We start from the raw sequence: 56,622 nt of genomic DNA on the forward strand, positions 1-56,622 counted from the left end.
AATTGTTACGACAATGCCGCCGTCGAGACGTTCTTCAAAACCATCAAGGCTGAGCTGACATGGCGGCATCCTCGGGAGACAAGGCGCAAAGCTGAGATGGCCATCTTCGAATACAGCAACGGATTCTATAACCCACGTCGCCGCCACTCAGCACCGGGCTGGAAAAGCCCTGTCGCTTTCGAAAGCAAAGCGGCGTGAACGAGCACAAGGAGCGCCACAAAAGCGGGACAGGTCCACGCCTCACTCTCGCCCTTCGGCTCAAAGTAAAACGGGGACCTTGAGATCGACAACAAGGCACATTGCTTGCCAACCGACAGGCCTGGCAGGTTCGGTTCAATCATCTTGCGCCTCACTTGCCGGTCCAGGGCTTGAGCTTTCTGGCCAAAAAATCGTTGGCGACGGCCAACTCCCCGATCTTGGCATGGCGGTCTTTGACCTGCTCTTCATCAACCTCCGGTGCCTTCCGGCCGCCACGCTCAAACACGCCTGACGCGCCCTCAAGCAGAGCCCGCTTCCACTGATGGATCATCGTCGGGTGCACGCCAAACCAACTGGCCAGTTCGCTGGCCGGCTCCCCGCCCTTCAGCGCTTCCAATGCGACCTTGGCCTTAAACTCAGGGTGATGTTTTTCCGTTTCGACATATCTCATCTCCTTCGTATTGAAGATCAGCAGACTAAAAATCGCAGCTTACGTCAGTGTCCGAATTTCGGGGGGTAGCTCAGTTTCGATAGTGCCTCTTCCTCTACACCACAGATTGCTTCAGGATCGGTGTCTTTATTTCTTCGAGCTGACCGCAAGTATTCCTGTGTTTCCTTGAGGTTACTGTCCAGATATTGGGTAGGGTTCCCTCTAGCTAGGGCAATCTCATCCTTGAACTTGGCAATGAGCGGTGCTGAGCGGGTGATGGCCAATGCCTTGTCTGCCGTTTGGAGGGTTTGCTTGAAGGCTCGCTTCCCAAAGATATGCTGAACGTACGCAGGGATTCCGACTTTTACTGACCAAGCCCGGCCCACGCGGATGAGATCGTTCGACATTTGTCATCGCCCTGATTGTACCCAAGTTGCAGGGTTATCTATGATATATCAAGGCTGTATGAGGAAATGGTGGTGGCGTGGGGGAGACTTGAACTCCCGACCTATCGATTATGAGTCGATCGCTCTAACCAACTGAGCTACCGCGCCTTACCGTGCGCGGTGATTAAGGCAGGCCACGGACGGGGTCAAGCCAATTTCACCAAAAATATCTGCTAAAATTGGTGCCCGCCAAACCTTTGCTTCTCTTCGGCTTCAAATTGAAAACCCCCGGTTGCATGTCAGGTGCAAACGGAGGCTAAATCGATCAACGAGAGATGTTATCTGACGATTGTTTCGTCGGTAACGAACATGTTGGCCCAAGCGCGATCCACCAATTCAGGTGTCATCTTGTAGGGAAGGCCTTCAAAGTCACAAACAGCAATCATCTGATCAATCAAGAAGACTGGCTGATAGTTCGCGTAAACATTATTGATCGTTGGGTATTTGGTTTTGAGCAGATGCACGAGGCTGGCTTGATCCAACTGGAGCTTTTTCTTGCGGGCGACCAGTGCAAAGATTTTCAGGAAGTTTTCCTGACTGGGGCCGTCGATTTTGATTTTGAAAAAGATCCGCCGCAGAGCCGCTTGGTCAAAAATTTCGTTCGGGTGGAAGTTGGTTGAGAAAATCACCAAAGTGTCAAAGGGCACTTCGAATTTCTCGCCCGATTGCAGGGCCAGAATATCTTTGCTTTCCTCAAGAGGCACAATCCAGCGGTTCACCAGTTTTTGCGGCGGTTCTGCCTGACGTCCGAGGTCGTCGACGATAAAAATGCCGCCGGACGATTTTAGCTGCAAAGGGGCCTGATAGGTCCGGGCTGTCGGGTTGTAGACAAGGTCCAGCATATCAAGCGACAGCTCGCCGCCCGTGATAACTGTGGGGCGCTGACAGTAGACATAGCGGCGGTCAAACTGCGCGCGCCGGCGAAGCTGGTTCGGGTTCTCTTCATCCTCGGTTGCTTTGGAATGCACAATCGGATCGTAAACCGTGATGACCTGCCCGGAGTATTCGATCGCGCGCGGCACATAGATTTTGTCGCCCATCGCGTCCCGAATCCCGTTCGAGATCGACGATTTCCCGTTGCCGGGCGGGCCATACATCAAGATCGAGCGACCAGACCCAACGGCCGGACCGAGGTTGCCAATCAAACTGTCTGGCAAAATCAGATGCCCCATGGCACCGGTCAGTTGTTCGCGGGTGATTTGGATGTTGCGGATTGATTGACGCTGCATCTGTTCACGATAACTTTCGAGCGGAATGGGCATCGGTCCAAAATATTCCGATTGCGCCAAAGCATCCAGCGCCCGCGCCTTGCCGCTATCGGTCAGTTGATAAGGCATTTCGCTGCTGACTTCTCCGGCAGCCCCAAGAGTGCCCATAGCTTCCAGCAGACCTTGGGCTCGGGCCATATCGATCAGCTCTTGGGTGATCGGGACGGGCAGGGCAATCGACTTTGCCAACTCAGTGACTTTGTTGATGTTCTTGCGAAACTGCGTTTTCAGCAGAATGTCCCGCATCATGACGACGGTCAGCCCGACGTCATCCAAAGTCTTGGGGGAAGGGGGCGCCATCACTGCGCCGGTCTGCATGTTCATTGCTCGCGTCCTGCCACTTGGGGGTTGTGGGATCTTTGACAAGTAATATGCAGGGGATTTGTGGCGCAAAATGGGCTTCGCAGGGGAAGTTGCGGGGCACGTGTACCCCGCTTACCAGATTAGCGACCGTAGAGAGCCGCCAAAACGAGATAGAGAGCAAGCGTGCCGCCAAGAGCCATGCCCATTGGGAATTTCGCACCCGAACTCCAGCTTTTCCATTCGGGGGCCATACGGCGCAGGGCAGTGGATTTTGCCAAACGGTGGGTTACAAACGCTGCCAAAAGGTTGGCGGCAAACAACGCCATGACAAACCGCAAGTCGCCAAGGTGAATAATGGGGGCAGCTGCGGCGGCGAATTTGGCGTCACCTGCCCCTAAGGCTCCGCCAGCATTCAGTGCAATTCCTGCGATCAAGACCACGATCAAATGCACATAGCGCCAAAGGTAGGCATCCAACGGCAGTGTGATGAAGCCCACAACAACAAAGACACCAAACAATGCCATCACGGCATGGTTGGGGATCTTCATCCCCTTCATGTCCGTGTACATTATGTACAAGCAAATCGGCAGCACAAATGGGGCAAACCAAAGGGCTGTATAGGCGGTCATTGACATGGGATTGCCCCCTTAAGCGTCTTCGAGCGCATCTAGGGCGCGGCTGGCGGCATCAAAGTGGCGCGGATGCGTGTCCACGGCTTCACGAAGCAAGCCTTTGCCCAATTCGACGTCGCCGCGCTTGATTGCGGCCAATCCCATTGAGTGCAAAAGTTCGGCCCGTTCGATTTGGGTCATCGGGACAACCGGCAGGGTGTAGTTGCCCTGCGCTCCGCGCGCCAAAACAAGGTTGTTTTTGGCGGTGAATAGCGTGGTGTCTTGGCGAATAGCGTCCGAGAACAAGCGTTCGGCTTCGGAATAGTCGCCACGGGTCAATTTGGAATAGCCCCAGTTGTTCAGAACTGATGCCGGTTTGGTGGTCAGGCCGACTGCAATCTCGTAGAAACTGTCGGCTTTATTCCAATCTTCGTTCCCGTCGGCAATCATTGCTTCTAGGCGGTAGCGCTTAAAGGTTTCATAGGTCGGCGGAACAGCATTCAAAACGCTTTCTGCCTTGGCCCAGTCATTTGACCGGATCAACGCATCGGCCAAATTCACCCGGTCTTCGCTGGTGCTGTCAGGGTGGGCGACGACTTTTGCCCAAGCCACAGACCCTTCGGAGACGCGTTTGGCGCGGACCAAAGACAGGGCCAAACCACGCGTCAAATCGATGCGACTGGGGTCGGATGCCGATGCGCGCTGAAAGTATGCGACCGATTCATTGGGATCGCCCACAGTTAACATAACATCGTTGAGGTCGGATTCATCGACCACGTTTACGCCTTGAAACTTGCGTTCCATTTCTGCGACGTCGATGTCTTTTTCACAGCCTGACAGCGCGGCAATGCCTGCCGCGGCCAAACATAGATATGTAATGTGGCGCATTGTGCCTGCGTCCTTTTACTGCTCTGCCTCATCTATTGGCGCGCTGCGGATCGTATATTGCCCGCTGCCTCGTCGCACCAAAATGTAGTCTTGATCTACGCCCTCACCATAAACAGAATTTTCTTGTTTTGCGAGCGCCAAGCGCAAATTGTCGCGGATTGCGTCACTTTCGCCATTGTCCATGGCATATGCGCGACGCAATATTTCAACAGCTTCTGCTGTTTCACCCTTTTCTATCAGTAAAACACCCAGATTGTTCCATGCTTCGGGCCAGTCGGGTTCGTCTATGATGGCGCGGCGCAAAAGGGGTTCAGCCTGTCCAAGGCGTCCAAGCGCCATATTGGCCGATCCAAGGGCGAACAAGACTTCGCCGGTCAACCCCTGTTCTCCGGCGGCGCGGGTAAAGGCATCCAACGCCAATTCAGGTTGGTTGGCGTCCATCAATCGGTGACCTACGATCAAACCGTCAACGGCTTCGCCTTTTGGATCCAAGGTTGGTGCAAATGGAGTGGCGTCAGGCACGTCTTGGCCGCCCGGATCACAGGCGGCCAAAAGGCTAAGAAGGATGGCGGTGCCAAGAGGTGCCCGTCTCATATTATTGTCCGATGCTGCCCATCTGTGTGATGCCAACCGCAGAGGGTCCAACCAGAATGATCAACAACGGCGGCACTGTCAGCATCATAGTTGTAAGCGTCATCTTTGTCGGCAGTTGGTTTGCTTTTTCTTCAGCGCGCATGACCCTTTTGTCACGCATTTCGTTGGCATAAACCCGTAGAGCGTCGGCGATCGAGGTGCCAAACGTTTGCGCTTGATTTAAAACGGTCACAAAGGAACTGACATCCTGAACGCCGCAACGCTCTGACATATCGTTCAGAACTTGGGATTTGTCTTTACCGGCTTTCATTTCATGGCTGATGATTTCAAATTCTTCGGCCAAAGACGGGAAGGAAGGTTTTAGCTCCCGAGCAATCCGGATGATCGACTGATCCATTGACTGACCGGCTTCAACGCAGACCAGCATCATGTCGAGCGCGTCCGGAAACCCGCCCTGAATTTCTTCATGGCGCTTTTCAACCCGCTTGGAGATCCACCATTTCGGGAACAGGTAGCCTGCTGCGCCGGGGCCAAGAATATACATAATCTTTTGCTGCATCGTTGCGTCTGGACCATTCACGAAGAGCAAGAAATAGACCACACCTGCCGCCAGAAACCCCAAGCCCAAAACCATCTGGGCAAAGAAGTAGATCTGGACCGAATCTTTGGACCGATAGCCCGCCTGGAGCATCTTCATCCGAATATCGGAGAGTTCTTTTTCATCCTGCGGTTCCAGAAACTGAGAATATTTGTTCAGCTTGTCGTTCTTTTTCTTGTCACGCAGAACTTCGCGTTTTTCGGCGTCCATCCGTTCGCGATTGGACTTTTTCAATTTGTCCATCGGGTCGGGTTTTTGACTGAGCAAAAGTGGAATGGTGGCGAGGATAAGGATGAAAGCCAATCCGGCAACCAGTATCAGCGGGCCAGCAGGGCCAAGCAGATCCGTGATCATTGTGTTGATTTTTTCAAACATAATATGGCTCCCTTAGACCTTGATGTTCACAAGTGCGCGCATCACAAAAATGTTCAGCGTCAGCATGATACCCACGATAAAGCAGGCAGGAATGAACCATTCGTGGTCCAGCACTTCGTCATAGTAGTCAGGCTTTGCAACCTGGATAAAGATCAAGGCACCAAGCGGGAAACTGGACAGAAACTTGCCTGACCATTGTGCTTCGGCAGTGATCGCTTTGACACGGCGGAACAAACGAAAACGGGCACGGATAACTTTGGCCAGGCCTTCAAGGATTTCGGCCAAATTACCACCGGCTTGCTGTTGAATGGCCACGGCCACCGCAAGAAAGCGCAAATCTTGCATATCAAGTCGTTCGGCCATGTGCTTGAGCGCCTCACCAACATCGCGGCCATAGGTGGCTTCGTCGGCGATGACACCGAACTCGGTGGCAAGCGGGTCTTTGATTTCCTTCGAAACAATTGTGATCGCAGAGCTAAAAGGGTGGCCTACGCGCAGGCTTCGAACCATCAATTCTACAGCATCAGGCAATTGTTCTTCGATCATGCTCAGGCGTTTGTTGGCTTTGTGGCTGACCCACATATAGACGCCGCCAACGCCCATCACGGCCCCCATCACAACGCGAATGGGCAACGAGGCTTCGGTGCCGATGGTCAGTCCCAAAAATGCCCCGACGCCGGCCACACCCATGACCATAATCAACTGCTGCGGGGTAAAGGCGATTGATGCTTTTTGTGCCTTGTCGGCCAAAAGTGAATACAGCGGCAGCGAGCGCGATTGCATGTGCTGGTCCATCTCCTTGCGGAGTTTTGCCAGAACATCTTCGCGGCGCTCGCCCTTGTCGAGCATTTCAAGACGGCGGTTGACCTTGTTGGACAGGCTGATCGACTTGCCAAACGCGACCAGATAGACCCCGTTGACCATGACCAGCACGCCAATAAAGATCATGCCATAGATAATTGGTTCTGCGCTCAACATCGGCTTTTACTCCTCACGGAAGGGTTCATAGATCGAGGAGGGCACATCAAAGCCCCACATCCGGAAGCGTTCCGAAAACGCTGACCGAACGCCGGTGGCTGTAAAGTGGCCAAGGATCTTATTGTCAGGGGTCAGGCCAACGCGCTGAAAGCGAAAGATTTCTTGCATCGAAATCACATCGCCTTCCATCCCGGTGATCTCGGTGATCGAGGTCATCCGGCGCGAGCCGTCCTGGAGACGGGAGGCCTGAACGATCAGGTTTACAGCCGAAGAAATCTGCGCGCGCATCGCTTTGAGCGGCATTTCGATCCCGGCCATGGCAATCATGTTTTCCAAGCGGGCAACGCCGTCACGGGCGCTGTTGGCGTGAATTGTGGTCATTGATCCGTCGTGGCCAGTGTTCATGGCCTGCAACATGTCGATGACTTCTTCACCACGGGTTTCGCCAACGATAATCCGGTCCGGTCGCATCCGCAGGGCGTTTTTCAAACAATCGCGCGGGGTTACGGCCCCTTTGCCTTCAACGTTTGGCGGACGGCTTTCCATCCGGCCAACGTGAGACTGTTGGAGTTGCAGTTCCGCGGTGTCTTCAATCGTCAAAATACGTTCGGCGTTGTCAATAAACGAGGAAAGCGCGTTTAGCGTGGTGGTTTTACCCGAGCCGGTACCGCCTGAAACGATGATGTTCAAACGGGTCGCGACGGCGGCCTGTAGATACACGGCCATCTCTTCGGTAAAGGCTCCGAAATCAACCAGATCGTCGATGCCCAGCTTGTCTTTTTTGAACTTACGAATGGATACAAGTGAACCGTCAATCGCGACCGGCGGCACCATAGCGTTAAATCGCGATCCGTCTTGCAAACGCGCGTCAACATACGGGTTGCTTTCATCGACGCGGCGGCCAACGGCGGACACGATTTTGTCGATGATCCGCATCAGGTGCTTTTCATCCTTGAACGTGACATCCGACAGGCTGAGTTTACCGTTTTGTTCGATAAAGATTTGCTGCGGACCGTTAACCAGAATATCCGAAATGCTTTCGTCCTTGAGCAATGGCTCAAGCGGGCCAAGACCCTTCACTTCGTCATAGAGGTCGGCGATCATGGTGCGCCGTTCATCACGGTTTAGCACAATGCCTTTTTCCTGGAGCACCTCGGTGGTGATTTCGTTGATTTCTTCGCGCAGCTCTGCCTCGGTTGCGCCGTCCAGCGCCGCAAGGTTGAGATTTTCCAGCAAGGCGCGGTGCATCTCCAGCTTGATTTCACCCAAACGCTCTTTGCGTTTTTTCTCTTTGTCAACCGGTGCGGCCTGCGCGGCGCGCTTTGGCACGGCTTGGCGGCCGGGTTGCTCAGCTTTGCCTGCAACGGCATTTGGTGCCGCAGTTGCCTTAGCAGGAGCTTTGGTTTGTACCGGAGCAGCCTCGGACACTTGGTTTTTCTTGTAGCGCGAAAACATTGATTTTCCTCGTATCAGGCGGCTTCAGCGTCAGAATTGCCAACAGCATCTAGCTGCAGGGCCAATTTGACGAGTTCTTTGCGGAGCGGGTTTTTTGGCACATGGTGTGCAAGTGGCAGACCGTGATCGCAGGCTTGCGCCACCGGCTTTCCGCCATCGGGCAATTGCAGTTCCAAAGTGATCCCAAGGCCATCAGCCATGCGTTTCACGCGGCCTTTGCCCTGCAAATCGGTGAATTTCGGGGCGTTGTTCAGAACGAACCGGAGTTTCTCAAACGGCAGGTCTTCGGATTGAAGGGCACGTTTCAGACGGATGGTGTTTTGCGCTGACCGCATGTCCAACCCGACAACGGCGAAATAAACCTGTGCTTCGTTCAGGACGGTTTCGGTCCATTGCACGATGGTGCCGGGCATGTCCACGATCACATAGTCAAAGTGGTCGCGTGCGACATCCAAGATGCGCTGCACGTCGGCGGGGCCGATCATATCCAGCGGCAAAACATCCGAGGGCGAGGTAAAGACCTGCATTTTGTCCTCAAAGCTGACAAGCGCCTGACCAAAGCTGTCGCCGTCCATGCTTTCGATATCAGACAGCAATTCCAGCACAGATTCGCGGCGCGGCAAGTCCAGATAAGTTGCGACCGATCCGAACTGCAGACCCAAATCGATCAAGCAGACTTTCGGCTGTTTTTCTTTACGGCATTCGCTCAGCTCATACGCGAGGTTCACCGCCATTGTTGTGGCTCCGACGCCGCCTGCAATCCCTTGCACTGCGATCAATACACCGTCACCGCCACCGCTCAGCTTAACGCCTGCGGTTTTACCTTCGGTGGGCACCTCGACTGCGGGGGCAGGGGGGGTGCGCAGACGCTGGACAGCGGCGGCCAATTCCCCTTCAGGTAATGGATACGGAACAAATTCATCCGCACCTTGGCGCAAGAGTTGATGCAACGAGGCAGGCGTGACGTCTTCGGCAATCAAGACGACTTTGATACCGCGCTCTTTGGCTCCGCTGATGATGCCGGATAGTAAAGAAATGTCGGGTTCATCGATGGCGTCAATCGCCATGGCCACAAATTCCAGCCCCGCAGCGTCTTTTTGCCCCAAAAAAGCCAGCGCTTCTTCAAAGCCCAGATCCCCCCAGTCCTCACCAAGGATGGTTTCCATGTCTTCGATCAAAAGATCGAAGTTTTGCACATCGCGGCTGATCGTACAGGCCACAATGGGCGATGGGTCGGCGGGGGTCGCGGTCGTGCTCGTCATTGCCTCAGTCCTCTTTTGCGGGTGCATTCGAAAACGGGGGTAAGATTGCCGGTCTAAGCCACCCATTTTCGGACCCGTGGCACCGACTCAATGCGGTGCCCTAATCCTTCGAAGCTGAAACTGACTGGCAAAGGCGGCAACATTGGGGCCAAAAAGCCGAAATTGTGCGGTATTTCTGGACGGTCAAAAGAAAAGGCACCCGCGAAGGGTGCCTAAGGGTTTTGTGGGTGTTCAGGACGGTTATTCTCCGCCGCCGAGCCCGCTTTCGACACCAAAATCACTGCCGCTGATGCCGTTCAGACCCGTCGTAGGCTCACCGCTGCGGACATATTCTCGGTAAACGACTTCGGCATATTTGCCATCCATCACAGTCGGATGGCGTTCGTAAAAGCCGGATACTTCGGTCACGGTACGACGGTTGCGGCGCTCCTGGCCTTCTGTCACAACCAAAGGCTGGGTTTCGCCATAGCTGACCATGGCCTCAAGCCGGCTGCGGTCAATCCCTTGAGACACAAGGTAATTCACAGCGGTTTTGGCGCGCCGCAATCCGAGGCTTTTGTTGTAGCTTGCGTTGCCTACCTTGTCGGTGTGCCCATAGACGCGAAACCGGACTTCGGGAAATTGCCGAATCCAATGCGCTTGCGCGCGCAGTGTTTCGGCAGCACCGGGGTCCAAATGCGCGCTGTTGAAGGCAAAATTGACTGTGGTTAACACTTCAGACGCAAATCGCTGCGACAGGTCATATACATATTGCTTTTCGCCGGTCATCAACTGGGTGTTGTTCATCGTGGCGTTGCCAAAATTCCCGGTGTCAATCAACGCGCCGGCTTCCCGGCCGAATGCATTGTCTACTGGATCCCCGACAGGGCTGGTGCCGCAACCTGCCAAAGCAAGGCTGATGGTGATGCCGGTTAAAGTCGTCCTGATCATCTGTCCCAAGCCTCCACTCAATCCATCACATAGCCGTAGGAGCCGGTGAAATCTTGTTTTGCAACTTCACTAACTGCCTTGGATTTGGGAGTGCCTACCACGCGACCGCGCAGGAACAAGTCCCGTTCTGAAGGGGGCACAACCCGATCGGTTGGCAGGGCCAAAGCCTCGCCTCTGGTTGGCGTTACGAGGTGCGGTGTTACGATAATCACAAGCTCGGACTGTTCGCGCTGGTATTCCGCACTGCGAAACAATGCACCAAGTACAGGGACATCCCCGAGCCATGGAACCTGACCGTTCAAATCGGTGAAGTCATCCATCAGCAGGCCGGCAATGGCAAAGCTTTCGCCGTCACGCAGTTCAACCGTGGTTTGGGTTTCGCGACGCTTGAAGGCGTTGATCGCAATATCCGACAGTTGGATCGAATTGGCGGTGTCAATCGAGGAGACCGCGGCCTCTAGCTCAAGATTGATGAGGTCGCCGTCGATCACTCTGGGTATAAAGTTCAGCTCAACCCCAAAAGGCTTGAATTCAATAGTGATGGTGTCGTTTTGTTGCGCAACCGGGATCGGGTATTCGCCGCCGGCCAGAAATTTGGCTTCTTGACCGGATAAGGCCACCAGGTTTGGTTCGGCCAGTGTGCGCACAACCCCTTTGGATTCGAGCGCCTCAAGCAAAATCCCGATTTCTAGGCCCCCGGCGTTAAACCCGAACATGACAGCGCCTTCGACATCGATACCCTCAGGCTGTAGCTTGTCGGCGACATTATCCAAATGCGCGTAGGGGGCTGCGTTCCCGGTGCCAAGTTCAAGGCCAAGATCACCGCCCAAAACCGATCCACCGGTGGCAAGCGAGGTGCGTAGGGTCTTTGCTACGGAACGCTGCATCTCGGCAAAGCGCACCTTTAGCATGACTTGCTGCACACCGCTGACTGTCATCAGGTTCGACACCCGGTCGGGCGCATAGCGTTCGGCAAGATCCAAGGCGCGCTGCATACGGGCGGTCGATGTGGCCGATCCCGAAAGCACGATGCCATCATTGGCGGACCGAACTTCGATTTTTTCGTCCGGTAAAATCTGGCGCAACCGCTCTTTGAATTCGGTAAGATCGGCTGCGACCACCACGTCGACATTTGAAATCAGCTGGCCTTGGCCATCCAAAATCGTCAGTGTCGTCACCCCTGGAGATTTGCCCAGAACGTAGATCGAGCGATCTGACAACGACGAGATATCCGCAATTTGCGGATTGGCGATCGAGAGTTCCGCAAAGGGAACATCGCTTTCAACCACCACAGCTCGGTTCATTGGCACCTTAAGTTGTTGCTCGGATCCTTTGCGAACAACGCGCAGGGTATCCGCCTGTGCAATTGTCGCCACCGGAGCAACGGCCAACGTCAGCCCCAGAAGGGCCGCCTTTATGAAACGGTCAATTTTCATGTGACCTGCCTTTCGATCACGCCTCTTTCGCAGGTCTTGATGCCTGCATTTGGGTTGAATCTGCGCCAGTTTTGAATTTTTTGCAAGAATCAATGACTTCGCGTGACATATTTATGTGGAGAAAGCGCAACATGGTGTCTTTTGGGTGCGCAAAAACGGACACTCGATTTGAGTGCCCGTTGTCGTCAAGGTGTTGAAATCGCCTGCGTTCGTGTGATCAGTTGGTGCAGGGGATCGGGATCTCAGTTTTTTCCACGCCGCGGCGAACAATGCGCGTACAAGTCTGTAGTGCGCGCGGGGCAACATCAGGCGCGGTCTTTTGTAGGCCCAGCAAGGACAGCTGGTCGACCTCGACAGCCTCGGCAACGGTATCGTCATTGCTGGCCATCAAGGACAGCGACAATTGACCGGTTTTTTGGGCCTGAGCGAGCGACGCAACCTGCTGTGGGCTTGCGGCGACGGTCACAGTGCGGGCAATCGTGGTCGAACCGCTGTCGGTCTCCGACATCTGGTCAATTGCAATAAGGCGGACACCGGTCTGGATCAGTTTGGTAACATCGCCTTGGGGTAAATTGGGGTCGTTGCCCGGAATCCGACCAGTCCAATAAACGTCCACACGGTCGGAAGGGCGCAAGAAACCGGACACGCCCGAGGCAACATCAACCTTGATCGCATAGGCGCGCTGCCCTCTCTCAAGGCGTGACGTCAGGCCTGCATCTCCACCGGGATCAGACACCTTGAGCGACATAAGCGCTTCGAATTTCTCGATTTGTCGCATCGCCACTCGGGGGGGCTCACCAACAACATTAAATGGGGTCTCTTCGTCGAAGTGTCCCTCTGGCAGCAGTGCTTTGGGCCAGGCGGACAGTTGGACGTCCTCAGGCATGATGACTTCGCCATACGCTATGGCGCGGGTCGTGACATAGATTTCCTGCGTGGGAACAGCAGCGGTTGTTTTGGCGCGTTCCTGTTGCAGAGCATTTTCATAAGCGCCGATGTAGTTCTGCGCCATGTAGACGGCAAAGCCGGCCAGGCCCAGTCCTGCTATCAGCACCAATCCGAATACAAGTCGCATTTTCCACCTCATTTATTATTCGGAATCGCGAACACTATGTGTGCAATCCGATACCAAATATTGTCGATAATTGTGGCCAAATCAGGCCGGGTTTTAGGTGCTTCCGTGTCTGCATCAGGCAAGGCTGCCAAATTAAAGGCTGCCCCCCAGAGAAGGGAGCAGCCGTCGATGTATGGGTGTGTAGGGAATGGGATTATTTAGAAGTCGTTTTCTGCGGCAATCGCTCCGCCGGCTGCGTTCATCAGTGCCATCGAGTTGTCTTCAATCATGAAGAACGAAATGGCGGACATGCCGACGACTGCGGCTGTTAGAACAACCCAATCAACTGATACTGCGCCGGATTGGTCGTTGCGGAATGCCATAATAATTTTTAGCATTTTAAGCCCTTTCCTGCTTTGATATGAAAACGGCCCCTTTGGCGGAAAAAATTACCAAAAGGGCCAAATCTTTTATACGACTGACTTAGAAGTCGTTTTCTGCGGCAACAGCTGCACCAGCGGCGGTTACGAGAGTGTTGGCGTTAGTTTCAATCGCGGTGTAGGCGGCGATGGCCAGGCCAACAACGGCGGCTGTCAGAACAACCCAGTCAACGGTAACTGCGCCAGATTCGTCGGAACGGAAGTTTTTGATCATGTTAAGCATTGGATTTTCTCCGGTAGCCCCAGCGGGGCGAATATAAGGGAACTTCTGGGATTGGGAGGCGCGCCGCATAGAGCGCGCCGATCTTTAGACGATCAGCAGATCGCCACCAAATTAGAAGTCGTTTTCTGCGGCAACAGCTGCACCAGCGGCGGTTACGAGTGTGTTGGCGTTTGTTTCAATCGCGGTGTAGGCGGCGATGGCCAGGCCAACAACGGCGGCTGTCAGAACAACCCAGTCAACGGTAACTGCGCCAGATTCGTCGGAACGGAAGTTTTTGATCAAGTTAAGCATTGGTTCTCTCTCCAGAATTTGTTTTAGGTCTTCACCGGCATGAACGTTGATGGGCCTCTCTCACTTGCCCCGTCCGTTGCGGTATGAAGCACTTATACCCCCCGCATTGGGGCGAGATTTTGACCCGAATGCAGTGATTTTGGGCTTTCGCAGATAATTGTGCCCAATTCTTGTAACACTATGAATTCAAAGAAAAAGAAAGTTAACGAGTTATTGTTTATGTTGGTCTTCCTATCCTTTTGGATAATTAATCATGGCTTAATGTTTGCGATTTGGCGACATAGCTAGAAAAATACACTCAATTGTGCCACAATTGGAAAAAACCACACCCAAAGCAGGTGCGAGCAGTCAAAATGGTAACCAAATATATATGCGCGGCCCTTTGCGCGTTCACATTGTGCATGCCGGCTCAGGTGCAGGCGCAATCGGCGACGGATTTCTCTGCCAAAAGAGTGAAGCCTCCAAAACCGGGTCAACGGCGTATTACGATTCAGGTCCCTCCGCGGGCCAATCCCGCCGTGCCGCCAAGCCCGAAGCTCAAAGCAGAACCCGTCGTCGCGGGGGCTGTGGCAACTGCCCTAGAGGAAAAAGCCAAGCCGCAGGCGCGTTATGCGTGGTATTGGGAGAATGTCTCGCCCAATCTGGCATCCAAGGGCGCTGGCCGGTTGGAGCCTGCACTAACCGGATTAAACAAAGGGCCAGCGGGGCAATCGGTGCCCGCGCCGCGCTTGCAACACATGCAAGAGATTGCCGCCATACATGGCCGCGATATTTTGCGTGAAACTGTAGGAACCCGCGTGTCGCCTGCTTTGGCTTTGGCGGTGATATCGGTTGAATCGGGCGGTAAGCCGGATGCGGTCAGCGGTGCCGGCGCCCAGGGGTTAATGCAATTGATGCCCGATACCGCCAAACGATTTGGCGTTTCCGATAGTCTGGACGCGGCGGATAACATCAAAGGCGGCGTTAAATTCCTCGACTTCTTGATGGAGAAGTTCGAAGGCGATCCAATTTTGACGCTGGCTGGTTACAATGCCGGTGAAAACTCTATCGGCAAGCACGGCGGTGTGCCGCCCTATAATGAGACGCGCGATTATGTCCCGAAAGTTCTGGCTGCCTTTCAGGTTGCCAGCGGCTTGTGTCTGACACGTCCGCAGCTGGCGTCTGATGGCTGTGTATTCCAGATTTCGCAGTGATTAGCGCAAGACAGCGCCAGGGTTCATAATGCCAACCGGATCAAGCGCTGCCTTGATCGCGCGCATGGTGGCCAACTTGGCTGGATCGCCATAACGCTCCAGATCCGAGACCTTGAAACGCCCGATACCGTGTTCCGCGCTGACAGATCCGTCGAGCGCATCCACCAAGTCGTGCACGCAGGTTTTGATCGCATCACGTTGGTCATTATATGCGGCGGGGGTGCAGCCTTGTGCCGGAAAAACGTTGTAGTGCAAATTTCCATCGCCCAAATGTCCAAAACAGTTAATGCGAAAATCCCCGATTCCGGCCAGAGCCTGACCGGCGCGGGTGATAAAATCGGGCAGGCTGCTTAGCGGGACAGAAATATCATGGCTTGAAATGGACCCGATCGCGCGGTTGGCCTCGGGGATGTGTTCGCGCATATCCCAAAAGCTTTGGGCCTGTGCCAAGGATTGCGCAATCAGCCCGTCGCTGACCAGATCATCAGCAAATGCCTTTTCAAAAATGTCTTCCAGCGCCTCTTGTGGTGACAAGCCTGCGGGTAGGCTGATTTCCAACAAGACAGTCCAATCGGGGGCCGTTGCCCAAGGCTGGCGGATGTTGGGGAGGCATTCAGTCAGAAAATCAAAACCGGTGCGGTGCATCAGTTCAAACCCGGTGACAGTGTCTCCCAATTTGTCGCGGGCCATCGCCAGAAGGGTTAATGCGGCTTGCGGCGAGGCAACGGTTAGTAAAGCGGTGCCTGTTTCTGCCGGGCGGGGGAACAGTTTCAGGCTGGCGGCGGTGATTATGCCCAATGTACCTTCAGCGCCCATTAATAAATGTCGTAAATCATAACCGGTGTTGTCTTTGCGCAAGCGTTTGAGGCCATGCCAGATGGAACCGTCTGGCAAAACCGCCTCTAGCCCCAAAACCAAATCACGGGCATTGCCATAGCGCAGAACGTTGGTTCCGCCTGCGTTGGTCGACAGTAAGCCGCCTATGCGGGCCGATCCTTCGGAGGCAAGAGAGAGCGGGAACAATCGGTCTGCTTGTGTGGCAGCGGCTTGCACATCCGACAGAATCGCCCCGGCCTCAACCGTGGCGACGTTTTCCAAAGGGTGGACCGCACGGATTTTGGTCATCCGTTCCAAAGATACGAGCAACGGAGCAGGGCCTTGGGGGGCAACCTGTCCGCCAACCAATCCGGTACCGCCCCCATAGGGGACCACGCCAACCGTTGCGGCAGTGCAGGCCTTGATGATCTGGGACACTTGCTCGGCGGTTCGGGGTAGGGCGACCCATGTGGAACAGCCCTGCCATTGCCCGCGGGGTTCTTCGAGGTATCGCGGTTCGGCCCGGCGCAACGTATCATCAGTTAAGGCTTGGGCCAATGTTTGTGCAAATGTGTCGTCAGCTGCTGCAAGGGGCATGTCAGGTTCCTTTGATCGAAAAGACGCGCAGCGCTAAAGGCCCGCGTTGCTTTTGCCGCGTCGGTCCATTCTGAGCGCGGCATAGAGAACATGCGTGCGCCAGCGCCCGTTAATCTGCAAATAGCTTTGCGCCACGCCTTCGTATTTGAAATGGGATGCCTCAAGCAACCCGCGTGAAGCCGCATTTTCAGGCAGACACGCGGCCTCGACCCGACTTAGGCCCAGCTTTTCAAAACCGTGATGCACAACAGCCGAAATCGCCTCGCGCATGTATCCGTTACGGGCGTAGGGCTCTCCGATCCAGTATCCAAGCGTACCTGCCTGTGCAGGGCCGCGCCGGATATTGTCCAAGGTGATTGCCCCAAGCAGGGTGTTGTCATCGCGCCGGACCAAAAAGAGCGGGACGGCGCTGCCCCCTGAGATCGCACGCGAGGCCCAGTAAACCCGGTTTGAAAACCCTTTGCGACTAAGGTGATCGGCAGACCAGCTCGGTTCCCACGGGCTCAGGAATTCACGGCTTTGCGCACGCAGGTTTGACCATTCAGCATAGTCGCCGTGGACAGGCGGTCGAAGTGTCAGGCGCTCGGACTCGAGCTTTAACTTGCGCCGAAGTCCAAGCATTAAGCGCCCCTGCGTGCCTGTATGTCCGCCAAGCCCGGAGCCTTGGACACCGGCCCATATAGCGCAAGGGACGGTGCTGCGCTGGTCACCTGCACCTGAGCAAAGCCTAAAACATCGGTTAAGGTGACAGCGTCAATACGCGCCACAGTGTCCTTGATCGGAGGAACATTACCCCAAATTTGCACCATACGCGCCATGCGCTCAGCCCGGCTGGACGGGCTTTCCAACCCCATCAAAAGGCCAGCTTTCATTTGTGCGCGGGCGCGGTCAATCTCGGCCTGGGTCATGTCATCGGCTGCGCGCTTCATCTCGTCTATGGTGAGCATCGCCAAATCGCCAAGTTCTTCGCCGCTGGTGCCGGCATAGATCGTCGTCATGCCGGTGTCGGCATAAGCACCGCTTTGGGCAAAAATCGTATAACAAAGCCCGCGTTTTTCGCGGATTTCCTGAAACAACCGCGAAGACATCCCGCCGCCCAGCACGCTGCTATAGATCTGTGCAGCATAAAAGTTGTCGTCGCGATAGCCGGGCCCTTCAAAGGCCAAAGCTATGTGCGCCTGTTCCAGATCCTTCAGCTCGCGGCTTTCGCCGCCTAGATACCGCGCCTTGTCGAAAGCGGGGGCTTGGCGGGCCGGAATATGTCCAAACAGCGTTTCTGCCTGTGCCACCAATGTGTCGTGGTCCACACCGCCAGCTGCGGACAGGATCATCTGATCGGGGCCGTAGTGTTCGGATATAAAAGTCGACAGGTCTTCGCGGCCAAAGCTGCGCACCATGTCGGATTCGCCCAAAATTGTGCGGCCAATCGGCTGATCGGGATAGGCTTTTTCTTGCAGCCAATCAAAGATCACGTCGTCGGGGGTATCGCGGGCCTGCCCGATTTCTTGCAAGATCACATGACGCTCTGTCTCGATCTCTTTTTGATCGAACACGGGGTTCAGCAGAATATCAGCGATCACATCCATCGCCAATGCGGTGTCTGCAGCCAAAACACGGGCGTAATAGGCGGTGACTTCGCGCGAAGTGTAAGCGTTGATATAGCCGCCGACATCTTCGATTTCTTCGGCGATTTGCAACGCGCTGCGGCGCTTTGTGCCTTTAAAGGCCATATGTTCAAGGAAATGCGCCACGCCGTTTTGCTCGGGGCGTTCATTTCGACCGCCTGCAGTGACCCAAATGCCAAGAGCGGCAGATTGCAGCCCCGGCATGTGTTCGGTCACAATACGAAAACCATTGGATAGCGTGGCGAGTTGGACGGTCACGTGGCAATACGCTCCTGAATGAGAGTTTCGAGTGCGGTCAGGTCGTTGGGGACCTGCGTTACTCGTTCCGAACGCTCATAAAGGTCCGCCATGCGATTGGGAAGAGGCGGCCGAATGCCGCTGGCTTTTTCCACGGCATCGGGGAATTTTGCCGGATGCGCCGTGGCCAGCGAGATCATTGGCGTGCTCGGGTCGCGGGTCTCTTCGCCAATCTTTGCGGCAATGGCGGAATGCGGGCACAGCAGCTCGCCCATGGTGGCGTTGGCCTCGGCGATGAATTCCAGTGTTTCCTCTTCTGAGACACGGCCCGAATCAAAGTGTTCGCGCAGTGCCTGTAGCGCGCCTTGGCTGACGTCGAAGCCGCCATTGCCCAGCTCGTCCATCAATTGGGCCACTGCGGTCCCGTCGCGGTCATAGGCAAAATACAAGGCGCGTTCAAAGTTGGAACTGACTTGGATATCCATTGACGGGCTGATTGACGGCGCGACTTCGCCTTTTTGATAGGCACCGGTGCTCAGGCAGCGATGCAAGATGTCGTTTTGGTTGGTCGCAACAATCAAGCGATCAATAGGAAGTCCCATTTGCTTGGCAATATAGCCTGCGAAAATATCGCCGAAATTGCCTGTTGGTACGGTAAAGCTGATCTTGCGGTCAGGTGCCCCAAGGCTGGCTGCGGCGGTAAAATAGTACACCACCTGCACTAGAACACGCGCCCAGTTGATCGAGTTCACGCCAGCCAGTTTCACACCATCGCGAAATTCGAAATGGTTAAACATGTCCTTCAGGCGGGCCTGACAATCGTCAAAATGTCCGTCCATTGCCAGCGCGTGCACGTTGGATTCGGGCGGGGTGGTCATCTGGCGGCGCTGTACTTCGGACACGCGGCCATGTGGGTAGAGGATAAAGACATCAACCGCATCCAGCCCCTTAAAGGCTTCGATTGCGGCAGATCCGGTGTCGCCCGACGTGGCACCCACGATGGTCACCCGTTCTTGGCGCTTTGTCAGTTCAACCTGAAACAGCTGGCCGATCATCTGCATGGCAAAGTCTTTGAACGCCAAAGTCGGGCCGTGAAATAGTTCGAGCAAGAAATGGTTGGGTGCCAGTTGCACCATGGGCGCGCGGGCGTTGTGGCCAAATCCGGCATAGGCGCGCTCAATACAACCGCGCAGCTCATCATCGTCAAAGCTTTCACCGACGAACGGCTGCATCACGCGAAACGCGGTTTCCTCATAGCTCAGCCCTTGCAGCGCACGAATTTCATCGGCGGAGATGGTCGGGATTTGCGCTGGGACATACAGGCCACCGTCACGGGCAAGGCCGGTCAACATCGCATCGGCAAAGCTGAGTTCTGGCGCATTGCCACGGGTCGAGACATATTTCATCAAGTTTGCCTTTGTTGCAGCAGGCGCCGTATCCAGACGCCAGTCATCAGGAGCCATATGCCAGCCAGAGAGAACCAGGTGATGGCATATTGCAAGTGGTCATTCGTCACGCCAGAGCTGTCGACGGGCAGGGGCAAAAGCCCCGGATCCGGCGGTGACATGGTGCGTGTGATAATAAGGATTGGTTCGGTCTTCAACTGTTCGGACATCTGCGCAATGTCACGGGCGAACCATGTGTTGCCCGCCACGTCATTTTCAGGGGTCGAACTGTTGCGATCATCGGTCCAATGCAGGTTTCCGGTGATCCGCGCGGGCCCGATATAGCGCGGATCGGACTTTTCTTCGGTCGGAATAAAACCGCGATCAAGCAAGACACGGCGGCCGTCTGTTGTGAAAAAAGGAGAGATCACGCGCCAACCGGGCCCGCGCCGCTTGACCGAGACCAGCACATACAGCGTGCCTTCTTCGACGGTGCCCTCTAAAGCAACCGGCACGTAACGCTGTTCAGATGGGGAGATCATCGTGGGCAGAGGCTGTGTGTCGCCGGCTATTACGCGATCGATGTCGTCCAAGACAGCCGATTTCCACGCCAGTCTTTGAACCTGCCACGTCCCGAGCGTGATCAAAATGGCGGCCCCGATCAGGCCAATCAGCAGGGGGGCGATGATCCGCTTCATCATAATGTCATTCCCTGAGGTTCCAACGAGAAAGGCGCGCCGCAATGGGCGCGCCTTGTTTTTTCATTCCATGGGTTGGGTTTCAACCTCAATCGGATGTCTTAGCCGCCCCAAACGTAAACGGCGCAGAATAGGAACAACCAAACCACGTCCACAAAGTGCCAGTACCAAGCCGCAGCTTCAAACCCGAGGTGGTTGGTGGCTGTGAAGTGGCCGCGCAAGACGCGAAGCAAGCAGATGAACAAGAAAATGGTGCCGACAACAACGTGGAAACCGTGGAAACCGGTCGCCATGTAGAAGTTCGCGCCATAGATGTTGCCCGAGAAGCCAAAGGCCGCGTGGCTATATTCATATGCTTGGAAAACGGTGAAGATCAGGCCAAGAACGATGGCAATTACCAGACCGGACTTGATGTCTTTGCGGTTGTCTTCGTGAACCAGCGCGTGGTGCGCCCAAGTGGCCGCAGCGCCTGAGCATAGCAAAATCAAGGTGTTGATCAGCGGAAGGTGCCATGGGTCAAAGGTTTCGATGCCAGCCGGGGGCCAAATGCCATCAATTGCAGGGCTATTGCCGCCTGGGTCCATGGGGTACATGGCGTGCTTAAAGAAGCTCCAGAACCATGCGAAGAAGAACATGATTTCGGACATGATGAACAAGATAAAGCCATAGCGCAGGCCAATCAGCACCACCGGCGTGTGATCGCCAACCTGGTTTTCAGTAATTGTTTCTGACCACCAGCCAAACATGACGTATAATACGCCAACGAGGCCGATCAGGAACATCCATGGGCCATTTTCATGCATCCACATGACGGCGCCGAATAGCATGACAAACCCGAATATTGAGCCCAACAAGGGCCAGATAGAGGGGTTCAGAATGTGATAGTCGTGGTTCTTGGCGTGGGCCATCGTCTGTCCTCGTTTGGCGTTAGTTCACGGACGTTGTATCGTCCGTTGTTTCGATAAGAGCGGCCTGCGCTTGGTCGGGCAGGTCGATCTGATAAAAGGTGTAGGAAAGCGTAATGTGGTTGGTGTGTTTGGCATCATTGTCGTTCACGATGTCAGGATCGACAAAGAACACCACCGGCATCTGCACACGCTCACCGGGCTGTAACGTTTGCTCGGTAAAGCAAAAGCATTCAATTTTGGAAAAATAGCCACCCGCACTGTAGGGCGTCACATTGTATGATGCTTGGCCCGCAACCGGTTTATCGGTCGGGTTATAGGCCTCATAAAAGGCCATGCCTTCGGCACCTATGCGCAGTTCCATTTCCAACTGCATGGGTTTGAATTCCCATGGCATGTCACGTTCCAAAGATGCGTCAAAGCGCACTTTGATGGTCTTATCCAGAATTTCGCCAGTGGTTGCGCTAGCTACACCTGTGGTGCCGCCAAAGCCGGTGACCCGGCAGAACCAGTCATAAAACGGCACCGATGCCCAAGCCAAAGCCCCCATCGTGACAACAACGCCAACCAATTGGAGTACCGTTTTGGTTTTGGGATCAGTTGCCATTGGCCGCCGCCTCAGGTTGCATCTGGAAACTCGGGCTGGAGATTTTCACAACCGTCAGGCCCAGCACAATGGCGACAAACGCAGCCAAAGTCAGGCCAAGCCCGATGTTGCGGGTCTTACGGCGTTCATGCAGTTCGTGTTGTTTGGTCAGGCTCACAGAGCAACTCCGAATTTGTCGAGACCGGCTTCGATCAGAATGGCACCGAAATGTGCAAAGAGATAGAGCAGGGAAAGTTTAAAAAACTTGCGTTCTACGGCAAAGTTATCTGCTTCGGCCATGTCTTCGTCGCGGCGATAGATGTCAAATGCGCCTTTCAGGAAGAGGGCATTCAGGACAACTGCAACTGTCAAATAGACCGTGCCGCCAACCTGCGTAAAGCCAAGCGCGATGGCAAGGATCGCCAGCAAGACTGTGTAGCCAAGGATATGGCGGCGGGTGGCGGGGCGGCCATGGGTGACGGTCAGCATTGGCACGCCTGCGTCGTCGTAATCGCTGCGCATGAACAGGCACAGGGCCCAGAAATGCGGCGGGGTCCACATGAATGTCAGGCAAAACATCAGGACAGAGGCCGTCGTAATTTCACCGGTCGCTGCGGCCCAGCCGATCATCGGGGGGAAGGCCCCGGCGGCACCGCCAATAACGATGTTCTGAGGCGTCAGACGCTTCAGCCACATGGTGTAAATCACAACGTAAAAGAAAATAGTAAACGCCAGCAATCCACCAGCCAACCAATTGGTGGCGAGGCCAAGGAAAACGCAGGAAAACACAGACAGTGTCAGGCCAAATCCGAACGCCTCTTCGCGGGAAATCTTGCCCGCGGGGATGGGACGGCTTTGAGTGCGGCGCATGACAGCATCGATGTCTGAATCGTACCACATGTTCAACGCGCCTGACGCACCGCCGCCAATCGCGATGAACAAAATCGCGCAAAAGCCGATAAACGGGTGCACCGGAGTAGGGGCCGCCAGCAAACCCACAAAGGCTGTAAACACAACAAGCGACATCACACGAGGTTTGAGCAAGGCAAAAAAATCGCCGAACTGGGCCTCGTTTTCAATTGGCTTGGCGTCAAAGCTGGTGTCGCTCATGGGGTATTGTCCGCTCGGTCGTTTCAGTGCGTCGTCTAGGATCGGTAGCGATGTCAAGGTGGGCGCAATGGTAGCGCCGACCTTGATTTTTTAAAGTGGGGCAAAGCCCCAAGCTGGCTTAGTTGGTCAAGAAGGCGCTGACATCAACATAATCTGCACCGCCTTTGTTGGCCTCGAACCAAGCTTCATAAGCCGCTTGGGACACCACTTTGACAGTGATGGGCATATAAGCGTGGGCAATGCCGCAAAGCTCGGAGCACTGACCAAAATAGATGCCTTCGCGCTCAGGTGTGAACCAAAGCTCAGCTGTACGGCCAGGAACGGCGTCCTGCTTTACGCCAAAGGCTGGAATGGTCCAAGAGTGGATCACGTCCGCGCCAGTGATGCGCATTACAATTGTTTTGTTCACTGGAACAACAATCGCAGTGTCGGTGGCCAACAGGAATTCGTCTTTGGAATAGCCTGCTTCAACCAGTTGTGCTTCGACATCAGCCGACATGCGGTTTTCGCCGCCTGTGGCAGGTGAGCCGATCATGTAGCTTTCAAACGCCAGCTCTTCTTCGCCAACATATTCATAGCCCCAGTACCATTGGTACCCTGTGACCTTGATTGTGATATCCCCTTCAGGGATTTCTTGCTGGTTGAAAAGCACTGGCAGGGAGAAGGCGCCAATGACAATCAAAATCGCGATAGGAGCAAGCGTCCAGATGATTTCGATTGGTGTGTTGTGGGTAAAGCTGGCCGGATTTGGGTTGGCGCGGCGGTTGTGGCGGACCATCACATAAGCGATCAGGCCAATCACAAAGAGGCTGATGATCGTGATGATGACGAGCAGCAGATTATCAAGGCCCTGCAGCTGTGTTGCCAGACTGGTTGCAGCAGGCTGAAAGCCCATCGCGCCATCAACAGGCTTCCCCACCACTTCGAGGTCTTGCGCCAGGGCCGGCGCGGCAAGAACGGTGGCCGTCAGGCCCGTCAGCATGGTCTTCAATTGCATATCTCACCCTGATAGGTTGCGAATTTGTTTGTTTACAGAAAAGAGCGGGCCTCGGTGAAAACCGATTCCCGCGCCTCCCATTGCGTTCTGGGTGTTTAAAATCATATTCTGATGCACCTATAAAGTACCCCCCTTGCGGCAAAGCGCCGCTTTTTTTGATCCAGATCAAATCGAGGCCCCCATGAGTGACGCTCCATTCCGTCCATTTGAGACACATCTTGACCTAGAACGCAGCACATCTTTGCTGCGCGAAGCCCTGTCCGGGGCCGAAGATGGTGAGTTGTTTTTGGAGCGTAAGCGCTCGGAAACATTGGTGTTTGACGATGGCCGGGTTCGAACTGCCAGCTATGATGCTTCCGAAGGGTTTGGCCTGCGTGCCGTCAACGGAGAGGTGGCGGGCTATGCCCATGCAACAGAAATCAGCGAATCTGCTCTAAAGCGGGCATCCGAGACTGCGCGGCTCGCTGTTGGCCAAGGTGGCGGCACAATGGCACCGCCGCCCAGCGGAACCAACCGCCGTCTTTATACGGATTCCGATCCGATTGCAGGTGCGGATTTTCCGGTAAAGATTGAAACGCTTCGCGAAATCGATGCCTTTGCAAGGGAAATGGACAGCCGTGTTGTGCAAGTCACGGCAACGATTGCCGCCTCGCTGCAAGAAATCGCGATTTTGCGGCCCGAAGGCGGGCTGGTCACGGACGTGCGCCCGATGACGCGTGTCAATGTCAGCGTCATCGTCGAAGAGAATGGCCGCCGCGAATCCGGCACCGCAGGCGGCGGAGGCCGTGTTGCCTTGGACGGATTGCTGGATTCGCGCGACTGGCAGTCAAAGGCACGCGAAGCGTTGCGGATTGCCTTAGTCAACCTTTCGGCTGAACCGGCACCGGCTGGCGTGATGGACATTGTGCTAGGCCCCGGTTGGCCCGGTATTTTGTTGCACGAAGCCATTGGGCACGGGCTGGAAGGGGATGCCAATCGCAAGGGGGCGTCGGTTTTTGCCGGTTTGATGGGGCAGCAAGTTGCGGCCAAAGGGGTGACGGTGCTGGATGACGGCACAATTCCTGATCGCCGTGGTTCCATTTCGGTGGACGACGAAGGCACACCATCTGGCAAAAACACTTTAATCGAAGACGGTATTCTGGTCGGTTACATGCAAGACCGGCAAAATGCCCGCTTGATGGGGGATGTTCCAACGGGAAACGGCCGCCGTGAAAGCTTTGCGCATGTTCCGATGCCGCGCATGACCAACACATATATGATGGGTGGCAAGGATGATCCGGCCGATATTGTGGCTGGTTTGGAAGACGGCATTTGGGCTGTCGGCTTTGGCGGTGGTCAGGTTGATATTACCAATGGAAAGTTCGTGTTTTCCTGCACCGAAGCCTACCGTGTCAAAAACGGCAAGGTTGGCGCACCCGTCAAGGGGGCGACGTTGATCGGCGACGGCGCCAATGCGTTGAAACGCATTCAGGCGCTTGGCAATGACATGGCGCTTGATCCGGGCATGGGCAATTGCGGCAAGGCCGGTCAATGGGTGCCGGTCGGGGTTGGACAGCCCACCGTACGTATCGGTGGCCTAACTGTTGGCGGAGCTGGCAGTTAAAGCATTCGATTATGAATGAACTGAATGGGAACGATTCTTCCCAAGCATGTGTTTCAGGGTTCAGAGCCCGAAATTTGGGGTCTTTGGCGCGGTTTTCTTGCGCCAAAGACGTTTTTTCACAAAAAGAGAAGTACGTAATTTCAACGCTTTGTAGATAAATCTCACAGAAAGTTTAGACAATTTACCGGTGGTTAACCCTCTGCGCGCTACCTCTTAACGTGCAAGAAGACGGGGACAAGATGCGCGACAACAGCTACTCTTCCACTCACCCCCCACTCCCACCCACCACGGAAGATGACCGTGTGTCTTGGCTTCGTCTCTTGCGATCGCGCCGGGTTGGGGTTGCCACCTTTTGGCGTTTGCTCTCAGAACATGGATCAGCCCAAGAGGCTTTGAAAGCGTTGCCCGATGTGGCCCGCTCTGCCGGTGTGAACCGATACGAGGTTTGCCCAGAGGGGGTTGTTTTTGCGGAACTCAAGGCGGCGCGCTTGCGCGGTGCCCGTCTGATTTGCCAAGGCGACGCGGATTATCCGACAGATTTGGCAACTCTAGCCGATGCGCCGCCGATGCTTTGGGTGCGAGGGGATGCATCCGCTATGGCGCGCCCGATGGTGGCTTTGGTAGGGGCTCGGAATGCATCGTCACTGGGGCTGCGCATGGCGCGGTCCTTGGCAGGTGGCTTGGGGCAGGCAGGGTATTGCGTTGTGTCAGGTCTGGCGCGCGGCATTGATACGGCCGCCCACCTGGAAGCGTTGGATCATTGCACTGTCGCCGTCATGGCGGGCGGCGTGGATGTTCTCTATCCTTCGGAAAACACACGCTTGGCAGAAGATATCATTGCCAAAGGCGGCGCGTTGATCAGTGAACAACCGATGGGCATGCAGCCGATGGCGCGGCATTTCCCAATGCGCAACCGAATTGTTTCCGGTCTCAGCCGCGCAGTTGTTGTGGTCGAAGCCGCAGCAAAATCCGGATCTTTGATAACGGCACGCTGCGCTTTGGATCAGGGACGCGAAGTGCTGGCAGTACCGGGCCACCCGATGGATGCGCGTGCCAGCGGATGCAATATTTTGATCCGCGATGGGGCGCGTTTGGTTCGAAACACAGATGATATTCTAGAGGCTCTGCCGCCTGACATCCAAGCGCCGCAACTAGATTTACCGGGGTTTGAGGAGCCTGCTGTTCAAGAGGCTGCCAAGCCGCAAGGCATACTGCAAGGATTGCCACCGGGACCGGAACCAACCCGTACGCTGCGCGAAACCGCAGCTTTGCATCTACAAATACTGGACCGCTTGGGGCCCTCACCTTTGGCGGAAGATCAGTTGATCCGTGATTTGGGGCAGACGTCCGGTGCGGTGTCTCCGGTTCTCACGGATCTTGAGCTAGATGGCCGTGTCCAGCGCAAACCGGGGGGCTTTTTGTCTTTGGTCCCCGGGGCTGATGACACACGGCATTAGGATCAGTTTGAGCAATATTCCAAAATCACGGGATGCCACTTTGTGCAGAACATCGGATCTGCCCACCACACATCTGTTGCCCCATAGGTTTGATGGGTCGCGACCCATGTCCGGCCGGATTTTTCAAATAGGGCTTGCATGTCTGCGCCACCCCAAAAATCACGATCTTCAAACTCTCGCATGCGGGGGTTTAGATCGTCAAACCCGATCGCCGAACCGCCGGGCCGCACAGGTGTTAGCATACCAAATGCCACATCGCCCTCAACGCGCAGCTCTTGAACAACAAAAACAACGGGTGCGCCAAATGCGAATTCGGCGTGTGGGCGCAAGGCATCCATCAAATCGGCCCGCAGGGCGGTGCCGCGGGCTGGCTCTTCCCATGCTTGTGCTTGAAATGGCATCGCAATTGCCATTGTTAGTGCCAAAGCCAAAGTCATATATCGCATCGGGATACCTCCTTGTTTGGCATCAACCAATAGACCCTCGTCTTGGTTATTTCCATGTGGTTTGGTTGCCCACATTGACAATTCCCCCTTGCACCGCGCATTGTGCGCGGCCATATGCGACCCGCAAGAAGGTCCGAGAATTATTACCAAGAGGTCCAGAGTAAGATGCCTGTCGTTGTTGTAGAATCCCCGGCTAAAGCCAAGACAATCAACAAATATCTCGGCTCCGATTACACGGTTCTGGCCTCCTATGGGCACGTCCGGGATCTGCCGCGAAAAGGAATGGCCGTCGACGCCGACGACGATTTTGCCATGACTTGGGAGATCCCGACCGATTCGCGTAAACATGTCGCAGCCATCGCAGAAGCGCTGAAAACCGACGATGAACTGATCCTCGCAACTGACCCGGATCGTGAAGGCGAGGCGATCAGCTGGCACCTGAAAGAGGCGCTGACCAAGCGTCGGTCGATCAAGAAATCGACCCATGTCAGCCGTGTCACTTTTAACGCCATTACCAAAGCCGCCGTAACCGAAGCTATGGCCAATCCGCGCGACATCGACACGCCGCTGGTCGAGGCCTATTTGGCCCGACGCGCGCTGGACCGGTTGGTAGGTTTTGGCCTGTCGCCCGTTCTTTGGCGTAAGCTGCCGGGTGCTAAGGCCGCAGGCCGCGTGCAATCGGTATCGTTGCGCCTGATCGTTGAACGCGAGATGGAAATCGAAGCCTTTAACCCGCGAGAGTATTGGACCGTAAGGGCGCAGCTTACGACGCCGCGAGGCCAAAGCTACGAGGCCCGTCTGACCAGCCTGGCGGGCAAGAAACTCGATAAATTTGACCTTGAGAATGCCACGCAGTCTGAATTGGCGGTGCAGGCGATTGCCTCGCGGACGCTAAAGATCACCAGCGTTGAAGCCAAGCCTGCCAGCCGGAATCCATCGGCACCTTTCATGACCTCGACCTTGCAGCAAGAAGCGAGCCGTAAATTCGGAATGGGGGCCCGTCAAACCATGAACGCGGCCCAGCGTTTGTATGAAGCAGGGCACATCACGTACATGCGGACGGATGGCATCGATATGGCCCCGGAAGCTGTGACGGCGGCCCGCGATGCGATTGCGGATCGCTATGGCGCGCAATACGTGCCGGACAGCCCGCGGGTTTACAAAAACAAGGCCAAGAACGCCCAAGAAGCGCACGAATGTATCCGCCCGACGGATATGACCCGTGACGCAGTTGCCCTGAAACTGACGGATGACGACCAGCGCAAGCTTTATGATCTGGTTTGGAAGCGGACATTGGCCTGCCAGATGGCCAGCGCCAAATTGGAACGCACCACGGTTGAGATCGGGAGCGATGATGGGCAGGTTGGTCTGCGTGCAAGCGGCCAAGTTGTTCTGTTTGATGGCTTTTTGAAAATCTATGAAGAGGGCCGCGACGAGCCGGTCGAAGATGACGACAAGCGCCTGCCGCAAATTATGATGGGCGAGGCCGCCGGTTTCGGGGCCGGTGCCATGCAATCGGCCTATGACAAAGCGTCTGGTACCGGTGGTGCCTTGGTAGATGATGGCAAAATGCAAAGCTGTGACGCCGCAGTGCTGTCCAAAGACGCCGCTGTTTTGGCCTTGCAGAGCTTCACCCAACCGCCGCCCCGCTACACCGAAGCAACGCTTGTGAAACGCATGGAAGAATTGGGCATCGGACGACCCTCCACCTATGCGTCGATCCTGACCCGTCTCGAAGAGCATTCCTATGTTCGCAAGGAACAAAACCGTCTGTTCCCCGAGGAGCGCGGCCGGATTGTGACGATCTTCTTGCTCAATTTCTTCAAGAGATACGTTGAATATGACTTCACCGCCGCCTTGGAAAGTGAGTTGGATCACGTTTCAGCTGGCGAAACAGAATATGTTGACGTCCTGACCAAGTTCTGGCGCGATTTCTCGGTTGCGATTGCGGAAACCACGGAACTGCGTGTGTCCGAAGTTCTGGATGTTTTGGACGATGCTCTGGCTCCTCAACTGTACCCACCGCGCGAAGACGGCAGTGATCCTCGGATTTGCCAGAAATGTGGCACGGGTCAATTGCATTTGAAGACGTCGCGCACTGGTGGTTTTGTCGGGTGCGGCAACTATCCTGAATGCACCTACACCCGTCCCATTGCGGGCGAAGGTGCAGAAGGCGAAGAGAAGCTGCTTGGCGAAGATGCAGGTGACGAGATCTGGCTGAAGGACGGGCGCTTTGGCCCCTATGTTCAGCGCGGGGATGTGACACCCGAAAATAAAAAACCTAAGCGGACATCCTTGCCGCAAGCCCGTCATGGTGGATGGCCCAAGGATGAAACGACGCTGGAACAAGCGATACAATTGCTCAGTCTGCCGCGCAATGTTGGGGATCACCCCGAGGGTGGGCGCATCAGTGGTAATTTGGGGCGTTTCGGACCCTATATCATGCACAAACTGCCCGGGGATGAAAAACCGGTGTACGTCAACTTCAAACAATACAACGAGATGTTTGAGGTGGGGATGAACCATGCGGTCGAATTGCTTGCGCATAAACGCGCAAACCCGGGTCGCGGCCGCGGTGCGGCTGCCAAAGCGCTTCGCGAATTGGGCGATCACCCCGACGGCGGGGCAATGAGCATCATGGAAGGGCGCTACGGTCCGTATGTAAAGTGGGAAAAGGTCAATGCCACGATCCCGAAGGGTACGGAACCCAAGGATGTGACCGTCGAAATGGCGGTTGAGTTGATCACAGAAAAGACCAACAAAGCCCCAAAGAAAAAGGCTGCCCCAAAGAAGAAGCCGGCAGCTAAAAAGCCGGCGGCCAAGAAAACCACCGCTAAAAAACCTGCCGCCAAGAAGGCCGAAGGGGAGGAATGATTTCAATGCCCGGTTAACCGCCGGGCATTTTGATTTCCCATTTCGACCTTGTTCAAGTGCCAAGGCATTGCGTTCTCTTTTGAAGAACCGGGCCGCTCCGGTGTCTACGGAGCGGATTTTTTTATCAACTTGCGCGTGGATGATTCTTTGTCATGGCACCGTCTGGGTCTGATTTTCCGTTTTCCAGTTGGTCAGAACCCTCTGGACGCTGGGACGCTGATTTTCACCAAGAATTCCTGAGTTTTGGGTCTGGTCTGCCTTGAAATCTGGATCGGGTCACTGTCCTTAATAGACTAAATAGGTTGGTGAATTTCGCTTTATCTGGAGTAAATCAACCTTTGAGTGTTTTCTGATATTGAATACGCCCACTTAAATTAAGCGGGAATTTCGCCATATAGATGTACAATTTTGGGTTGAGCTGATCTCCGCCTTTGCTGCGTTGCGGCGAACTAGTTGACAGGTTAACTATCTGGCGTCACAACTCCTTGCATCCACGTGTTCCAAGGGAGGACATCATGAAAAAAGTATACGGCTCGGCCGCAGAAGCGCTCGACGGCGTGCTGCAGGACGGGATGCTGGTTGCGTCAGGCGGATTTGGTCTATGCGGCATCCCAGAATTGCTTCTTGAAGCGATCAAGCAAAGCGGTGTCAAAGATCTGACTTTTGCGTCTAACAATGCAGGTGTTGATGATTTTGGCATCGGTATTTTGTTGCAGACCAAGCAGGTCAGCAAAATGATCTCGTCCTATGTGGGTGAAAATGCAGAGTTCATGCGCCAGTACCTGAGCGGAGAGTTGGAGCTTGAATTCAACCCTCAGGGCACTTTGGCGGAACGTATGCGCGCTGGCGGGGCCGGTATTCCCGGGTTCTACACCAAGACCGGTGTTGGTACTGTCATTGCCGAGGGCAAGGACCACAAGGATTTCAACGGCGAAACCTACATTATGGAAGAAGGCATCGTTGCTGATCTGGCCATTGTGAAGGCATGGAAAGCTGATGAAACCGGCAATCTGGTGTTCCGTAAAACTGCGCGCAATTTCAACGCCCCGGCCGCGACTTGCGGTAAACTGTGCATCGTTGAAGTCGAAGAAATCGTGCCGACAGGCTCGCTTGACCCCGACACTATCCACCTGCCAGGTATCTATGTGCATCGCATTATTCAGGGCGATCACGAAAAGCGGATTGAACAGCGTACTGTACGCAAGCGGGAGGACGTATAATGGGTTGGGATCGTAACCAAATGGCGGCCCGCGCCGCACAAGAATTGCAAGATGGCTGGTATGTGAACCTTGGTATCGGCATCCCGACATTGGTCAGCAACTACATCCCCGAAGGGGTTGAAGTGACCTTGCAGTCTGAAAACGGCATGCTGGGAATGGGTCCGTTTCCCCTTGAGGGCGACGAAGACGCAGATCTGATCAACGCTGGTAAACAGACCATTACCGAACTGCCTCAGACAGCCTATTTCGACAGTGCGCAAAGCTTTGCGATGATCCGTGGTGGCAAGATTGCTATGGCGATCCTTGGCGCGATGGAAGTTGCTGAAAACGGCGATCTTGCGAACTGGATGATCCCCGGCAAGCTGGTCAAAGGCATGGGCGGCGCGATGGATCTGGTTGCAGGTGTTGGCCGCGTCGTGGTCGTGATGGACCACACCAACAAACACGGTGTGTCCAAGGTTCTGAAGGAATGTACGCTGCCCCTGACAGGTCAGAAAGTTGTTGACCGTATCATCACCAACTTGGGTGTGATGGATGTTGTCGAAGGCGGATTGAAGTTGGTGGAACTGGCCGATGGCGTCAGCGAAGAAGAGTTTCGTGCCGCGACCGAAGCCACACTGGTTTAATCGACAGTTAGCGAAGAATACGAAGGCCGCAGCGGGATTGCTGCGGCCTTTTTTCTTTGTTTGGCGGAGCTGAACAGTCAGGGTAAATCTAACGACCCGCTGATCCGGCCGTCTTCCAGCATCACTTGGACGCCGGGCAAGGGACCAAGACAAAGCGCACCACCGGGGCTTTCACTTGTGCCGTTTGGGCAGGTATTTCCGGTTTTGGGGCAGGCGCAGGCGGCTTCACGAACAGTGCATCCCGCGCGGCAGGCCTGAGCTGACACGATCAACGTCAATGGCCGCATCCCATCCAATTCAAAACCAGCCGCCGCAAGACGGGCTTCGACACTTGCAATGGTGGTTGGGTCCAGATTTTGCCATCTTAGATTGCGCTCTTGTGCCGAAGTGGGGAGCGCGGCTGATATGGAAAGGACTAGGGTTGCGACCAAGCGAAGCATTATGTGCCTCCGGAATTTTTCTAATGCCTGCCAATTAGAGCACTGTGCCGCCGGCGGCACAAAGTGGCATGATTGACGGTCAGACATTCCATACCGTTGTCGCAAAAAAAAGGCAGGCTCCGCTAAGGGAGCCTGCCTCTAGGAAATTGCGCCAGATTGGGAGGAGGGGCGCAATTATCCTGATCAACCCCGAAGGGTTGGTATACTTATGCAGTCGCTTTTTTCGCGGCTTTGGAAACGTCGTCAGTTGCTTTTTTAACTGCGGCAGTTGCATCTTCCTGCAGGTCTTTGCCAGCGGCCATCAGCAGCTCAACAGTGTCCATCTGAACTTTTTTCGCGATTTCAGCGAAGGCAGCCATGTTTTCGGCAGCAACTTCGGCCTGAGCGGATGCGAAATCGGTTGCGGCTTTTGCGTAGTCAGCTGGGTCTGCTTTTACGGCAGTCATTTCGGCCAGTTTGGCCAAAGTGTCTTTTGTCCAAGAAGCGGACAGCTCGGAAGACTTTTCAGCAGCTTGCAGCGCAACGCCGGCCAGCTTTTCGTTCATGGTCGCTTGCGATTTGAACGCGTCTTCCATGGCTTTTGTGTCTACGGGGAATGCACCCAAAGCGTCTTTGAGTACAGCGGTGAAATCTTGTGCTTGTGCCATTTTACAAATCCTTGTCTCCGCTGCTCCCGGGCCCACCCCGTTCGCTGCGTCTGAAAACAATATGCATGCTGCGGTGCAGCATTTCAAGTGAAATTTCTGCACCGCAGCGAATAATTTGTAAGTTACTGTTTTTGCTTTACAGCTTTAATCTGAACATAGGTTCCGGGGGCTGGTCCAAGAGATGGGTAGGCAGAATCACCCGGGATGCGGGCCTCTGTTTTCTTGCCAGAGCGTTTATTCAGCCAAGCTTCCCACTGAGGCCACCACGATCCATCATGCCGCGTAGCGGTATCCTTCCAGCTGTCGAAGTCACCAGACAGGTCGGCGTTCAGGAAGTGACCGTATTTCACTTTGCTTGGTGGGTTCACGATGCCAGCAATATGACCGGATTCGCCCAAAACAAAGGTTTTAGATCTCGATCCCATTTGCTGTACGCCGCGATAAACATCACGGGCCGCAGCAATGTGGTCGGTCTCGGTGGCAATGGACATCAACGGAACATCGACATCCTTAAGGGCCAGCGTTTCGCCAAAGAGTTCAAACGTACCTTCGGAGAATTCGTTGCGCTGACACAGACCGCGCAAATACTGCATGGTCATCTTGCCCGGCAAATTGGCTCCGTCGCCGTTCCAATACAGCAAATCAAAGGCGGGCGGCGTTTCGCCCATCATGTAGCTTTTGATCGCGGGACCATAGATTAAGTCGTTTGACCTAAGATAGGAAAAGGTCCGTGCCATGATAAAGGATGACAGCATCCCTTTGTTGTCGATTTCCTCTTCGATGCCGTCGATAAAATCATTTTGCAAGAAGGGGGTAAATTCACCTTGATCGCTAAAGTCGGTTAGCGTCGTAAAAAAGGTCGCGGATTTGACCAGTTTTTTCTTGCGCTTTTTCAGCAAAGCCAAGGTCAGCCCAAGGGTTGTACCTGCAATACAATATCCAACCGCATTGACCTGCTCGGTTCCGCAGATCTCACGCGCGACATTCATCGCGGTCATGTACCCCTCTTCGATGTAGTCTTCGAGACCGACGTCCGAATAGGCTTCGTCGGGGTTGATCCAGCTGACGACGAACAAAGTGTATCCTTGATCAACGATCCAGCGAATGAGGCTGTTCTTTTCTTTGAGATCCAGAATGTAAAACTTGTTGATCCAAGGCGGGAACAAGACAATGGGCAGTTCCTGAACCTTTTCAGTGGTCGGAGAATACTGGATCAGTTCCATCATGCGGTTGCGATAGACAACCTCGCCTTTGGCGGTGGCAATGTTGCCGCCGACATTAAAGGCGCTTTCATCCACCAGCCGCACGATCATCTCGCCGTTGTTGGCTTCGACATCTGCCACCAGATTTTCCAACCCTTTGACCAGGCTTTCACCATCCGTTTTTATCGCCTTTTCCAAGGCGTCGGGGTTGGTGGCAAAAAAGTTGGTCGGGGCCAGCATGTCTGTGATTTGCTGGGCAAAGAAACGCAAACGACGTTTTTCAGTCGGGTCAAGATCTTCGATGTTCTCAACCGCTTTGCGAATGGCTTCGCCGTTGATCTGATACTGTTGCTTGATAAAATTGAAGTAGGGGTTCGAGTTCCACAAAGGGTTCGCAAAACGGCGATCATCGGGAACAATATTATCAGGCGCTTCCATTCTTCCGCCGGAGAAGGCTTTTTGGGCCTCAGCGAAATGCTGCATGGTTTGCCCCCAATAATGCACTTGCTGTTCGATCAGCTTGGCGGGGTTTTGCAAGGCTTCTTGCCAATAGGCCTGACCGGCCTTCGCATAGAGAGTTGCTTCTGGACCGCTCAGAGATGCCGGAGTTTTTTGTTTCTTGGTTAATGCCGAAACGAGCCGCTGTTGCAGCTCCTCAATTCTGGCCAAATTCGCTTCCATTCGGGCGCGGCTTTGGCCTGCGTCAAGTTCGTTCGTTGTCATTGATGCAAATTCCCCCTATCTTCGCATCTGCAGCATAACGTCGACTTGCCATTGCGGCAAAGCGACTAATTGGCTCGGGGCGATCGGCGCGAAAGAATGCGCCACCTTTGACACGGTAAGGAGTGGCAAGCATGCGTTATATGGCGACCTATGATTTGATGGAAACGGTGCGCAACACCAACCAATGGCTTGGCGCGACCGCCAAGACGATGGCATCTTATCCTGCGTTTTCTTTGTTTCCGAACCCGGCGTTGGAATGGGCCGCTGCATGGGGCGAGGTGACTGAGCGCACATTTGAACGCATGGTCGTGAAACCTGATTGGGGCATTCGCACCTTTACCTGTGAAGACGGCAAAGACCATCTTGTGAACGTTGAAACCGTGGTCGAAAAGCCATTTGGCGATTTGATCCACTTTGATGTGTCGGGCCGCAAAGAGCAGCCGCGTAAAATCTTGCTGGTTGCGCCAATGTCCGGGCACTATGCAACACTGCTGCGTTCAACAGTTAAGTCATTGATTGTAAATTGCGAAGTCTACATTACCGATTGGCACAACGCCCGTGACATTCCTGTGTCCGCTGGCAAATTTGATGTCGAGGACTACACGCTCTACCTCATGGAATTCATGAAGGAAATGGGGCCGGATACGCATGTAATCGCGATCTGCCAGCCTGCTCCTTTGACGCTGGCCGCAACCGCCTATCTAGCCGAGATGAACCCGGATGCGCAGCCACGTACACTGACATTGATCGGTGGCCCCATTGACCCAAGCGCGGCTCCAACCGAAGTGACGGACTTTGGTCACAGCGTCACAATGGGCCAACTTGAAGAAACAATGATCCAGCGCGTCGGGTTCAAATTCAAAGGCGTTGGCCGGATGGTTTATCCGGGCCTTTTGCAGCTTGCCTCTTTCATGTCGATGAACGGCGAACGACATTCGCAGGCATTTAAAGATCAAATCATGCGCGTGAGTCGCGGTGAAGCTTCGGATCACGATGCGCACAATAGATTCTATGATGAATATCTGGCCGTGATGGATATGCCCGCCGAGTTCTACCTGTCGACGGTTGAGCGGATCTTCAAAAACGGTGAGATTGCGGCCAACGAGTTTGTGGTCGATGGGCACAAAGTTGATATGGGCGCGATCACCAATGTTGCGGTGAAAACTGTCGAAGGGTCCAAGGATGACATTTCCGCGCCGGGCCAATGCGTTGCTGCGCTTGATCTGTGCACCAGCCTGCCAGACGACATGAAGGCGTCACATCTTGAAGATGGTGCAGGTCACTATGGGATTTTCGCGGGCAAAAGCTGGCGCAATAATATCCGGCCTTTGGTGCTGGATTTCATTGATGCCAATGCCGGGCCCAAAAAGCCAGTTGTTGCGAAAAAAGCCAAGCTAAAGTCCGTGGGCACCGACGCGGCCTAGTTGACCGGTAGAAATATTGTTAAAAGGGGCGCGCCAATGGCGCGCTCTTTTCGTTTCGTCCTTTCGCCTCCGGCGACGTCCTCAGGCTGGCGTCCAGCCTAAGGCAAGCGCCCGCTATAGGCCGTCGAATTCGCACAGAACATGGATATCCATTCCCATGGCTTCAAGCTTTTTGCGCCCGCCCAGTTCTGGAAGATCAACGATAAAGGCGCAGCCGATAATTTCTCCGCCGAGGCGTTCGATCAATTTGATACCGGCCTCTGCGGTGCCACCGGTGGCTAGCAAATCGTCAACAATAAGGACTTTTTCACCGGGTTGAATGGCGTCATCGTGGATTTCGACAACGGCTTCTCCATATTCCAGAGTGTATTCTTCGGCGATCACTGCACCAGGCAGTTTGCCCTTTTTGCGAATCGGAACAAAGCCGGCCGAGAGCTGGTGTGCGACTGCACCGCCAAGGATAAAGCCACGTGCTTCGAGCCCGATCACTTTGTCAAACTGAACGCCTGCATAGGGGTGCAACAATTGATCGATGGCCATGCGAAACCCGCGTGGGTCGGCAAACAGCGTTGTGACATCGCGAAACAAAATACCTTCGTGCGGGAAATCCACAATGGTGCGGATGTAGTCTTGGACCTGTGGTTTGCCTGCGGGCATTGCAGCCTCCTGCGCAGTGAAATAAGCCGTGCTGTAATGTCTGAGCGTGGGGGCGAGCGCAAGGGGTCAGCGGGTCGCGCCCCCAAAGTCCGTGATTAGGTCCGGCGCAATGTTGCGGTGAAAATGCCCATTGCGATCAAGACTGCACCGCCGCCGCGGGTCAGCGACGTGATAACAGAGGGCCGTGCGATCCAGGACCGCAATCGATCAGCGGCAAGTGCGTAGGCCAAGGCGTTCAGAGTAGCGAGGCCGACGAACGTACTGATGAGAATGGAAAACTGGGGCAAAAGGGGCGCTGCGCTGTCGACGAACTGCGGCACAAAGGCGATGAAGAACGCTATGCTTTTTGGGTTCAAGGCAGTGACGGCGGCATTATGGGCAAAGATACCTTTGGCCGAGATTTCGGTTTCCGGCAGTGTTAACCCATCGGCGGGGGCCGAACGGATCAGTTTGATACCGAGGTAGACGAGGTATGCCGCGCCAACCCATTTCAGCACCACAAACAACGTGGCCGAGGTTGCCACCAATGCACCAAGCCCAGCCAGCGACAGGCTCATGGCGATGAAATCGCCCGTGGCCACACCTGCGGCCGAGGCAACGGCAACCGAGCGGCCTTTGGATAGGGCGTAGCTAAGCACCAGCAAAATGGTGGGGCCGGGGATTAACAGCAAGACACAGGTGGCGGCAACAAAGGCAAGCCATAGATCGAAACTCATGGGTTACTCCGGTGGGTAGTGGCGCTGCAGGGCCATAATATCTTGCGGGCCAAGGGTTTTTGAGGCGTTGCTGTCTTGGGAAAAGATCGACACCCCTTCGTAGGCGGGGTTTCGAATGTCTGTCAATAGGCCAAGTGATTGGGTCAACTCTTCGAGCATCGCGCTTTCGTAGCTGCGGATATTCAGCCGGTTTCCAAATACGATGGTGCTGCGGAAGATGATTCCGTTGGTGGCCCAGACACTGACACGGGCCCCATTGACAGTTTGGCCATCGACGCCGTCAATGCCGGTCCCTGATATCGGGGCCGTTCCGTCAGTGTCGATGAAATAGATCCGAATATCGGCATCGATCTCGCTTGGCACTTGTTCAAGACGCAGGTTGATGTCCGCTCGGTTCAGATGCTGAATTGCCCGGATCAGCGCCGCACGCGCCCGATTTCGTTTACCGCCAAAAAAGGCGCGATCCACCGGTTGCAGGCTGACTTGCAGTGTCGATCCGGCAGACCAGCGTAGGGTGTTCTTGGAGCAAGCCCCGCCGGGCACCGCAGCGCAAGATACCAATCTATAGAAGGCATCGTCGCTGAGCAGCCCGCTGGTTTCGACAAAATCTTCTGCCGCCACCAGACGCGGAAGAGTTAGGAAAAGAAAAAACCAGCGGAGCATGCGAGGCGGGTTACCCTCGAGGGCCCAAAACACGGCCCGCAACGGCGTCCAGCTTTGCAACCAGCGCCGGATCGCGTTTTTCAGGCGCAGTCATCACCGCATATTCAAGCGCCCGATCACAGCCATGCGGGCAGGACGCACGGGTGACACCAAGGCGGGCAGGCAGGCCGCGCACCATCCCGCGCCCTTTTTCGGAATTGCCCATAAGCGTTTTGATGATATCGCTGACGTCGACTTCTCCGTGATCCGGGTGCCAGCTGTCATAGTCGGTGACCATGGCGATAGACGCATAGCAAAGCTCTGCCTCGCGGGCCAATTTCGCCTCGGGCATATTGGTCATCCCGATGACGTCTGCCCCCCACTGTTCGCGGTACAGTCTGGATTCCGCCAAAGTAGAGAATTGCGGCCCTTCCATCGCCAGATAGGTGCCGCCTTTGTGGATCGTAACACCTGCCTCAACTGCGGCGTCGTAGCATGCATCGGACAGGCGCGGGCAGGTGGGGTGAGCAACACTGACATGGGCCACACAACCTGCTCCAAAAAACGATTTCTCCCGGGCAAAGGTGCGATCAATAAACTGATCTACAACAACAAAATGGCCCGGTGCGAATTCTTCTCGAAAAGAACCACAAGCCGAGACTGAGATGACATCCGTAACCCCAAGCCGTTTGAGCGCATCGATATTGGCGCGATAGGGCACTGTGGTAGGGCTATGAACATGGCCGCGACCGTGGCGGGGCAAAAAGGCCATTTTAACACCGTGCAATGAGCCGGTCAGAATTTGATCCGAGGGCACCCCCCAAGGGCTGGCGACATCGACCCAAGATGCATCTTCCAACCCGTCAATGTCGTAAATTCCCGAACCGCCGATCACGCCGATCATTGTCTGTGTCATATTTATGCGCCTGTTGGTGAAATCATTGAAAGCCATTTTGCACATAGCGGCAGAAAAAGAAAAGCCGTGGCCCCTGACAGCTGTGTGAACAATTTCCGGCAGATCGCCGTACAACAAGTTTCTGCACGGGATAAAGTGAGCCAAGTGGCGTTGATCGCTGAACAAAACCGGCTCAAATTCGTTTGGCCGAAATTGCCAGTTCGGTTTCGACCGGTTTTGGGGTAAGATCGAAGATGGACGCCGGTGCCCCGAGCGGCGATGGCCGTTTCAGGCCTGGCCGCAACAAAAGGCAGCTTTTCGTTACGAAATCGCAACCGATCGGGCATAAGACTGGCCTTTCGGGCAGCAGTGGAGTAACCGGCCCTGCGCGACCCACGAACAGGATACCCTATGAAACGAGCCATTCTGGCTGCTTTTGCCAACCGCCTCGCCATGCCCGATCTAAGTTTGATGCCAAAAGAGGGACTTACTGTGGCCCGCCTGCGGATCGAACTGCTTGCCGGCTTGACCGTTGCCTTGGCATTGGTCCCCGAAGCCGTCGCCTTTGCCTTTGTGGCAGGGGTCCACCCGCTGGTTGGGCTTTATGCTGCCTTTATGGTTGGCCTTGTAACGGCGCTGTTTGGCGGCCGTCCGGGGATGATTTCCGGTGCCACGGGCGCATTGGCCGTTGTCATGGTGGCGCTGGTGGCTCAGCACGGGGTAGAATATCTGTTCGCCACCGTGGTTCTGATGGGGATCTTGCAGGTTTTTGCAGGTATCATGCAGTGGGGTAAATTTATTCGCCTTGTGCCGCACCCGGTTATGTTGGGCTTTGTAAATGGCCTCGCGATTGTGATTTTCCTTGCGCAAATGGGCCAGTTCAAGGTGCCCGGATCCGTGGTGAAAACGGCAGAAGGGATGAGCGCAGGAACATGGCTGACCGGAATGCCGCTCTTCTTGATGTTGGGATTGACCGTTCTGACAATGGCAATCATCTGGGTGATGCCGCGTATTTCACGCTCCGTGCCCGCGCCTTTGGCTGGTATTGGCATCGTGGCAGCGTTGGTTATTGGCTTTGGCCTTGATGTGCCGCGTGTGGGCGATATGGCTTCTATCCAAGGCGGGCTGCCGCCGTTTCATATTCCGGAGGTTCCACTTGATTGGGAAACCTTGCAGATCATCTTGCCTTATGCTGTCATTTTGGCAGCAATTGGCCTGATTGAATCGCTTCTGACGCTGAACCTTGTCGGTGATATGACCGGTGAGCGCGGCGGTGCCAGCCAAGAATGCATCGCACAGGGCGGCGCTAACATTCTGACCGGTTTCTTCGGCGGTATGGGCGGTTGTGCCATGATCGGCCAATCAATGATCAACGTAAAATCCGGTGCGCGGACCCGAATTTCCGGTATCGCAGCCGCATTGTTCTTGCTGATCTTTATTCTGTTTGCGTCCGGGTTGATCGAATTGATCCCGCTCGCTGCTCTCGTCGGTGTGATGTTCATGGTTGTGATTGGCACCTTCGCGTGGAATTCCCTGACCATTTTGCGCAAAGTGCCGCTGACAGATGCCTTTGTCATCTTGCTGGTGACTGTTGTAACTGTAATGGAAGACTTGGCCGTAGCGGTTGTGGTCGGTGTTATCGTCTCGGCTTTGGCTTACGCTTGGAACAACGCGCGCCGTATTCATGCGACCAACCAGATGACGGAGGATGGTGCCAAGGTTTATGCCATCGAAGGGCCGCTGTTCTTTGGATCTTCTGATGGTTTCACAGAGTTGTTTGACGTTGGCGGTGACCCTGAAAAAGTCATCGTTGATTTCAAGCTAAGCCGCGTTGTCGATCAATCGGCATTGCAAGCAATCGAAGCCGTGGCCGGCAAATACGAGATGGCAGGCAAGTCCATCCAGCTGCGCCATCTGAGCCGCGATTGTCATAAACTGCTGAACAAAGCGGGTCACTTGATGGTCGATAGTGACGATGACCCCGATTACCAGATTGCTGCGGATTACGAGGTGCGCACCGGCATCTTGGGCGGACACTGATATCAAAGAGGGGGCCTAGCGCCCCCTCTTTTCGTTTGAACTTTTGATGTGCCTAACGCCTATTGCGGCGCGAATACTTTGAGGTCATCTACACTGCCGCCGTTTAGGGCAGCCTGTGCCAAAGCAATGCGATCCAGCGGCCAATTCCACCATTCCAGCGCATTCAGGTCCGATATCTCGTCGTCTGTATAGCGCATTCGGACCACGCGGGCAGGGTTGCCCGAAACCACTGCGTAGTCCGGCACAGTGCCACGCACAACGGATCCTGCCCCCACAATGACCCCGTTTCCGACGTGTGCTCCGGGTAGGATCAATGCCCCATAGCCAATCCAAACATCATTGCCGATGGTCATATCGCGGGTATCCGGCTGGTACCCCACTCTGGTTTCCGGTGCGAAAACCGCAAAAGGAAAGGTGCTGGGCCCTTTGGTTTCATGGTTGGCAGAACTGGTTATGAACCGCACCCCATGGGCGATCTGGCAGAATTTGCCGATTGTCAGCAATTCTTGGCTAAAGGGGAAAAGATAGGGGGCCAGATGCATGGCCCACTCTGCTGGCGGATCAAAATCGGACGCATAGCTAAAATCGCCAACCCGCATACGCGGATGGCTAACGACTTGATTGAGAAAGACAGTGCCTTTGTGGCCGGTGCCATCAGGCAGGGTAATTGGATAGGCGCGGGTGGCGTCTGGTAGGGACATGATGTCTCCTTTGAAATCTGTGACTGTTCAGCGGTTCAAAGGTTCTGGTCCATCACGCCCTCCATTGTTTAAACCGAGCATAATCGATGTTGTCCGGTGCCGTCCAGTTCCTCTATTCGCCCGGACGCTTTAGGCTGAACACTTCGCGGACGGTGGCGAAATCGCGATACCCCAGGCGAGACACAGGGTTAAAGCTGAGGACGTCAAAGATACCGTCCCGCAGGCAATCGTCGCGCATATGCACACCGGTGACTTCGCCGAATACCGCAAAATTTGCCTCGCCTGGAAGTTGGAGGATTTGCGTCAACTTGCATTCCAGTGACGCAGGAGCATCGGCGACGCGGGGGGCGCTGATGGTTGTGCATTCGGCCTTGGATATACCTGCGGCGTCAAATTCATCGACATCGCGTGGTAGCGCGGCTGAGCTGTCATTCATTTGCTGTTGCAGGGCCTCCGAGACAACATTGACGCAAAACACACCGGTTTCACGGATATTGGCGAGACTGTCCTTGGCAGTCGTAGATGAAAACATCACCTGCGGCGGAACATATGCCACGGCGTTAAAAAAGGAATAGGGGGCAATATTGTCGCCTTCGGACCCACGGGTCGAGATCCAGCCGATCGGGCGCGGTGTGACGATTGCATTGAACGGGTTGTGCGGCAGGCCGTGGCCTTCTTCGGGGCGATAGAACAATTTTCGAGCTTCCTATTTGCGCGGGAATTTATGTCGTGTTACGCGGCTTTGCACCCAAATGCACGAGAGACTGATTTGTTCACGCTATACCCGGAGCGACCTGAAGATTGGTGGGAGGTCGAAGCCCTCTATGACACCTGTTTTGCGCCTGGCCGGACTGCATTGTCGTCCTATCGGCTGCGCGAGGACGTGCTGCCTGTGTCGGGCCTGTGCGTCGTTGCACGCGACGAAGCCGGAATATTGGGCGCTGCGATTCGTTATTGGCCGGTGCTGGTTGGCGGGGCCGAGGTTCTCTTGTTGGGGCCGATCGCTGTTCACCCGACAGCGCAGGGCGAGGGTTTGGGGTCGTCTTTGATTATCGACACTCTTGAACGCGCATCAGAAGCGGGACACGATAGGGTGCTTTTGGTCGGTGATGCGCCATATTATAGGCGCTTTGGTTTCAATCCGTTGCAAGGCGTGATTATGCCGCCGCCCACAAACCCCGAACGTGTTCTAGGGGCGTCACTGACACCGCAAGCTTGGGCTGGGATCAAGGGGACGGTCGAACGAAAGGCTTGAATTTGCGCAAAACGTTCACACATCTGTGACATCGCAAGAGGAGCTTTTCATGAGTGAGACAACTTTGCCGACCCATTCATTGCCGGCTGAAATCACTGTGCTGGCCAATCGCCATCGGGCTGCCAATTCCACAGGAATGCAGGTGTTGCATCTGCTTGGAACACAGGCTGACAGTCTGCTCACCCGGCTGCCTGAAGCGGTAAAAACCGGCTTGGAGGATGCGACCAGCGGAGCGCTACAGGTGGCATTCCACACGGCCAAGTATTCACGCAGCAAGGTTCCTGACCAGCGCGGCTGGTTAAACACGGCTTTTGCTACGGCGATGGGCGCTGTTGGCGGGGCGGGTGGCTTGGTGTCATCACTGGGCGAATTGCCCGTGACAGTGACTGTTTTGATGCGAGCGATCCAAGGTATCGCCGTTGAGCACGGGTTCGACCCCGAAGATCCTGAAATTGCGCGTGAATGTTTGACTGTCTTTGCCTCAGCCGGGCCGCTTGAAGCGGATGATAGCGCTGATGTTGCGTTTTTGTCGGCGCGTTTGGCATTGACTGGGTCGACAGCGCAGCGCCTGATTGCAGCAATTGTACCGCGAATGTCGGTTGTGATGGGGCAAAAACTGGCGGCCCAAGCGGTGCCAGTGATCGGTGCGGCTGCCGGCGCGGCAGTAAACTTTGCCTTCACCAGTTACTACCAGCAAATGGCGCATGTGCATTTTGGATTGCTGGCTTTGTCGCGCGAAACCGGACTGCCAATGGTCACCTTGGTCGGGCAGTTGCGCGATGAGCTGAATAAATAGAAAAACATCCAAGAGGCTTAATCAAATTTTAGGGGAAATACCTTAGGTCTGGTTGGGCAAAAGGGAAATAAACTCCCTTCACCGAATGGGTCTGAACCTTGAAATAGAACCGGCGCGCAAATGACGAAACAGGCGATACCGGACGTCAGGGAGAAAGCAGATCCACACCACGCGTAGAAAAGCGCGATAGGTGCCGCTGGCCAGAATGGTAGGGGCACGCTATGACGTCGAAGACTTTACACCCGGTTATTGGAAGCAATCCACGACCGGGTGTTTTCCATTTTAACCGCAGCCCAAATCGCCGGGCGGTCGTTGGAATTATCCGTTTTGGCGCAAATACTCCATCACAGCTGCGCGAACGGATTCGTCGCCTCTTGCACCGGATTCATCGATCACCTTTCGGATCTCTGCTAGACTATAGCGCATCAGCAAGCTTTTGACCGGACCGATAGAAGCTGGCCGCATCGACAAATTACGCAGCCCCACCGCAGCCAAACACAAGGCTTCGATAGGTCTACCAGCGTCTTCGCCGCAAAAACTAAGGTGCGTATTTGTGCCTTCGCAACGGCCAACAATACCTTCAAGAAAGCTCAGGAACGAGACGCTTAGCGTATCATAACGTCTACGAACCCGTTCATTTTCACGGTCGGCAGCAAAGAAAAATTGCTTAAGATCGTTGCCGCCAATCGATAAAAATTCGACTTCATCAAAGAATTGTTGCGGGGCATAGGCCAGAGATGGTGTCTCCAACATGGCCCCGATCTCAAGACGCTCCGGCACGGCGTGGCCAAGGCGTTTTTCACGCGCCAGAACCGTGTCGACTTCATTTCGGGCCAGTTTGTATTCGCTAAACTGCGCGATAAACGGGAACATAATGGTCAGATTCCGGCCTTCGGCAGCCCGAATAAGGGCCTGTAGTTGCATGCGCATGACTCCGGGTCTGTCCAGGGCCACGCGAATAGCCCGCCAGCCCAGGGCCGGGTTAGGTTCGTCATGCGGCTTCATATAGGGCAGCACTTTGTCGGACCCGATATCAAGCGTTCTAAACACCACCCGCTTGCCTTGGGCCGCATCCAGAACGCGTTTGTAGAGCGCGGCGAGTTCGGTCCGGCGCGGCATTTGGTTGCGAATCAAGAACTGCAATTCGGTCCGAAACAGACCCACACCATTGGCCCCCGAACTTTCCAATGATGGCAGATCTGCCATCAATCCTGCGTTCATTTGCAAACTGATGTAATGCCCGTCTTTTGTGACGCAGTCTGTATCGCGGATCGAGGCATAGCGTTCTTGCGCCTTGGCCTGCATGGCCATTTTGTCCTGGAAGGCCGAAATGACCTGTTCATCGGGACGCAGGTGCACAATGCCCTGATCGCCATCCACAAGGATCTGATCGCCGTTCAAAGCTTCGTTGGTGACCCTGTCTGCGTTGATGATCAGGGGAATGGCCAGTGCCCGCGCCACAATCGCGGCATGTGATCCAACGGAGCCCTCTTCAAGCACGACCCCTTTGAGACCGCGCCCATATTCCAAAAGTTCTGCCGGCCCAATGTTGCGGGCAATCAGCACAGGATCCGGCGGCATTTCAGAACCGGTTTCGCGGCCCTGTCCGGTCAAGATCCGCAGCAGACGGTTCGAAAGATCATCCAGATCGTGAAGCCGTTCGCGCAAGTAGCCGTCGGAGATCTGGCTCATCCGCGCCCGTGCTTGGGATTGTTCTTTTTCCACAGCGGCTTCGGCGGACAAGCCCCGCGATATGTCTTCGGTCATCCGCCGCATCCAACCCTTGGAGTTGGCGAACATGCGATAGGCCTCTAGCACCTGCATTTGCTCGGCGTCGGCTGATGCGCCTGCCAGCATTTCGTCAACGGATACGCGGAGGGTATCCACAGCTTCTTGCAAGCGGGCGCTTTCGGTTTCAGGATCGTCTGATACCAAATTTGTGACCACGACGCGTGGTTCATGTAGCCAGACACGGCCCATGGCAGTGCCTTCTTGTCCGGTGCCGCCGCGCAGCAAGACCGCTTGGGTGTGGCGCGCGCTCAGCGCAGCGCCTTCTCCTACAAAGGCCCCCAGTTCGGTCATTTCGGCCAGAACCATTGCCACAACTTCTAGTGCATAGACATCGTCGGCGGTGAACTGGCGCTTTTCTTTCGACTGCACAACCAGAACGCCAAGCTTTTCTCCTAGGCGTTGGATTGGGACGCCAAGAAAGCTGGAATAGATTTCTTCGCCGGTTTCGGGCATAAACCGGAAGCCCCGCTCAGACGGCGCATCTGCGGTGTTCACGACATCGCCGGACCGCGCCACGCGGCCTACCAGACCTTCGCCCATCCTCATGCGGGTCTCGTGCACCGCCTCTTGGTTCAAGCCTTGGGTCGCGCACAGTTCTAGGGTTTCACTATCCCGAAACAGGTAAATCGAGCACACCTCGGTGCGCATAGAATCCGCTGTCAGGTGGGTAATCTTGTTCAGCCGTTCTTGACCCTCGGCCTCTTCGGCCATGGTGTCGCGCAGCCGCCCCAGCAACTTGCGGCTTTCACTTTCAAGATTATCGGCCATGTAGATGCGGCTCCTCACACTCTTCGAACACCAGCTATAGGCGAGTTGAATAGGGAAGGGAAAGCACAATGCCCCGCTGCAACGCAGCAAAAACATAAGGTTTTTCAGGTTGCTGGCACTTTGGGCAGCAAAAATTCGCTTGGCATCAAAAATGAGAACGCCGCGCTCATTTCTGTGCGCGGCGTGTCCCTAATAGATTAGGTTGGTCAGGCTTTTTCCAACTCGAACGCATCATGCAGCGACTGAACAGCCAGTTCCATGTACTTGCGTTCAATCAAAACAGAGACTTTGATTTCCGAGGTCGTGATGACCTTGATGTTGATTCCCTCATTGGACAGAACCTTGAACATTTTGGAGGCCACCCCGGCGTGGCTGCGCATACCAATGCCGACGATTGAAATCTTGGCGACGCTTTGGTCGATATCGACGCCTGAAAAGTTCAGCTCGCCCGAGGCTTTGATGCCCTCAATAGCCTTTTCCGCCCGTGCGACCTGATCGGTGGGGCACGAAAACGTCATGTCGGTGCGGCCATCTTCAGAAATGTTCTGAATGATCATATCGACATTGATGCCAGCCTCGGCCAGAGGTCCAAAGATGGCTGCGGCGATTCCGGGGCGATCTGCGACCGAGACCAGCGTCATTTTGGCTTCGTCCCGCGAATAGGCCACACCGGCCACGACATTGCTTTCCATGATGTCCTCCTCGTCGCAAACGAGCGTTCCGGCTTCGTCCGACTGTTCCTCAAAACTGCTCAAAACCCGCAGCTTGACCTTGTAGCGCATCGCCAGTTCAACCGACCGGGTTTGCAGCACTTTTGCGCCCAGCGACGCCAGTTCCAGCATTTCTTCGAACGCAATCTTATCGAGTTTGCGCGCCTTTTCACAGATGCGGGGGTCAGTGGTGTAAACACCGTCCACATCCGTGTAGATATCACAGCGCTCGGCCTCAAAGGCTGCGGCAAAGGCGACGGCGGTTGTGTCGCTGCCGCCCCGGCCCAGTGTGGTGATCCGGCCTTCGCTGCTGATGCCCTGAAAACCTGCGACGACGGCGACTTTCATGCCTTCCTCGAACTTTTGCAGGATATTCGCAGGTGGGATTTCTTCGATCCGGGCACTGGCATGGGCGTTGGTGGTCTTTACCGGCACTTGCCAACCTTGCCAGCTGCGCGCGGGGACGTCCATTTCCTGCAAGGTCAAGGCCATCAGGCCTGCCGTCACGTTTTCGCCCGAGCTGACAATCGCGTCATATTCGCGGGCGTCGAACAGCTCCGAAGTCTCGTTGACATAGCCAACCAGCTTGTTGGTTTCACCGGACATGGCCGAAACGATGACGATCACGTCATAGCCTTTGGCGACCTCAACACCGACGCGTTTTGCAACGCGGCGGATGCGGTCCAGTGTGGCAACTGAGGTGCCACCGAATTTCATTACGAGAATGGGCATGATGCGCCTTTCCTGTCAGATCGCGCGGCGGTGTACGCGCTGCTGCGCTCATGTGCAAGTGCGCAAAGCGCGCTATCGACCGGTTAGGCGGTCGTTTCAGGCTCTCAGGGCTTAAAACTTGTCCCGGCACATGAAAATCCGGACCTTCGGCTTTAGAACGGATGGTCGCGCCCGTCCCATGTCTCAAAGCAGCCTGATGTTTGCAGGCTCAGTGCGGCAAAACGTTTGGCCAGACCGTTTGCAGCTTCTAGTTCTGTGATCTCGGCGGTGGTGCCGCCCATATCCGTTTGCACCCAGCCGGGGTGATAGACACCGACTGCAATGCCCAACCTGCGCAAATCAGAGGCCAAGTTGCGACCCAGATTCAACGCTGCTGCTTTAGAGGCGCGGTAGATGTATGAGCCGCCGGGTGCAAGGGTGTCAGATCCCATCTGGCTGCCAATGATTGCAATCTTGGGCGCATTGGACATTTGCAAGTTTGGCAAAAGAGCCTGAACGGTCAAAAACACCCCAGTGACATTGACCGAGAAACTATCGGCCCACATCTGTGCGCCATAGCCATCAGCCAGATTTTGCCCCTTGTCCAGAAACACACCCGCATTACACACAAGCGTATCAATCTGCTGACCTTCAAGCTGAATGGCCAAGGCAGAGTGTGCAGCGGGGTCTGTGACATCCAAGGGTAGGTATTCAGGGTGGTTCCGGGCGGTGCCAAGAACGTGGTGCCCCTGATCCGTTAGGGTCTTGTCCAGCGCCGCGCCAATGCCGCGATTGGCCCCCGTTATCAAAAATGTCGACATCAGTTGCTTTTCCGTGTTGGTAAAAACGGCAAAGGCATGACGGAAATGCCTTCGTCAACAAGAGCCTTTGCATCCTCCAATTTGGCCTCACCCCAAATCGACCGTGTGGGGCTGTCGCCGTCATGCATGGCACGTGCCTCAGTGGCGAAATCTTTGCCAACGTAGTCCGAATTCGCCTCAACATGTTGTTTGAGATTGGCAATCGCCTGTTCGGCTTCGCTGTTTGGGGCGCTCAGGGATGGGGTCTTGTCCGGGATTGGTTCAGGCTTGGGGGCGACCACTTTGGCAACTTTGTTAACCCGCGGAGCCATCATTGCCTTTGCAACCTTCGCAGAGCCGCAGACGGCGCAGGTTACGTGACCCGCAGATTGCAGTTTGTCAAAGGCGCTGGCCGATTGGAACCAGCTGTCAAACTGGTGCCCGTCGGCGCATTTCAGGCTGTATTGAATCATGCACTGCGTTCTGTTTTCGGGCCAACTGTTTGGCGCGTTTCGGTTGTCTCAAAGATAAGCATATCACACTTGGGTTCAAGCGGTGCTAAACCTTTGCCAAGTGCTGCAGGATCAAAGTGCACAGTGCTTTTGCATCTGTATCGCAGCGCAATGCTTGTTGCGCTGCCTGTCCTGCGGCGGTCTGCAGTTCTTCGGTTTGTAAACCCGCAAGCGCGGCACACAGCGCATCTGCGGTCTCAATCTGGACGGCAGCTTGTGCCGCGGCCAAGCGCTGTGCAGAAACGCCAAAGTTGTGCATGTCGGGACCATGAATAAGCGCGGCCCCGAAGGCTGCGGGCTCATATGGGGTGTGGCCGCCACGGTCGGTGAGCGATCCGGCAATAAATACGCGACCGGCCAACTGATACCAAAACGCCATCTCGCCCATCGTGTCGGCAAGGTAAACTTGGGCTGTTGCGGCTTGGTCCTGACTGCGCTGGCTGTAGCTAAGGCCGTATTGTTCAATATGCGCGGCGATTTCCTTAGCGCGTCGCGGGTGGCGCGGCGCGAGGATCAATCGCAATTCGGGATCTTGCTCCAGTGCCTGCTTGTGTGCCTCAAGAACGATTGCCTCTTCGCCTTCATGGGTCGATGCCGCCAACCATGTTTTGCGCCGGTCAAAGGCTTGGGACAATTCAGGCGGCAGCGGGGCGGTCGGTTTTTGGTACAGTGATTTGAGGTCCGCGACCGGACCGACAGCGGACTGCGGCAAGCCCAGGTTTTGCAATCTCTGAAGCGACTCCTCGTCTTGTGCCGAAACAAAACTGACTTTGGCTAAGACACGGCGGGGCAGATCCCCAAGTTTCCCCCAACTGCGGGCCGTCGAAGCGCTCATTCTCGCACCAAGCATCACCGTAGGGCCGGCGCAGGTCAAAATGCGGTGTGGCCAGATTTCGGACTCCAAGGAAATATGCGCTTGGATGTTCCAGCGCCGCATCATGGATTTCGTCACCCAAGCCAGATCAACGGGTGCCAGACGTGCGCTCACTCTTGGCAGTTCCCAACCGTGCACCATGTCGCGCGCAGTTTGAGTATTGCAGGTCACCAGCCAGTTCAGGTCTGGCCGTTCGTGAACAAGGGAAACAAGAATCGGGCGCGCGGAGTTGAGCTCTCCATTGGACGCTCCATGAAACCAAACATGCGGGCCTGGGCTGGCAGGGCCGCGCCCAAGTCGGGCTGCGACATGGCCTTTGGTCAGGACTGCCGCAGCAAAGATGCTGAGAAGAATGCGATACAGCAGCATGAAGGCCCCAATTCGTTGCAAGTGTTCCGCCGATGTGACCGCGCCTTGCCGAAATGGCAAGAGCGCTGTGGCTCTGCTGAGGTGCAGACGGCCGCACATTTTCACATCAGCGGCCCACAGAAGAACGGCTGTGAATAACTCTGTGAGTATCCTGATTGGTGATTGTTTTTGAATGCGTTATTGGGATCAGCTGCGTAGGATCGAACTGCATTTTCGAGCTAAAAAATGTGATGCCTGCTCGGAAATAACCATCTTATTGCGACTATATGATCGAAAAATTCGCAATATTAGGCATCAGAATTTCCCTTTTCCGATATATCCCGGATAAACTATGCACAGGAAAGGGCGACGCTAGGGTTTTCATCCATCGATGGTCCTGCTTTGTTGTGTTTTCAGGCCGTTTTTGATTTTTTATCATTTATTAATAGATGTTTGTATCGTTAACTTCATGTTGTTTAACTGTTCGTGGAATTCTGCATCTGTTCAAACAGCATATTCGGCACCAAAAACTGAAAAAATCGTCAATGCCTAGTATTTGGCTATCGAATTCCGGCCCCGTCATCACAGCGCAGAGGGCCGAGAAGCTGACGATATAAGGGTTCAATTTTGCGCGTGTTGCAGCACATCAAAACTTTCTCTTGAATAAAGTACCCAAAAACTCTTAGGATCATTTTGTGAAATACAATTTCGCATAGTGAAACTGGGAGGATTTCATGAAACGATGGCAAACCGCGGCTGTGGCCGCAATTGCAGCGCTTTGCGCAGGCGCGACCAGCGCTGAAACAGTCTTGATCCATGGCGAAGCCGGACCGAACAGGGGCGCTCGTGCAAAGGCGATCCAATGGTTTGCGGATGAGGTCGCGGACCGGTCTGGCGGCGATATGCGCATTGATGTGCAATGGGGCGGCGCGCTGTTCAAAGCCAATGCGGCTTTGCAGTCTATCCATGATGGTGTCGGCGACATGGGGACGATCATTTCGGTTTACTATCCGCAAGAATTTGCCAGTTATGGCATCGCGGATCTGCCGCTTGATAATCCGGATGCCTGGGTTGGCATGCGTGCAACCGATGAATTGTTTCGGACCAATGCAGCGGTCAAGCAGGTTCTGGACCAAAAGAACCTTGTCTACATTGGCACCTTCACAACCAGCCAGGTCAATATCGGTTGCAAGGGGACTGCGATCCGGACCGCCGATGACATTGACGGTCTAAAAGTGCGCGGTGTCGGGGCATATGGAAAGGTCTTTGGTGAGATGGGGGCGAACATGGTTCGCATGTCGATTTATGACGCCTATCAGGGCTTGGACAGCGGATTGATCGATTGTTCGCAAGGGTATTCCTATGCGGTCTCTGCACTCAAGCAGGCCGAGGTGATGGACAGCTATACTTTGCTCAATTGGGGGCAGGTTGGCGGTGTCGGCACCTTCATGAACAAAGATGCCTTTGATGCGCTGAGCGCAGAGCAACAAGACCTGCTGTTGGCAGCCGGATCAGACATGGTGGACTACTTTGGCCAGATTCTAACGGGGGCCAATGCCAAGGCAATCGAAGACATGAAGGCCGGAGGTCTTGAGGTCATTGAATTGCCCGACGCCGAGCGTGCCAAGCTTTTGGAAAAGGGCGCGGGTCATGTGGACGCATGGGTCGAGACGGCTGGTAAGGCCGGTCTTGATGGTGCGGCTTTGTTGGATGAATATCGCGGTTTGCTGGCGAAATATGCCGCAGAACGTGATGCAAAAGGCTACCCTTGGGCGCGCTAAACAAAGGTTGGCTAAATGCTGAAACGCTTTGAAAATATGTTGCTGGGGCTTGCGGCCCTGGCAGTGTTGGCGATGGGGGCAATGATCACGTTGAACGTGGTCTTGCGCCTCTTCGGCACATCTTTGCCCGACAGTGTTGTACTGGTCCGCGAGCTGATGGTGGCTGGCATTTTGCTGCCATTGGCGGCGGTCACGGCAGCGCGGGCACATGTCTGTGTCGAAGTCCTGACCAATCGGCTGCCTGACCGCGTGACGCAGTTCCTGATTTTGATCGGTTGGTTCATAGGGTTGATTGCCTTTGCGCCGATGGTCTTTGCCGGTTGGCGCGAACTGAGCGCGACTTGGAGCAGTGGCAGCTTTTTCTTTGGCGATTTGTCTTTGCCGAAATGGCCGGGACGTTTGATTTTCTTTGTGGCGATGGTGGCCTTTTGGCTGCGGCTGTTGCTGGTTTTCAAGACAGATGCGCAGGCCTTCCTGCGCGGTGAAAAGGCGGAATAAATGGACGGAGCAACCATTGGCCTGATCGCCTTTGCGGCGGTGTTGGGAATGTTGGCGATACGGGTGCCGATTGCCTTTGCCTTGGCCAGCGCATCAACCTTGGGGACGTTTTTCATTTTTGCCACCCGCACGGGGGCCTTTGCGCCCGAACGTGCGGTGCGGCCCACGACATCCCTGGTATTCTCAAATGCCTTTGATCTGGTTCACAACTATAACTTGTCGATGATCCCGCTTTTTGTTGCCTTGGGCCATATTGCCTACCGAGCGGGGATCACGACAAATATCTATGAGGCGGCCAAGGTCTGGCTGACCAATCTGCGCGGCGGTGTTGCTATGGCCTCGATCGTCGGGTGTGGCGGTTTTTCTGCCATCACCGGCAGCTCGATCGCCTGCGCATCAACTATGGGCCGGATCTGCACGCCAGAGATGCTGCGCATGGGCTATGACAACCGCTTGGCGACGGCCTCGGTGGCTGCGGGCGGCACGCTTGGGTCCCTGATTCCGCCGTCGGTATTGTTCATAATCTACGGTATTTTCACCGAGACATCGGTGTCAAAATTGTTCCTCGCCGGCGTTCTTCCGGGTTTGCTGACACTTGCGGGCTTTGTGCTGGTGGTGGCTGTCTGGGTGCGCCACGATCCCAAAATCGCACCTGATTCCGGCCTGACTTACAGCCGCGCCGAACGGCTTCAGGCGGCAGTCAAAGCATGGCCGGCTTTCTTGTTGTTTGCAGTCATCGTCGGGGGTATTTACGGCGGCATCTTTACCGCGACAGAAGCCGCAGCCGTTTCAGTCAGCTTCGCAATCCTCATCGGTTTTCTGCAAAGGCAATTGACGCTGCAGTCACTTTGGGAATCGCTCAAGGAAACCTGCATTCAAACAGCGGGCATTTTCATTATCGCCGCCAGCGCCAAGATTTTTGTCGCCTTTATCGCCCTGACCGGCGTTGCCCCGAAACTGGTTGGCATGGTGACCGAAGCAGAACTGTCAGTGGTTGCGCTGATGGCCGCGATTGCGGTTATCTACTTGCTGCTGGGTATGTTCCTTGATCCCATCGGCATCATGGTGCTGACCCTGCCACTGATTGTTCCACTGGTCGAAGGCTACGGACTTGATCTGATCTGGTTCGGTGTAGTGATCATCAAGCTGTTGGAAATCGGGCTTATTACGCCGCCGGTGGGGCTGAATGTGTTTGTCATCGCCGGGGTGGTCGGAAAAGAGGCCCCGCTGGACCGGATATTTGCCGGGGTTGCGCGGTTTTTGTCAGTGGATTTGATTGTGCTTTTGCTCATCATGTCATTTCCGATAATTTCGCTGCTTTTACCGACCAGCATGTAAGGGGCGCATGATGACTGACCGAAAATTTGCCAACACTCTGGCACGGGGCCTGTCGGTTTTGCGCGCCTTTCGCATCAGCGATGACGGGCTAAGCCACAGCCAGATTGTGGAACGGACAGGCCTGTCGCCTGCCACGATTACGCGGTTGACCTATACGTTGAAGGAATTGGGATACCTGAGCCAGAACGGTAATTTATTGCGGCTTGGCCCGTCAGCTTTGGCTCTGGCCAGTGTTGCACAGACTTCGACCTCCTTTTTGGATCTGGCAGAGGCGCCGATGCAAGAGCTGGCCAACCAGACGCAGACGCTGGTGTTGATGGCGGTGCGCGATGGGGGATCGATGACCTTGGTGCGCACATGGCGGCCGCGCAATGCGGGTTCCATTTGGCTTGAGACAGGCAATCGGGTGCCTATGGCGCGGTCTTCGACGGGGCAGGGTTTCTTGGCAGGCCTTAGCGAAGGTCGTTTTGCCGCGATGGATCCGGACGAAGAGCTGATCCAGCAACGCAAAGACGCCCATGCCCAACTTGCGGCGCAGGGCTTTGTCTTTGTGCAAGGAGAGGCGCGTTTTTCCCAAACCATCAATGCTGTGTCACGCCCGTTTTTCGCCAGCGATTTGGGTGAACCGGTGGTCTTTGGTTGCGGAGCCACGCCGGCAGAACTGACAGATGAGCGCATTTTGGCAGAGGTTGGACCGATGCTGCGCGATGCGATGCGCGATTTAGAACTGAAAACCGGCGGCCGCAGGGCGCTGGACCAATTGAGAACATAGAAAAGAACGACATGACCATTCATTTCGAAATGCACGATGACATTGCGGTTCTGGCAGCGGACAATCCGCCGGTGAACGCATTGGGGTGGGCTGTACGGCAAGGCCTCCTTGATGGCATCACCCGCGCACAGGCCGAAGGGGCCAAGGCGATTGTCATCTACGGACGCGGCCGAACGTGGTTCGCGGGGGCCGATATCCGCGAATTTGGCAAACCCTTGCAAGAACCAAGCCTGCCGGGCCTGTGCAATTTGGTAGAGGCCTGCAAAATTCCTGTGATTGCGGCAATGCACGGCACAGCGCTGGGCGGCGGGCTTGAGATCGCTTTGGGCTGTCACTATCGCATTGCAGTTCCGACGGCCAAAATGGGTTTTCCAGAGGTGCATTTGGGTTTGTTGCCGGGGGCAGGCGGCACCCAGCGTTTGCCGCGTGTCACTGGCTATGAACAAGCTATTTCACTGATCACTTCAGGCCGTCCCATTGGTGCTGCCAAGGCTCTGGATCTTGGGTTGGTCGATAAGGTCGAGGCGGGTGAGCCACTGGCCTTGGGGCTTGCCTATGCCCGCGAACTGCTGGCGCAAGGGGCCGGACCACGTCCGGTCAGCCAGATGCCTGCCCCGGAGGCCATCGATTTTGACGCGGCCAAGGCGGCCGTGGCGAAAAAAGCGCGCGGCCAGCTGTCACCGGTGGTGGCGGTTGAGGCCATCGAAGCCTCGTCCAAATTGGCGTTTGCCGAAGGGTTGGCCGAAGAGCGGCGGCTGTTCATGTCTTTGATGGAAACCGATCAGCGCCAAGGCATGATCCACGCCTTCTTTAGTGAACGGCAGGTCAGCAAGCAGCCCGATCTCGCGGGGGTATCCCCACGTGATATCAACAGTATGGGGGTGATCGGCGGCGGTACAATGGGGGCTGGCATTGCCACTGCTGCGCTTTTGGCCGGTCTGTCTGTGGTCTTGATCGAGATGACGGATGACGGAGCGAAAGCTGCCAAAGCGCGCATCGCCAGCAATTTGGCTGGCGCTTTGAAACGCGGCAAAATTGATCAAGCCAAACATGACGCGATCTTGAACGAGGCGCTAACCTGCGCAACAGATTATGCCGCTTTGGGCGAGGCTGATTTAATCATCGAAGCTGTCTTCGAAGATATGGATGTCAAAAAGCAGGTTTTCGCCAAACTGGATGCCGTTGCGAAACCGGGGGCGATTTTGGCGTCCAACACATCCTATCTAAATCTGGATGAAATCGCGACTACCACGTCGCGGCCCGCCGATGTCATTGGTTTGCACTTCTTTAGTCCCGCCCATGTCATGAAACTGCTCGAAGTGGTGGTGGGCGCGCAAACTGCGCCAGAGGTCATCGCCAGCGGGTTTGCATTGGGCAAGCGGCTTGGCAAAACTTCGGTTCGGTCCGGTGTCTGTGACGGATTTAT

The 56,622-nt window shown here is 55.1% G+C and carries 57 protein-coding genes and 1 tRNA gene (1 of these 58 only partly in view); 16 read left to right on the forward strand and 42 right to left on the reverse strand.

Translation table 11 applies throughout. The features are described 5' to 3' along the window. Window positions 1-198 (forward strand): IS3 family transposase (locus C8N36_RS20925; RefSeq protein ID WP_146227679.1); only part of this gene is annotated, 198 nt, incomplete at its 5' end. A 151-nt stretch (window positions 199-349) separates the two neighbouring features. Here C8N36_RS20925 and C8N36_RS20930 read toward each other — a convergent pair. The 17 genes from C8N36_RS20930 to C8N36_RS21010 form a co-directional block, all read right to left on the reverse strand. Beyond that, window positions 350-649 (reverse strand): transposase, encoded by a 300-nt coding sequence (locus C8N36_RS20930; RefSeq protein WP_097807086.1) that lies wholly within the window; start codon window positions 647-649, stop codon window positions 350-352. Between the two features lie 44 nt (window positions 650-693). Then, window positions 694-1,035, reverse strand: coding sequence for a DUF6538 domain-containing protein (locus tag C8N36_RS20935; protein WP_097807085.1), 342 nt, complete (start codon window positions 1,033-1,035; stop codon window positions 694-696). A gap of 70 nt (window positions 1,036-1,105) precedes the next feature. Continuing rightward, window positions 1,106-1,182 (reverse strand) — tRNA-Met (locus C8N36_RS20940). A 170-nt stretch (window positions 1,183-1,352) separates the two neighbouring features. Beyond that, entirely contained in the window at window positions 1,353-2,666 is a 1,314-nt protein-coding gene (locus C8N36_RS20945) for an ATPase (RefSeq protein ID WP_097807084.1), read from the reverse strand. A 119-nt stretch (window positions 2,667-2,785) separates the two neighbouring features. Next, on the reverse strand, window positions 2,786-3,280 hold the full coding sequence (locus C8N36_RS20950) for a prepilin peptidase (RefSeq protein WP_097807083.1): 495 nt from the start codon (window positions 3,278-3,280) through the stop codon (window positions 2,786-2,788). Between the two features lie 12 nt (window positions 3,281-3,292). Continuing rightward, window positions 3,293-4,144 (reverse strand): tetratricopeptide repeat protein, encoded by an 852-nt coding sequence (locus tag C8N36_RS20955; RefSeq protein ID WP_097807082.1) that lies wholly within the window; start codon window positions 4,142-4,144, stop codon window positions 3,293-3,295. Window positions 4,145-4,159: 15 nt separating this feature from the next. Next, window positions 4,160-4,738 carry a tetratricopeptide repeat protein gene (locus C8N36_RS20960; RefSeq protein WP_097807081.1) on the reverse strand — a complete coding sequence of 193 codons (579 nt, stop codon included), beginning with the start codon at window positions 4,736-4,738 and terminating at the stop codon, window positions 4,160-4,162. Between the two features lies 1 nt (window position 4,739). After that, window positions 4,740-5,711 (reverse strand): type II secretion system F family protein, encoded by a 972-nt coding sequence (locus C8N36_RS20965; protein ID WP_097807080.1) that lies wholly within the window; start codon window positions 5,709-5,711, stop codon window positions 4,740-4,742. A gap of 12 nt (window positions 5,712-5,723) precedes the next feature. Then, a complete protein-coding gene (locus C8N36_RS20970; protein ID WP_097807079.1) occupies window positions 5,724-6,689 on the reverse strand; it encodes a type II secretion system F family protein in 966 nt (321 codons plus the stop codon). Window positions 6,690-6,695: 6 nt separating this feature from the next. After that, window positions 6,696-8,144, reverse strand: coding sequence for a TadA family conjugal transfer-associated ATPase (locus C8N36_RS20975; RefSeq protein ID WP_097807078.1), 1,449 nt, complete (start codon window positions 8,142-8,144; stop codon window positions 6,696-6,698). Between the two features lie 14 nt (window positions 8,145-8,158). Next, complete coding sequence (locus tag C8N36_RS20980; RefSeq protein ID WP_097807077.1) at window positions 8,159-9,406, reverse strand: CpaE/TadZ family protein; 1,248 nt, start codon at window positions 9,404-9,406, stop codon at window positions 8,159-8,161. 240 nt (window positions 9,407-9,646) lie between these two features. Continuing rightward, entirely contained in the window at window positions 9,647-10,336 is a 690-nt protein-coding gene (locus C8N36_RS20985; RefSeq protein WP_097807076.1) for an OmpA family protein, read from the reverse strand. Window positions 10,337-10,353: 17 nt separating this feature from the next. After that, window positions 10,354-11,772 (reverse strand): type II and III secretion system protein family protein, encoded by a 1,419-nt coding sequence (locus tag C8N36_RS20990; protein WP_097807075.1) that lies wholly within the window; start codon window positions 11,770-11,772, stop codon window positions 10,354-10,356. Window positions 11,773-11,989: 217 nt separating this feature from the next. After that, a complete protein-coding gene (gene cpaB / locus C8N36_RS20995; protein WP_097807074.1) occupies window positions 11,990-12,847 on the reverse strand; it encodes a Flp pilus assembly protein CpaB in 858 nt (285 codons plus the stop codon). 197 nt (window positions 12,848-13,044) lie between these two features. Next, entirely contained in the window at window positions 13,045-13,224 is a 180-nt protein-coding gene (locus C8N36_RS21000; protein ID WP_097807073.1) for a hypothetical protein, read from the reverse strand. 85 nt (window positions 13,225-13,309) lie between these two features. Further along, a complete protein-coding gene (locus C8N36_RS21005) occupies window positions 13,310-13,489 on the reverse strand; it encodes a Flp family type IVb pilin (protein WP_097806666.1) in 180 nt (59 codons plus the stop codon). Between the two features lie 111 nt (window positions 13,490-13,600). After that, entirely contained in the window at window positions 13,601-13,780 is a 180-nt protein-coding gene (locus tag C8N36_RS21010) for a Flp family type IVb pilin (RefSeq protein WP_097806667.1), read from the reverse strand. A gap of 401 nt (window positions 13,781-14,181) precedes the next feature. Here C8N36_RS21010 and C8N36_RS21015 point away from each other — a divergent pair, with 401 nt between their 5' ends. Next, the gene (locus C8N36_RS21015; protein ID WP_097806668.1) at window positions 14,182-14,973 is read left to right on the forward strand and encodes a lytic transglycosylase domain-containing protein; all 792 of its coding nucleotides are present in this window, start codon (window positions 14,182-14,184) and stop codon (window positions 14,971-14,973) included. On the opposite strand, the gene C8N36_RS21020 is transcribed toward C8N36_RS21015, so the two are convergent. The 10 genes from C8N36_RS21020 to coxB form a co-directional block, all read right to left on the reverse strand. Continuing rightward, a complete protein-coding gene (locus C8N36_RS21020) occupies window positions 14,974-16,386 on the reverse strand; it encodes an FAD-binding oxidoreductase (RefSeq protein WP_097806669.1) in 1,413 nt (470 codons plus the stop codon). Window positions 16,387-16,419: 33 nt separating this feature from the next. Next, window positions 16,420-17,007: a GNAT family N-acetyltransferase gene (locus C8N36_RS21025; RefSeq protein ID WP_097806670.1), complete on the reverse strand. Its 588-nt coding sequence runs from the start codon at window positions 17,005-17,007 to the stop codon at window positions 16,420-16,422. After that, window positions 17,007-18,269 carry a M16 family metallopeptidase gene (locus C8N36_RS21030; RefSeq protein WP_097806671.1) on the reverse strand — a complete coding sequence of 421 codons (1,263 nt, stop codon included), beginning with the start codon at window positions 18,267-18,269 and terminating at the stop codon, window positions 17,007-17,009. Before C8N36_RS21030 ends, C8N36_RS21025 begins: the two co-directional genes overlap by 1 nt. Next, complete coding sequence (gene thrC / locus C8N36_RS21035; RefSeq protein WP_097806672.1) at window positions 18,266-19,654, reverse strand: threonine synthase; 1,389 nt, start codon at window positions 19,652-19,654, stop codon at window positions 18,266-18,268. The genes C8N36_RS21030 and thrC overlap by 4 nt, the downstream gene beginning before the upstream one ends. Next, the gene (locus C8N36_RS21040; RefSeq protein WP_306456929.1) at window positions 19,654-20,334 is read right to left on the reverse strand and encodes an SURF1 family protein; all 681 of its coding nucleotides are present in this window, start codon (window positions 20,332-20,334) and stop codon (window positions 19,654-19,656) included. The genes thrC and C8N36_RS21040 overlap by 1 nt, the downstream gene beginning before the upstream one ends. Window positions 20,335-20,432: 98 nt before the next feature. After that, entirely contained in the window at window positions 20,433-21,239 is an 807-nt protein-coding gene (locus C8N36_RS21045; protein ID WP_097806673.1) for a cytochrome c oxidase subunit 3, read from the reverse strand. Window positions 21,240-21,258: 19 nt separating this feature from the next. Further along, window positions 21,259-21,843 carry a cytochrome c oxidase assembly protein gene (locus C8N36_RS21050; protein WP_097806674.1) on the reverse strand — a complete coding sequence of 195 codons (585 nt, stop codon included), beginning with the start codon at window positions 21,841-21,843 and terminating at the stop codon, window positions 21,259-21,261. Continuing rightward, window positions 21,833-22,000 carry a hypothetical protein gene (locus C8N36_RS24285; protein ID WP_170125944.1) on the reverse strand — a complete coding sequence of 56 codons (168 nt, stop codon included), beginning with the start codon at window positions 21,998-22,000 and terminating at the stop codon, window positions 21,833-21,835. The genes C8N36_RS21050 and C8N36_RS24285 overlap by 11 nt, the downstream gene beginning before the upstream one ends. Next, on the reverse strand, window positions 21,997-22,932 hold the full coding sequence (gene cyoE / locus C8N36_RS21055; protein ID WP_097806675.1) for a heme o synthase: 936 nt from the start codon (window positions 22,930-22,932) through the stop codon (window positions 21,997-21,999). The genes C8N36_RS24285 and cyoE overlap by 4 nt, the downstream gene beginning before the upstream one ends. A gap of 118 nt (window positions 22,933-23,050) precedes the next feature. After that, on the reverse strand, window positions 23,051-23,929 hold the full coding sequence (gene coxB / locus C8N36_RS21060) for a cytochrome c oxidase subunit II (RefSeq protein WP_097806676.1): 879 nt from the start codon (window positions 23,927-23,929) through the stop codon (window positions 23,051-23,053). Between the two features lie 181 nt (window positions 23,930-24,110). Between coxB and tldD the strand changes: the two genes are divergently transcribed. Both tldD and dprA read left to right on the forward strand, forming a co-directional pair. Continuing rightward, window positions 24,111-25,532 carry a metalloprotease TldD gene (gene tldD / locus C8N36_RS21065; RefSeq protein WP_097806722.1) on the forward strand — a complete coding sequence of 474 codons (1,422 nt, stop codon included), beginning with the start codon at window positions 24,111-24,113 and terminating at the stop codon, window positions 25,530-25,532. 239 nt (window positions 25,533-25,771) lie between these two features. Further along, window positions 25,772-26,989 (forward strand): DNA-processing protein DprA, encoded by a 1,218-nt coding sequence (dprA, locus tag C8N36_RS21070; RefSeq protein ID WP_097806723.1) that lies wholly within the window; start codon window positions 25,772-25,774, stop codon window positions 26,987-26,989. A gap of 2 nt (window positions 26,990-26,991) precedes the next feature. On the opposite strand, the gene C8N36_RS21075 is transcribed toward dprA, so the two are convergent. Next, window positions 26,992-27,435: a hypothetical protein gene (locus tag C8N36_RS21075; protein ID WP_141468226.1), complete on the reverse strand. Its 444-nt coding sequence runs from the start codon at window positions 27,433-27,435 to the stop codon at window positions 26,992-26,994. A 165-nt stretch (window positions 27,436-27,600) separates the two neighbouring features. On the opposite strand from C8N36_RS21075, the gene topA reads away from it, so the two are divergent. The 3 genes from topA to C8N36_RS21095 all read left to right on the forward strand — a co-directional run bounded on the left by topA (window position 27,601) and on the right by C8N36_RS21095 (window position 32,155). Next, window positions 27,601-30,309, forward strand: coding sequence for a type I DNA topoisomerase (gene topA / locus C8N36_RS21080; protein WP_097806678.1), 2,709 nt, complete (start codon window positions 27,601-27,603; stop codon window positions 30,307-30,309). Between the two features lie 515 nt (window positions 30,310-30,824). Beyond that, on the forward strand, window positions 30,825-31,529 hold the full coding sequence (locus tag C8N36_RS21090; protein WP_097806680.1) for a CoA transferase subunit A: 705 nt from the start codon (window positions 30,825-30,827) through the stop codon (window positions 31,527-31,529). Beyond that, window positions 31,529-32,155, forward strand: a complete 627-nt coding sequence (locus C8N36_RS21095; RefSeq protein ID WP_097806681.1) for a 3-oxoacid CoA-transferase subunit B — start codon at window positions 31,529-31,531, stop codon at window positions 32,153-32,155. Before C8N36_RS21090 ends, C8N36_RS21095 begins: the two co-directional genes overlap by 1 nt. Window positions 32,156-32,232: 77 nt before the next feature. Here C8N36_RS21095 and C8N36_RS21100 read toward each other — a convergent pair whose 3' ends face one another. The 3 genes from C8N36_RS21100 to C8N36_RS21110 all read right to left on the reverse strand — a co-directional run bounded on the left by C8N36_RS21100 (window position 32,233) and on the right by C8N36_RS21110 (window position 35,167). Next, the gene (locus C8N36_RS21100; RefSeq protein WP_097806682.1) at window positions 32,233-32,595 is read right to left on the reverse strand and encodes a hypothetical protein; all 363 of its coding nucleotides are present in this window, start codon (window positions 32,593-32,595) and stop codon (window positions 32,233-32,235) included. Between the two features lie 206 nt (window positions 32,596-32,801). Further along, complete coding sequence (locus C8N36_RS21105; RefSeq protein WP_097806683.1) at window positions 32,802-33,242, reverse strand: phasin family protein; 441 nt, start codon at window positions 33,240-33,242, stop codon at window positions 32,802-32,804. 122 nt (window positions 33,243-33,364) lie between these two features. After that, window positions 33,365-35,167, reverse strand: a complete 1,803-nt coding sequence (locus C8N36_RS21110) for a PHA/PHB synthase family protein (RefSeq protein WP_097806684.1) — start codon at window positions 35,165-35,167, stop codon at window positions 33,365-33,367. Window positions 35,168-35,298: 131 nt separating this feature from the next. Between C8N36_RS21110 and phaZ the strand changes: the two genes are divergently transcribed. Beyond that, the gene (phaZ, locus tag C8N36_RS21115) at window positions 35,299-36,591 is read left to right on the forward strand and encodes a polyhydroxyalkanoate depolymerase (protein ID WP_097806685.1); all 1,293 of its coding nucleotides are present in this window, start codon (window positions 35,299-35,301) and stop codon (window positions 36,589-36,591) included. 114 nt (window positions 36,592-36,705) lie between these two features. Here the strand turns inward: phaZ and C8N36_RS21120 are convergent, their stop codons facing one another. The 4 genes from C8N36_RS21120 to C8N36_RS21135 all read right to left on the reverse strand — a co-directional run bounded on the left by C8N36_RS21120 (window position 36,706) and on the right by C8N36_RS21135 (window position 39,522). Continuing rightward, window positions 36,706-37,248, reverse strand: coding sequence for an adenine phosphoribosyltransferase (locus C8N36_RS21120; protein ID WP_097806686.1), 543 nt, complete (start codon window positions 37,246-37,248; stop codon window positions 36,706-36,708). Between the two features lie 95 nt (window positions 37,249-37,343). Further along, on the reverse strand, window positions 37,344-37,964 hold the full coding sequence (locus C8N36_RS21125) for a LysE family translocator (protein ID WP_097806687.1): 621 nt from the start codon (window positions 37,962-37,964) through the stop codon (window positions 37,344-37,346). Between the two features lie 3 nt (window positions 37,965-37,967). Then, complete coding sequence (locus tag C8N36_RS21130) at window positions 37,968-38,627, reverse strand: DUF2927 domain-containing protein (protein WP_097806688.1); 660 nt, start codon at window positions 38,625-38,627, stop codon at window positions 37,968-37,970. A 10-nt stretch (window positions 38,628-38,637) separates the two neighbouring features. Continuing rightward, entirely contained in the window at window positions 38,638-39,522 is an 885-nt protein-coding gene (locus C8N36_RS21135; protein WP_097806689.1) for an S-methyl-5'-thioadenosine phosphorylase, read from the reverse strand. Between the two features lie 390 nt (window positions 39,523-39,912). On the opposite strand from C8N36_RS21135, the gene C8N36_RS21140 reads away from it, so the two are divergent. After that, complete coding sequence (locus C8N36_RS21140) at window positions 39,913-41,541, forward strand: SulP family inorganic anion transporter (RefSeq protein ID WP_097806691.1); 1,629 nt, start codon at window positions 39,913-39,915, stop codon at window positions 41,539-41,541. A gap of 59 nt (window positions 41,542-41,600) precedes the next feature. On the opposite strand, the gene C8N36_RS21145 is transcribed toward C8N36_RS21140, so the two are convergent. After that, entirely contained in the window at window positions 41,601-42,242 is a 642-nt protein-coding gene (locus C8N36_RS21145) for a CatB-related O-acetyltransferase (protein ID WP_097806692.1), read from the reverse strand. A gap of 112 nt (window positions 42,243-42,354) precedes the next feature. Next, on the reverse strand, window positions 42,355-42,936 hold the full coding sequence (locus C8N36_RS21150) for a flavin reductase family protein (protein WP_097806693.1): 582 nt from the start codon (window positions 42,934-42,936) through the stop codon (window positions 42,355-42,357). Between the two features lie 30 nt (window positions 42,937-42,966). Here C8N36_RS21150 and C8N36_RS21155 point away from each other — a divergent pair, with 30 nt between their 5' ends. Together C8N36_RS21155 and C8N36_RS21160 are read left to right on the forward strand one after the other, a co-directional pair. Next, on the forward strand, window positions 42,967-43,497 hold the full coding sequence (locus C8N36_RS21155; RefSeq protein ID WP_097806694.1) for a GNAT family N-acetyltransferase: 531 nt from the start codon (window positions 42,967-42,969) through the stop codon (window positions 43,495-43,497). Window positions 43,498-43,546: 49 nt separating this feature from the next. Beyond that, window positions 43,547-44,293, forward strand: a complete 747-nt coding sequence (locus C8N36_RS21160) for an EcsC family protein (RefSeq protein WP_097806695.1) — start codon at window positions 43,547-43,549, stop codon at window positions 44,291-44,293. 318 nt (window positions 44,294-44,611) lie between these two features. Here C8N36_RS21160 and ptsP read toward each other — a convergent pair whose 3' ends face one another. From ptsP to C8N36_RS21185, 5 genes are all read right to left on the reverse strand, one after another. After that, entirely contained in the window at window positions 44,612-46,852 is a 2,241-nt protein-coding gene (gene ptsP / locus C8N36_RS21165) for a phosphoenolpyruvate--protein phosphotransferase (RefSeq protein ID WP_097806696.1), read from the reverse strand. Between the two features lie 206 nt (window positions 46,853-47,058). Beyond that, window positions 47,059-48,294: an aspartate kinase gene (locus C8N36_RS21170; protein WP_097806697.1), complete on the reverse strand. Its 1,236-nt coding sequence runs from the start codon at window positions 48,292-48,294 to the stop codon at window positions 47,059-47,061. 152 nt (window positions 48,295-48,446) lie between these two features. Continuing rightward, complete coding sequence (locus C8N36_RS21175; protein WP_097806698.1) at window positions 48,447-49,094, reverse strand: SDR family NAD(P)-dependent oxidoreductase; 648 nt, start codon at window positions 49,092-49,094, stop codon at window positions 48,447-48,449. Next, on the reverse strand, window positions 49,094-49,546 hold the full coding sequence (locus tag C8N36_RS21180) for a DUF1178 family protein (protein WP_097806699.1): 453 nt from the start codon (window positions 49,544-49,546) through the stop codon (window positions 49,094-49,096). Before C8N36_RS21180 ends, C8N36_RS21175 begins: the two co-directional genes overlap by 1 nt. A gap of 85 nt (window positions 49,547-49,631) precedes the next feature. Next, entirely contained in the window at window positions 49,632-50,828 is a 1,197-nt protein-coding gene (locus C8N36_RS21185; protein WP_097806724.1) for a 3-deoxy-D-manno-octulosonic acid transferase, read from the reverse strand. 713 nt (window positions 50,829-51,541) lie between these two features. Between C8N36_RS21185 and C8N36_RS21190 the strand changes: the two genes are divergently transcribed. The 5 genes in view from C8N36_RS21190 to C8N36_RS21210 are tightly spaced (at most 15 nt apart) and all read left to right on the forward strand, a layout consistent with a single transcriptional unit that may run on beyond the window. Next, window positions 51,542-52,588: a C4-dicarboxylate TRAP transporter substrate-binding protein gene (locus C8N36_RS21190; protein ID WP_097806700.1), complete on the forward strand. Its 1,047-nt coding sequence runs from the start codon at window positions 51,542-51,544 to the stop codon at window positions 52,586-52,588. 15 nt (window positions 52,589-52,603) lie between these two features. After that, complete coding sequence (locus tag C8N36_RS21195; RefSeq protein ID WP_097806701.1) at window positions 52,604-53,086, forward strand: TRAP transporter small permease; 483 nt, start codon at window positions 52,604-52,606, stop codon at window positions 53,084-53,086. Next, a complete protein-coding gene (locus C8N36_RS21200) occupies window positions 53,087-54,424 on the forward strand; it encodes a TRAP transporter large permease (RefSeq protein WP_097806702.1) in 1,338 nt (445 codons plus the stop codon). A gap of 10 nt (window positions 54,425-54,434) precedes the next feature. After that, window positions 54,435-55,196: an IclR family transcriptional regulator gene (locus tag C8N36_RS21205; RefSeq protein ID WP_245911017.1), complete on the forward strand. Its 762-nt coding sequence runs from the start codon at window positions 54,435-54,437 to the stop codon at window positions 55,194-55,196. Window positions 55,197-55,207: 11 nt separating this feature from the next. After that, window positions 55,208-56,622: the 5' portion of a 3-hydroxyacyl-CoA dehydrogenase NAD-binding domain-containing protein gene (locus tag C8N36_RS21210; protein ID WP_097806704.1), read on the forward strand. It continues 667 nt past the right edge of the window; 1,415 of the gene's 2,082 nt are visible here — the first part of the coding sequence; the start codon lies at window positions 55,208-55,210; the stop codon falls past the right edge of the window.

The organism is Pelagimonas varians (genome assembly GCF_003208435.1).
In the GTDB taxonomy this organism is placed as follows: domain Bacteria; phylum Pseudomonadota; class Alphaproteobacteria; order Rhodobacterales; family Rhodobacteraceae; genus Pelagimonas; species Pelagimonas varians.

Coding starts and splice junctions, on each gene's coding strand:
- C8N36_RS20930 (WP_097807086.1), bottom strand. CDS start 649: ATGAGATATGTCGAAACGGAAAAACATCACCCTGAGTTTAAGGCCAAG.
- C8N36_RS20935 (WP_097807085.1), bottom strand. CDS start 1,035: ATGTCGAACGATCTCATCCGCGTGGGCCGGGCTTGGTCAGTAAAAGTC.
- C8N36_RS20945 (WP_097807084.1), bottom strand. CDS start 2,666: ATGAACATGCAGACCGGCGCAGTGATGGCGCCCCCTTCCCCCAAGACT.
- C8N36_RS20950 (WP_097807083.1), bottom strand. CDS start 3,280: ATGTCAATGACCGCCTATACAGCCCTTTGGTTTGCCCCATTTGTGCTG.
- C8N36_RS20955 (WP_097807082.1), bottom strand. CDS start 4,144: ATGCGCCACATTACATATCTATGTTTGGCCGCGGCAGGCATTGCCGCG.
- C8N36_RS20960 (WP_097807081.1), bottom strand. CDS start 4,738: ATGAGACGGGCACCTCTTGGCACCGCCATCCTTCTTAGCCTTTTGGCC.
- C8N36_RS20965 (WP_097807080.1), bottom strand. CDS start 5,711: ATGTTTGAAAAAATCAACACAATGATCACGGATCTGCTTGGCCCTGCT.
- C8N36_RS20970 (WP_097807079.1), bottom strand. CDS start 6,689: ATGTTGAGCGCAGAACCAATTATCTATGGCATGATCTTTATTGGCGTG.
- C8N36_RS20975 (WP_097807078.1), bottom strand. CDS start 8,144: ATGTTTTCGCGCTACAAGAAAAACCAAGTGTCCGAGGCTGCTCCGGTA.
- C8N36_RS20980 (WP_097807077.1), bottom strand. CDS start 9,406: ATGACGAGCACGACCGCGACCCCCGCCGACCCATCGCCCATTGTGGCC.
- C8N36_RS20985 (WP_097807076.1), bottom strand. CDS start 10,336: ATGATCAGGACGACTTTAACCGGCATCACCATCAGCCTTGCTTTGGCA.
- C8N36_RS20990 (WP_097807075.1), bottom strand. CDS start 11,772: ATGAAAATTGACCGTTTCATAAAGGCGGCCCTTCTGGGGCTGACGTTG.
- cpaB (WP_097807074.1), bottom strand. CDS start 12,847: ATGCGACTTGTATTCGGATTGGTGCTGATAGCAGGACTGGGCCTGGCC.
- C8N36_RS21000 (WP_097807073.1), bottom strand. CDS start 13,224: ATGCTAAAAATTATTATGGCATTCCGCAACGACCAATCCGGCGCAGTA.
- C8N36_RS21005 (WP_097806666.1), bottom strand. CDS start 13,489: ATGCTTAACATGATCAAAAACTTCCGTTCCGACGAATCTGGCGCAGTT.
- C8N36_RS21010 (WP_097806667.1), bottom strand. CDS start 13,780: ATGCTTAACTTGATCAAAAACTTCCGTTCCGACGAATCTGGCGCAGTT.
- C8N36_RS21015 (WP_097806668.1), top strand. CDS start 14,182: ATGCCGGCTCAGGTGCAGGCGCAATCGGCGACGGATTTCTCTGCCAAA.
- C8N36_RS21020 (WP_097806669.1), bottom strand. CDS start 16,386: ATGCCCCTTGCAGCAGCTGACGACACATTTGCACAAACATTGGCCCAA.
- C8N36_RS21025 (WP_097806670.1), bottom strand. CDS start 17,007: ATGCTTGGACTTCGGCGCAAGTTAAAGCTCGAGTCCGAGCGCCTGACA.
- thrC (WP_097806672.1), bottom strand. CDS start 19,654: ATGAAATATGTCTCGACCCGTGGCAATGCGCCAGAACTCAGCTTTGCC.
- C8N36_RS21040 (WP_306456929.1), bottom strand. CDS start 20,334: ATGATGAAGCGGATCATCGCCCCCCTGCTGATTGGCCTGATCGGGGCC.
- C8N36_RS21045 (WP_097806673.1), bottom strand. CDS start 21,239: ATGGCCCACGCCAAGAACCACGACTATCACATTCTGAACCCCTCTATC.
- C8N36_RS21050 (WP_097806674.1), bottom strand. CDS start 21,843: ATGGCAACTGATCCCAAAACCAAAACGGTACTCCAATTGGTTGGCGTT.
- cyoE (WP_097806675.1), bottom strand. CDS start 22,932: ATGAGCGACACCAGCTTTGACGCCAAGCCAATTGAAAACGAGGCCCAG.
- coxB (WP_097806676.1), bottom strand. CDS start 23,929: ATGCAATTGAAGACCATGCTGACGGGCCTGACGGCCACCGTTCTTGCC.
- tldD (WP_097806722.1), top strand. CDS start 24,111: ATGAGTGACGCTCCATTCCGTCCATTTGAGACACATCTTGACCTAGAA.
- dprA (WP_097806723.1), top strand. CDS start 25,772: ATGCGCGACAACAGCTACTCTTCCACTCACCCCCCACTCCCACCCACC.
- C8N36_RS21075 (WP_141468226.1), bottom strand. CDS start 27,435: ATGCGATATATGACTTTGGCTTTGGCACTAACAATGGCAATTGCGATG.
- topA (WP_097806678.1), top strand. CDS start 27,601: ATGCCTGTCGTTGTTGTAGAATCCCCGGCTAAAGCCAAGACAATCAAC.
- C8N36_RS21090 (WP_097806680.1), top strand. CDS start 30,825: ATGAAAAAAGTATACGGCTCGGCCGCAGAAGCGCTCGACGGCGTGCTG.
- C8N36_RS21095 (WP_097806681.1), top strand. CDS start 31,529: ATGGGTTGGGATCGTAACCAAATGGCGGCCCGCGCCGCACAAGAATTG.
- C8N36_RS21100 (WP_097806682.1), bottom strand. CDS start 32,595: ATGCTTCGCTTGGTCGCAACCCTAGTCCTTTCCATATCAGCCGCGCTC.
- C8N36_RS21105 (WP_097806683.1), bottom strand. CDS start 33,242: ATGGCACAAGCACAAGATTTCACCGCTGTACTCAAAGACGCTTTGGGT.
- C8N36_RS21110 (WP_097806684.1), bottom strand. CDS start 35,167: ATGACAACGAACGAACTTGACGCAGGCCAAAGCCGCGCCCGAATGGAA.
- phaZ (WP_097806685.1), top strand. CDS start 35,299: ATGCGTTATATGGCGACCTATGATTTGATGGAAACGGTGCGCAACACC.
- C8N36_RS21120 (WP_097806686.1), bottom strand. CDS start 37,248: ATGCCCGCAGGCAAACCACAGGTCCAAGACTACATCCGCACCATTGTG.
- C8N36_RS21125 (WP_097806687.1), bottom strand. CDS start 37,964: ATGAGTTTCGATCTATGGCTTGCCTTTGTTGCCGCCACCTGTGTCTTG.
- C8N36_RS21130 (WP_097806688.1), bottom strand. CDS start 38,627: ATGCTCCGCTGGTTTTTTCTTTTCCTAACTCTTCCGCGTCTGGTGGCG.
- C8N36_RS21135 (WP_097806689.1), bottom strand. CDS start 39,522: ATGACACAGACAATGATCGGCGTGATCGGCGGTTCGGGAATTTACGAC.
- C8N36_RS21140 (WP_097806691.1), top strand. CDS start 39,913: ATGAAACGAGCCATTCTGGCTGCTTTTGCCAACCGCCTCGCCATGCCC.
- C8N36_RS21145 (WP_097806692.1), bottom strand. CDS start 42,242: ATGTCCCTACCAGACGCCACCCGCGCCTATCCAATTACCCTGCCTGAT.
- C8N36_RS21155 (WP_097806694.1), top strand. CDS start 42,967: ATGTCGTGTTACGCGGCTTTGCACCCAAATGCACGAGAGACTGATTTG.
- C8N36_RS21160 (WP_097806695.1), top strand. CDS start 43,547: ATGAGTGAGACAACTTTGCCGACCCATTCATTGCCGGCTGAAATCACT.
- ptsP (WP_097806696.1), bottom strand. CDS start 46,852: ATGGCCGATAATCTTGAAAGTGAAAGCCGCAAGTTGCTGGGGCGGCTG.
- C8N36_RS21170 (WP_097806697.1), bottom strand. CDS start 48,294: ATGCCCATTCTCGTAATGAAATTCGGTGGCACCTCAGTTGCCACACTG.
- C8N36_RS21175 (WP_097806698.1), bottom strand. CDS start 49,094: ATGTCGACATTTTTGATAACGGGGGCCAATCGCGGCATTGGCGCGGCG.
- C8N36_RS21180 (WP_097806699.1), bottom strand. CDS start 49,546: ATGATTCAATACAGCCTGAAATGCGCCGACGGGCACCAGTTTGACAGC.
- C8N36_RS21185 (WP_097806724.1), bottom strand. CDS start 50,828: ATGCTGCTGTATCGCATTCTTCTCAGCATCTTTGCTGCGGCAGTCCTG.
- C8N36_RS21190 (WP_097806700.1), top strand. CDS start 51,542: ATGAAACGATGGCAAACCGCGGCTGTGGCCGCAATTGCAGCGCTTTGC.
- C8N36_RS21195 (WP_097806701.1), top strand. CDS start 52,604: ATGCTGAAACGCTTTGAAAATATGTTGCTGGGGCTTGCGGCCCTGGCA.
- C8N36_RS21200 (WP_097806702.1), top strand. CDS start 53,087: ATGGACGGAGCAACCATTGGCCTGATCGCCTTTGCGGCGGTGTTGGGA.
- C8N36_RS21205 (WP_245911017.1), top strand. CDS start 54,435: ATGACTGACCGAAAATTTGCCAACACTCTGGCACGGGGCCTGTCGGTT.